Genomic DNA, 56832 nt, shown 5'->3' with positions numbered 1-56832 from the left:
CCTCGACGCGGACGGCTACCTGTTCCTCCGCGACCGCAAGATCGACATGATCATCTCGGGTGGGGTCAACATCTACCCGGCCGAGATAGAGGCCGCCCTCCTCACGCACCCGGCCGTCGCGGACGCCGCCGCCTTCGGCATCCCGCACGCCGACTGGGGCGAGGAGGTCAAGGCGGTCGTCGAGGCGGCCGAGGGCCACGAGCCCGGTCCCGCGCTCGCCGACGAGATCCTGGCCCACTGCGGCGACCGCCTGGCCGGCTTCAAGCGCCCCAGGACGGTCGACTTCGTCACCGCCATGCCCCGCGACCCCAACGGCAAGCTGTACAAGCGCCGCCTCCGCGACCCGTACTGGGAGGGCCGCGACCGGCCCCTCTAGGGCGTGTTGCGAAAGTAGCGCCGGCCGCCCGAAGGCCCGCCCTTCGGGCGGACGACGGGAGTTTGACGACACGCCCTAGACTCCGTGGGTGAGGAGGTCTCCGACGGTGGCCTCCTTCCCCGTGCGGCACGGAGTGGGAGAGGGACGACACGATGGCGGGCAGCGACCCCTTCGCACTGGACGACCCCGTACTGGACGACCCGGTGGGGGAGTCCCTCCGGGGGCGGCACGCCCATCTCGCGCGCCGGGTGGGGCGGGCCTTCACCTATCTGCCGGACGTCTCGACCTTCGCCGCCGTGGCCACCGACCCGGATCCGGTGCGGTGGGACGACCTCACCGAACTCCTCGGCCGGGACGCGTTCGCCGACATGTTCAGCTGCCCGGCGCTCCCGCCGTCGCACTGGGAACCCGTCTTCGTCCTGGAAGGCCGCCAGATGGTCAGGCCGGGTGGCGGCGCCCCCGAGGACCTGGAGGACGGCGTGGTCGAACTGGGCGCGGAGAGCGTGCCCGAGATGCTGGAGCTCGTCGAGCGCACCCGGCCCGGACCCTTCTGGTCCCGGACCCCCGAACTCGGCACCTACCTCGGCATCCGCGAGAAGGGCACGCTGGTCGCCATGGCCGGGGAGCGGCTCCGGCCGCCGGGATGGACCGAGATCAGCGCGGTCTGCACGGCGCCCGAGGCACGCGGGCAGGGCCACGCGGCCCGCCTGGTCGGCGCGCTCGCGGCGCGCGTCGAGGCGCGGGGCGAAGGGGCCTTCCTCCACGTGGCCGAGGCGAACACCGGCGCGATCGCCCTCTACGAGAAGCTCGGCTTCGTGACGCGCAGGCCCGTGACCTTCCGCGGGTTCCGCACGCCGTAGCGAACCGCGCGTACCGCCGCCCTCTGCGCCTCCGTCGCCTCGGTGTCCAGCCCCTCGCGTAACGCGGCGAGTTCGGTGCGCAGTTCGGCGTGGACCTTGGCCAGGTGGTCGGCGATCGCCCGGCGCCGCGACGGGTCCCCGAGGTCCACGCGGTGCAGGGCGACGACCGGGATGGTCCTGTCCGTGGCCGCCTGGTAGGCGGCGAACCCCGGCTCGCGGGACGCCTGTTCCGCGTACAGCCGGTTCCGTTCCGCACCCTCCGTCACCGCCGCTGTGGCCGCGAAGCGCTCGACGGTCCCCTCCGGGGTGCCGAGTTCGACGGTCACGTGCGGGTCGGCGCTGAGGTTGTGGAACCAGGCCGGGTGCTTCGGCCCGCCGGCGTTCGACGCGAAGACGAGCAGTCGCGCCCCGTCACGCACGTACACGGCGGGGTTGGTGCGGGGGCGTCCGCTGAGGGCTCCCGGCGTGGTGAGCAGGAGCAGGTTCGCGCCCTCGAACATCCCGCCCAGCCGGCCGCCGTTGGCGCGGAACTCCTCGATGACCTGCTGGTTGACCTCGGACATGGCTGTGCCTTCCGGTAGCATCGATCCCGACGGATCTATTTGCTTTGAAAGCAAAGCTAAAAAGGAGGGTGCGAGGTGTCAACCGCACGCGAGGGGGACGAGGCCGCCGACGGGCCGGAACTCGACGAGGCCGTGCGCACGTTGCTGCTGCTCATGCCTCGGATGGTCTCGCGGGCGAAGCGCATCAGAATTCCCGACGAGCTGCAGACGCTCACGCTCGCGCCCCGCCATCTCTCCCTGCTCGCCTACCTCCTGTTCGACGGGTCGCTGAGCGTCAACGAGCTCGCCGCCCGTCTGGAGGTGGCCCCCACGACCGTGAGTCTGATGGTGGGGGACCTGGCGAAGAAGGGCGTACTGGAACGGGTCGAGGACCCCGCGGACCGCAGGCGCAAGATCGTCTCCATCGCCCCGGCGCACAGCGCCGCCATCGACGGCTGGCTCGGCCGCAGCGCCGGTGCGTGGCGCGCCGCCCTCGCCCCGCTCGACCCGGCGCAGCGACGGATGTTCCTGGAGACCCTCACCGCTTACGAGCGCGCCCTCAGCGACCCCCTGGATTGACCGAACCGGGCGAAAGCCCCCTTTGTGGCAGGATGCGGATCATGAGTTCGAGCACGGCGTCATTGACACGGCAGTGGACCACCTGGGGGCCGGTGGTGGCGGCGCTTGCGCTTGTCGCGGCCTGGGGACGCGACCTGCCGGGCTTCGCCGTCGGGTTCATCGCGCTCTGCCTGATCGTCGCCGTCCTCGCCGCGGTCCACCACGCCGAGGTCATCGCCCACCGGGTGGGTGAACCGTACGGCTCGCTCGTCCTCGCCGTGGCCGTCACGGTGATCGAGGTGGGACTCATCGTCTCGCTGATGGTGGGAGGCGGCGAGAAGACCGCGACCTACGCGCGGGACACCGTCTTCGCCGCCGTCATGATCACCTGCAACGGCATCGTCGGACTGTCCCTCCTCGTCGGCGCACTCCGCAACCGGGTCGCCGTCTTCAACGCCGAAGGCTCCGGCGGTGCGCTCGCCACCGTCTGCACCCTGGCCACGATGACGCTGGTCCTGCCGACCTTCACCACCAGCCACCCGGGCCCCGAGTTCTCCGGCGTCCAGCTCGCCTTCGCCGCCGTCGCCTCCCTCTGCCTGTACGCCGTGTTCGTCGCCGTCCAGACCGTCCGGCACCGGGACTACTTCCTGCCGGTTCCGCGCCCCGGCCACGACTCGGAGGACGACCACGCGGAGCCGCCGACCCGGCGCGAGGCCTGGACCAGCCTCGGCCTGCTCGTCGTCGCCCTCGTCGCCGTCGTCGGCAACGCCAAGCTGATCTCGCCCACCATCGAGGACGGCGTCCAGTCGGCGGGCCTGCCCAAGGCGGTCGTCGGTGTCGTCATCGCCCTGATGGTGCTGCTGCCCGAGACCCTCGCCGCCGTCCGCGCGGCCCGCCGTGACCGCATGCAGACCAGCCTCAACCTCGCGTACGGCTCCGCGATCGCCAGCATCGGCCTGACGATTCCGGCGATCGCGCTCGCCTCGATCTGGCTGTCCGGACCCCTGATCCTGGGCCTGGGCCCGCTCCACATGGTCCTGCTCGTCCTCACCGGTGTGGTGAGCGCCCTGACCGTGGTGCCCGGACGGGCCACGCTCCTCCAGGGCGGCGTCCATCTCTCGATCTTCGCCGCCTTCGTCTTCCTCTCCTTCAGCCCGTGACGGTCCGGTTCAGCCCCTGACGACCACCACCCGCAGCGCCGGCGAGCGCAGGATGTCCTTCTCGCAGAAGCGGGAGGTCACCCAGCGCTCGCCCGCGTACAACCGGGTCTGGTCGCTGTGGTGCGGCGACGCCGGGTTCGAGGACTGGGAGTACGTCAGCAGGGTGCGGGCCACCGGGCACCGGCTCCCGTCCCAGCCCACCGCCTGGACGTGACTGGTCCCGTGCGCGACCTCCACGTAGCCGCCGCCCGCCGCGTTCCACACGGGCTCCGTCTTGTTCCAGACGCCCAGCGCCTCGGTCCCGCCGCTCACCGGGATGCGCTCCCCGTTCCGTACGACGAACTGGTGGGCCCCGAGCGGCGCGTCCAGCGGGATCCCCGCCGCCCGCAGCTCCGCCGCCGCGTCCCGCAGCGCCTTCGCGAGGCCCGGCGCCGCCGTGTTCACCGTGCGCGGGGTACGGACCGGGTCCGCCGCCGAGAACGGCACCTTCCACTGCTCGGCCTGCGGCACCGAACCGGCGAACTTGCGCCAGAAGCGGTCGAAGAACAGCGCGCCCCGGCTCTCGACGTCCACCGTCCTGTCCCAGGCCCCGAGCACCCGGCAGACCTCGGGATCGCCCGGCAGCACCGTCGGGCAGGCCGCGGCGACATCGGCCGCCGCCAGGTCACCGGCCGGCGCCCGGTTGGCGAACTGCTGGTGCTGGAGGTCGGCCACCGTCAGCCGCCCCCGCTCCGCCATCGCCGCCACGTCCTCGACACCGCCCCGCGTCCGCAGCGAACGCTGCGTCGCGATCGTGCCGAAGACCCGCTCGTACCCGGTCAGCGGCCGGTCGGCGTTGGTGAGCCACGCGCTGTCGTTGGAGTTCTCGACGTACGGGGTGTCCCGCAGCACCGGCATCCGCGCCGGACCGAACGTCCCGGGCTGGACCGCGTCCGGGTCCGAGCCGAGAGCGCAGTCGGAGCGCGAGCCGTCGAGCACCGCGACACCCGAGGCCGGATAGGTCGCCCGGCCCAGCGGCGTCGAGCAGCGCTGGGCGAGCTCGTCGGTGATCCGGGGGAGCACCTGCGACTGGCTGAAGTAGGAGTGACCGGCCGAGTCGGCCGCGATCGTGTTGACCCACGGCAGCCCCTGGGTGCGCCGCAGGGTCTCGGCGACGTCCCGCGTCGAGCGCGCCTTGCCGAAGCCGAGCGCCGTGTCGGAGCCGCGCAGGTTCGCCGCGTTCGGGTCGTTGAGCGCGTACGCCGTCGTCGTCGTCCACGGCATCGGGAGCTGCGCGCCGAGGCCGCCGACGACCGGGCCGTACCGGGTCCACCACTGGGTACGGGTGACGGTGGCGCCGCCCTTGACCGGGACGGTGACCGTGCGCGCGGTCATCCGCTCCGGGTGCCCGTCCACCAGGTAGGAGGTCGGGTCACCGGGGGCGAGCGTCAGCTGGTGGAGGTTGAGCGGCACTCCGGTGGCGACGGTGTGGCTCCAGGCCACCTTGTCGTTGAAGCCGATGTTGACGACCGTCGTGCCGAGGAGCGAGGCACCCGAGACGTTCAGCTCGCCCGGGATGGTCTGCTGCGACTGCCAGAAGCGGCGGCCGCCCTGCCAGGGGTAGTGCGGGTTGCCGAGGAGCAGCCCGCGCCCGCCGGCCGTCGTGGCCCCCGAGAACGCGACGGCGTTGGAGCCCATGGTCGCGTTCTCGGCGGCGAACAGCGCCCGGGCCGCCTCGGCGGTCCGCGCCGGATCCGGGGCGCTCGTGGGTGCGGACGGGGCGGGCACGGCCGGCGGCTTCGCGGCGGTGATGCCGTCCACGGCCCGGCCCTGGCCGCCGAGGACCGACACGGCGAAGCCGCGCCGGGCCACGTCGAGCGCGGTCACCGGGCGGACCCAGTCGGCGCCGGAGCAGGCGGGATCCGTGATGCGGTTCTTCCGCAGCCAGGCGTTGTAGCCGGCGGCCCAGCCGCGCATCAGCTCCTTGAGGTCGCCGCTCGGGCCGGCCGGAGCCGGCGTCCGGAGCAGCTCCTCGACCGTCCCGGCGTCCTTGACGCCGCGGAAGTACAGGTCGCTGGAGACGTTGGTGGCGGCCGAGGACAGCGAGCCGTCCGGCGCGGCGTCCGGGCCGAAGTACCGGGAGCGCTCGCCGTTCACGGTCAGGAAGCCGTCGGCGAGGACGCACACCTGGTCGGCGGCCTGGGCCCAGCCCGTGCCGAAGCCGAGGTTCGCGTAGTCCTTCGCCACGATGTGCGGGATGCCGAACTCGGTGTACCGGATGACGGCCGACAGGCCCCGGTCGGACGGCCGGTGGCCGCCACGGTCCCCGGAGTCGGCCGCCGCGGCGCCGGGCAGCGTGGCGGTGACGACGGCGAGCGCCGCGCCGGCGAGCGCCAGGTGTTTCAGGCGGGTCATGCGGGTGCGGAGGTGCAAGGTGCCTCCCAACGGACGTATGAGCGCTACTGGTTGGACCATGCACGCAGCCCGGTGACCCGCTTGTCAACATCCCGTTCGGTACCCGTCGTGGGGCGGGTTTCCGGGGCAGGCGCGGCGCGCCGCACCTTCCGCCCGCCGGACGCCGAGGACCGCGGCATGGAACGACTCCTCAGCCGCGCCGTCGACGGCGTGCTGCGCATGAGCGCCCAGCGCGTCCCGGACCGCGTCGCCGTCCGGTACGCCGACCGGCCCGTGCACGCCCTGCCGCTCTACCACGCGGCACAGATGCGACGTCTTCCTGCTGCCCTACCTGGCCGTCGGCGCCGAGAACACGATCGTCGACGGACCCGACCCGGCCGTCCTCTTCGACCTCGTCGAAGCGGGCCGCGCCGACAGCTTCTTCGCACCGCCGACCGTCTGGATCGGCCTCGCCAACCACCCGGACTTCGCCACGCGGGACCTCTCCGCGCTGCGCAAGGCCTACTACGGCGCCTCGATCATGCCCGTACCGGTACTCGAACGGCTGCGGCGCGGCTCCCCGGGCTGCGCTTCTACCACTGCTTTGGCCAGTCCGAGATCGGTCCTCTCGCCACCGTCCTCGGGCCCGACGAGCACGAGGGCCGGATGGACGCTCCCCTCAGACTCCGTCCGGGAGGTACCCCCAGCGGCCGGCCCGTCCGCCACGTCGAGGCCCGGGTCGTGGACGAGGACGGGAAGGACGTGCCCGACGGCACCGCCGGGGAGATCGTCCACCGCTCACCGCAGGTGTGCGACGGCCACTGATGCAAGCCGGAGGAGACCGCGGAGGCCTTCAGGGGCGGCTGGTTCCACTCGGGCGACCTCGCCGTGCGCGACGCCGAGGGCTTCCTCACCATCGTCGACCGGGTGGAGGACGTCATCGACTCCGGGGGAGTGCTCGTCGCCTCGCGCCAGGTCGAGGACGCTCTCTACACCCACCCGGGTGTCGCCGAGGTGGCCGTGATCGGCCTCCCCGACGAGCGCTGGATCGAGGCCGTCACGGCCGTCGTCGTCCCGCGCGGTGAGGTCACGGAGGCCGAAACTCCTCGCGCACGCGCGCGAGAGCCTCGCCCACTTCAAGGCACCGAAACGCGTCCACTTCACCCCGGAGCTGCCACGCAACGCCAGCGGCAAGATCCTCAAGCGAGAACTGCGGGACCGCTTCGGCGCCGTGTGATGTCCCGTCGTCGTCAGCTCGCGAGCTCCTCCACCACGCAGAGGATGTTGCCCTCACTGTCCTTGAACCAGGCACCGCGCATGGTGTCCGATTCGACCACGCCGTCCACCGTCTTGATGCCCGGCAGGTCGTACTCCTCGAACGTGACGCCCTTGGAGCGGAGCTCCGTCATCTCGGCGTCGAGATCGGCGACCTTCCAGCTCGCGAGGGTGTGTCCGGCCTGGCCGCCGTAGGGCGTTTCGTAGAGTCCGATCGTCGTGCCCCCGCACTCGTACCGGGTGTCCTCGGCCGATTCCCTGGTGAGGGGAAGGCCGAGGGTCTCTGAGTAGAAGCGCTTGGCCCGGGTCATGTCGTTGACCGGGACGATCGCGGCGATGGGGGAGTCAGACAGCATCACACTCACCTCCTCCCTCCAGGCTACGCGCCGCGCAGGTCCACGATCCGCTTGATCTTGCCCACCGAGCGCTCCAGCGTCTCGGGGTCGACCACCTCGACCCCGACCGACACCCCGATCCCGTCCTTGACCGCCGCCGCGATGGCCCGGGCCGCCTCCGCGCGCTCCTCGGCCGTCGCGTCCGCGCGGGCCTCGGCCCGGACCGTCAGCGCGTCGAGCCGCCCCTCCCGGGTCAGCCGCAGCTGGAAGTGCGGGGCCACGGCCGGCGTGCGCAGGACGATCTCCTCGATCTGGGTGGGGAAGAGGTTCACCCCGCGCAGGATGATCATGTCGTCGCTGCGCCCGGTGACCTTCTCCATCCGCCGGAACACTCGTGCGGTGCCCGGCAGCAGCCGCGTCAGGTCCCGCGTCCGGTAGCGGATCACCGGCATCGCCTCCTTGGTGAGCGAGGTGAAGACGAGCTCGCCCTCCTCCCCGTCCGGCAGCACCTCGCCCGTGAACGGATCCACGACCTCCGGGTAGAAGTGGTCCTCCCAGATGTGCAGACCGTCCTTCGTCTCCACGCACTCCTGCGCCACGCCGGGACCGATCACCTCCGACAGCCCGTATATGTCGACCGCGTCGATGGCGAACCGCTCCTCGATCTCCTTCCGCATCGCCTCCGTCCACGGCTCGGCGCCGAACACGCCCACCTTCAGCGAGGTGGAGCGCGGGTCCACGCCCTGCCGCTCGAACTCGTCGAGGAGCGTGAGCATGTACGAGGGAGTCACCATGATGATCTCGGGCCGGAAGTCCTGGATGAGCTGCACCTGCCGGGCCGTCATGCCGCCGGAGGCGGGGATCACCGTGCACCCGAGCCGCTCCGCGCCGTAGTGGGCGCCGAGCCCTCCGGTGAACAGGCCGTATCCGTAAGCGACATGGACCTTGTGGCCGGGGCGCGCCCCGGCGGCGCGCAGGGAGCGGGCCACCACGTCCGCCCAGGTGTCGAGGTCCCGGTCGGTGTAGCCGACGACCGTGGGCCGCCCGGTGGTGCCGCTGGAGGCGTGCACGCGGCGGATCCGGGACTGGTCGACGGCGAACATGCCGAAGGGGTAGTGGTCGCGCAGGTCGGACTTGACCGTGAAGGGGAAGCGGGCGAGGTCGGCGAGGGTGCGGCAGTCCTCGGGGGAGAGGCCGGCCGCGTCGAAGGACTCCCGGTAGAAGGGCACGTTCTCGTACGCGTGCCGCAGGGTCGCGCGCAGTCGCTCCAGCTGGAGCAGTGCCAGCTCCTCGCGTCCGAGCCGTTCACCGCTGTCCAGAAGGTCCGTCATGCGCCACTCCTCCGCAGTCGTACATCCACAGTCGTAAAACGGACTACCGATCATTCGGTAGTTGCGTCCGGGCCAGTAAACCCGGAGGTGCCCAGGCCTTGGCAAGGGGTGGGAGGAGGGGAATCCGGGTGGGCGCGTCCGGCCTCCCGGACGGCCCGGTTCGCTCGAATGTCGCACCCCCGGGTGCTTTTGGCGGGCGCCTTCGGGGGAAGCGCAGGCTCCGGTGACGGCGTAGGGGACGGAGTGACCCCATGCTTCCGCCGTCCCGTCCCACCGCCCCCGCGAAGGTGGCCGCCGAGCCGCGACCACCCCGGCGCCCTGGCCAGGCAAAACCTGTTGCCGGGGCGCCGGGTCCGCTGTTGGAGTGGCCGGCATGGAAACCCAAGACCTCCGTGACCTCTACGACCGACAACTGCGCCGTGAGGCCCGCCCCGACGGGCCCGGCTGCCGGGTCGAGCACGTCGGCCCCGTCGTCCGGCAGACCGGACCGGCGCACGCCTGGAACGGCGTCCTCTGGTCCGGCCTCGACGCCGCCGGGGCCGACGCCGCGATCGCCGCGCAGATCGCCCACTACCGCGCCGCCGGACTCTCCTTCGAGTGGAAGCTGTACGGGCACGACGGCCCCGCCGACCTCGCCGACCGGCTCCTCGCCGCCGGCTTCGCCGCCGAGGACCCGGAGACCCTGATGGCCGCCGAGGCCGCCGCCCTGCCCCAGGACGTGCCGCTCCCCGAGGGCGTCGAGCTCCACGCGGTCACCGACGAGGCCGGGGTGCGCCAGGTCGTCGAGGTCCACGAACGCGCCTTCGGCACCGACAGCTCCCACATCGGCCGCCAGCTCCTCGACCGCCTCGCCGCCGACCCGGACACGGTCACCGCCGTCGTCGCCGTCGCTTCCGGCGAACCCGTCAGCGCGGCCCGCCTGGAACTCTGCCCCGGCACCGACTTCGCCGGACTCTGGGGCGGCGGCACCGTCGAGGCCTGGCGGGGCCGCGGCCTCTACCGCGCGCTCGTCGCCCACCGCGCCCGCATCGCCGCGAGCCGCGGCCACCGCTACGTCCAGGTCGACGCGGCGGACACGAGCCGCCCGATCCTCCAGCGCCTGGGCTTCCGGACGCTCTCGACGACGACCCCGTACACGTACACCCCGTAGCCGGAGCGGTCAGGGGCCCTCCTCGACGGCGGGCACGGGCACGGGTGTGGACGCGGCAGGCGTCGGGGTGCGTGGGTGGGCGCGCATGCGCAGGTCGCGGAGTTCGAGCGTCACTGCGGCGGCGAGGCGGCCCCGGTGGCCGGGCACGTGCTCCAGGCGCCAGCGGGAGGCGATGGTCGCGAGGGCGAGGGTCGCCTCGACCATGCTGAAGGAGTCGCCGATGCACTTGCGGGCGCCCGCGGCGAAGGGGAGGAAGGCGTGACGGGGCGGCTGGGGGTGCGGGGCGGCCCAGCGATCGGGGGAGAAGGCCTCGGGATCCCGGTAGAGGTCGGGCCGGTGGTGGATGAGATACGGGCTGTACGCGACGCTGGTCCCGGCCGGCAGCGGATGCCCGCCGAGGTGCGTGTCGGCGGTGACCGCGCGGGTGAAGAACCACCCCGGCGGGCGCAGCCGGAGGGTTTCGGTGACGACGCGCTCGGTCAGCGGCAGGCGCGGCAGATCGGCGTGGGTGGCGGGCGCACCGCCCAGGACGGCGTCGACCTCGGCGTGCAGCCGCTGCTCGACCTCGGGGTGACGGGCCACCAGGTCCAGCGCGGAGGACAGCGTCGCGGCGGTGCTCTCGATGCCGGCCAGGACGAAGGAGACGACGGTGTCGCTGATCTCGGCGCCCGTCATGCCGGGCCGGTCGTCCTCGGGGTCGTGGGCCGCCACCAGGGCCGAGAGCAGGTCACCGTAGTCGGCGCCGTCGGCCCGGCGCTCGGCGATGACGCGCTCGACGGTGCCGTGGAGACGGGCGCGGGCCGCGAGGTGGGCGCGGTTGCCGCGGGTGGGCAGCCGGTCGAGCGGCGGGACCAGGAACATGCGCTGGTAGAGGCTCTTGACCACGGTCGTGACGTCGTCGGTGAGTTGGCCGTGCGCGGTCGCGGGCAGGGCGTCGGAGAACAACGTGGCGGTGATGATCCTGGAGCTGGCCGCCATCATCTCGGCCGGTACGTCGAGGACCTGCCCGGGACCCCAGGAATCGGCCGCGTCCCGGACGCACCTGCTCATCGCTCGCGCGTAGTCCGGGAGCCGGGCCTGGTGGAAGGCGGGCTGGGACAGCCGGCGCAGCCGGCGGTGCGCCTGATGCGGGCAGGAGACCACGCCGTCGCCGATCACTTCGCGCAGGCGGTCGTAGAGCGGACCCCCCTTGTCGAAGACGCGGTCGTCCAGCAGTGCCTGCCGGGTCAGTTCCGGATCGCAGATCACGATCACGCTCATGGGACCGAGCCGGACGCGGACCAGATCACCGAGGGCGGGCAGCGAGTTCAGGAACGCCAGGGGGTCCCGCAGCAGCGGCACCACGTGCCCGAGGAGGGGGAGGGCCCGGGGAGCGGTGGGGATCGACGGGAAGTCCTTCATGGCGTGCTACGGCTCCTCTCGGCGGGCACTGTGGCCGGGCGGACCCTCCCGCTGAGGGCCGATCCCGCCGGCGGTCCGGCCGATCCGGACCTCGCCGGAGCCGTACGGCCACGTCGGGTCCGTCCCGACCGAGTCCCGCATCCCGGTGTGTCTAGCGCAGGCCTGCGGCGTGGCATCTGCCCGATCGGGAAACCGGCAGGTCAGCGGGCGTCACCCGGATCACCGCAGGTTGACGGCCGTCCTGCGTGCGGTCGTCCGGGCCGGAGCGGACCGCTGACGGTCGGATCCGCAACGCCGCCTCCGGTCGTCGCCTGAACCTGGAGGGCGGCAGCGGCTGGACCCACGGCACCCGGCTCATCCAGCATCGGGCGCCGGAGCGGCCGCCCCGGCCCTGGCGCACCATGGTGGTGTGGACACGGACCTCCCCCACGCCGACGGCGGCGAGCGGCCGGGTGTCCTCGGTAGCGCGCCGACGCCCCGCACCGCCGTGGCGTGGCTCCCGCCCGCGGAGCTGTGGCCCGCGATCCAGCGGATCCGCGAGGTGCACGACCGGCAGATCGATCGCTGGCCGCCGCACGTGAACCTGCTCTTCGGCTTCGTCCCGGAGGCGGACTTCGGCCGGGCGGCTCCGCTGCTGGCCGCAGCCGTGGCCGAGGTCGCGCCGTTCACCGCCCGGCTCAGCGGGGTGCGCAGCTTCGGGCACCGCCACGACGCCACCTTGTGGCTCGATCCGGCAGCGGCCGGCCCCGAGCCCTGGGCGGCGCTGTACGACGCGCTGCTACGACGCTTCCCCCGCTGCCGGGGCCGCGCCGCCGGCTTCACCCCGCACCTCTCGCTGGGCCGGAGCAGGATTCCGCGGAGGCTCGCCCCCGAGCTGGCCGGACGGCTGGGCACGATGCCGGCCCGGGTCGAGGAGGTCGTCGTGCTGTCCCGGCGGGAGGACGGTCCCATGCGGCCGCGGCTCGTCTTCGGACTCGGGACGACGGGCGACGCACGGTAGCCCCTGTCTGGGCGCCGCAGGCCGGGCGCGTCAGCCACCGGCCCGGAGGGCCGCGGGGCAGGGCTCCGTCTCGCCCCGGCCGAGCGTGGATCGTGCGGGCGCGGACCGCCCCGGGGCGTCGGTCAGGATGCCCAGTGCGTGGGGCGGTCGAAACCGGCCGGGAGGCGGGTCGCCCGGTCGCCGCGGGCCGAGTTCAGCTGCGGCTGGGTGAGGAAGAGCGCGCCGGTCAGGTCCGCACCCGACAGGTCGGCGTCCCGCAGGTCCGCCCCGATGAGGTCGGTGAGCGTCAGGTCGGCCCCCGTCAGGTCGGTGGCGATCAGGAGCGCCCCGCGCAGGTCCGCACCCCGCAGCTTCGCCCCGCGCAGCCGCTTGCCGATCAGGTCGGCCCCCCGGCGGCTCTTCGGGCGCCCGCCGGCCGTCGCCCGTACCAGCTCGCTCGTCCGCAGCAGCAGCGGGTTCACCTCGGCGCGCACGGGCGCCACGTCGAGCTTCTCCAGCGCGTCGGGCGTCCCCCCGGTCAGCTCCTCGACCCGGGCGAGCGCCGCGCGCAGCTCGGCGTGGAGCGGCCGGGCGGCCGGCAGCGCCAGGGCCTCGGTGAGGTAGCGCAACAGCTCGTGGAGCCGGCGTACGACCGGGAACACCTCGTACATCTGGCGCGCGGTCTCCGGCGCCTCGCGCCAGGACACCCCGCCGAACGTCACCTGGGAGACCTGCTGGCCCGCGCCGAAGCAGTCGTACACCGTGCAGCCCTGGAAGCCGCTGGGCCGCAGCCGGGTGTGGATGCCGCAGCGGAAGTCCTCCTGGAGGTTGCGGCAGGGATCACCGGACGACTTGGTCACGGCGAAGTCCGCCGACTTCGCGAAGGGCAGCGCCACGCAGCACAGACCGAAGCAGTTGGCGCAGTCTCCGCGCAGCGCGGATTCCCGGGTCTCGGGCACGGTGGAACGGTTCCTTCGCATGTCGGGGACGGTCCGTCCACCGTATCGCGGCCCCGGAGAGCGCCCCGCACGTCGTTGCGCCCATCGTCCCGCCCGTCGTGCGGCCCTCGGCGAAATCCGTTGCGAAGATCGACAACAGGTCGTGATGATCATCCACATGCCCACTTCCACGACGTTCACCACGTACGACGGGACCGAGCTCGCCTACCGGACGCTGGGGGAGGGCGAGCCGCTGGTCTGCCTGCCCGGCGGTCCCATGCGCGACGCCGCCTACCTCGGCGACCTCGGCGGACTCGCCGCCCACCGCACCCTGGTCGTGCTCGACGCCCGGGGCACCGGAGCGAGCGCCGAGCCCGCCGACCGCGGCACGTACCGCTGCGACCGGCAGGTCGGCGACGTCGAGGCCCTCCGCGCCCACCTCGGCCTGGAGCGGATCGACCTCCTCGGCCACTCCGCCGCCGGAAACCTCGCCACCCTGTACGCCGCCGCCCACCCCGAGCGCGTCCGCTCCCTCGTCCTCGTCACCTCCAGCGGCTGGGCGCTCGGCCTCGGCACCAGCGACGAGGAGTGGGACGAGGCCGTCGAGATCTTCGCGGACCGGCCCTGGTACGCGGAGGCCCGCGCCGGCATCGCCACCATCGGCCCCGACACCCCGCTGCCCCGCGTCCTGGAGATCGTGGCGCCCTTCGCCTACGGCCGCTGGGACGAGGCCGCGCAGGAGCACGCGGCCGCGGCGCAGCGACAGATCCGCTGGGAGGCCGCCTCCGTCTACCACGGCGAGGGCGCCTACGACCCGGAGGCCACCCGCCGGGCGCTCACCGCGCTCAGGGCGCCGGTGCTGATCGTGGCCGGGGAGTACGACGCCAACCCCACCCCGGCCAAGGCCGCCCGGGCCGTGGCCTGCTTCCCCGACGCCGAACTCGTCGTCCAGCCCGGCGCCGGGCACTTCCCCTGGGTGGACGACGCGGAGGCCTTCGTCCGCTCCGTCGCGGCCTTCCTGGACCCGGAGGTCCGCACGGTCACCGTCGACGGCGTACGCCTCGCCTACCGGGTGAGCGGCCCCGAGGGCGCCCCGCCCGTCGTCCTCGTCCACGGACGCGGCGAGAACGGCACCGGCTGGCACACCATCGCCGAGTCCCTCGCCGCCGACCACCGGGTGTACGCCCCCGACCTGCGAGGACACGGACTCAGCGACCGCCCCGGCGGCTACGGCTTCGAGGACCTCCGCGACGAGCTCGGCGGCTTCCTGCGGGCACTGGACCTCGCCGGGGCGACCGTCGTGGCGCACTCGATGGGCGGCGGGGCGGCCTGCCTCCTCGCCCAGCGGGAACCCGGCCTGATCGGCCGCCTCGTCCTGGAGGAGCCGCCCGTCTTCCTCCCGCTCGACCCGCCGCGCCCGGTCGCCGAGCGCCCGGACGGCCCGCTCGGCCTGGACTGGGAGGTCGTGACGACCACCGACGCCCAGCTGAACGCCCCCGACCCGGCCTGGCGCGAGGGCCTCGCCGCGATCAAGGCCCCCACCCTCGTCCTCGGCGGAGGCCCGTCCAGCCACGTCCCCCAGGACCAGCTGACCTGGCTCACCGAACGGATACCCGGCGCGCGCCTGGTCACGGTCGATGCCGGGCATCTGATCCACGATGCCCGGCCGGCCGAGTTCCTCGCCGCACTGAGGGAGTTCGGCGTCTAGGGCGTGTTGCGAAAGTAGCGCCGGCCGCCCGAAGGGCGGGCCCGACGGCGTCTGGTGCGTGCGATCGCAAGGCGGAGGGTCGCCCCGATACTGGATGTATCGGGGTGATCCCGACAACGCGGCGAGCGTGCGTGCCAGGCGCCGTCGGGCAGGCGGGACTTTCGCAACACGCCCTAGTACCGATTGCGGTTCCTCATAGGGGGTGTCGCGGGCCGGGCGGGACCTTCCGGGCGCCCCCTACGCCCGCCGGTCCTCCGCAGCCGTTCCCGCGTCCGCCTCCACCGCCACCGAGCGGGCCCAGCGGTAGTCCGCCTTGCCGCTGGGGGAGCGTTGGATGTGGTCGGTGAGGACCAGCTGGCGGGGGACCTTGTAGCCCGCCAGGCGCGGGCGGCAGTGGTTCTGCACCGCCTCCAGGTCCAGTGGCGCGGCGTCCGAGCGGAGCTGGACGACCGCGGCGACGTGGTTGCCCCACCGGGCGTCCGGGACTCCGGCGACCAGGGCGTCGTACACGTCGGGGTGGGACTTCAGCGCCTGCTCCACCTCCTCCGGGTAGACCTTCTCGCCGCCCGTGTTGATGCACTGCGAGCCGCGCCCGAGGACGGTGACGACGCCGTGCTCGTCGACGGTCGCCATGTCGCCGAGGAGCACCCACCGCACCCCGTCCTTCTCGAAGAAGGTCTCGGCGGTCTTGGCCGGGTCGTTGTAGTAGCCGAGCGGGACGTGACCGCGCTGGGCCAGGCGGCCGATCTCCCCCGTCGCGACGGTCTCGCGGGTCGCCGGGTCGACGACCTGGGTGCGTTCGTTGACGTGGAGCCGGAAGCCCTTGTCGGGGCCCGAGTCGTCCGTCGCGCGGCCGTTGGAACCGGACTCGGTGGAGCCGAAGTTGTTGAGGAGCAGGACGTCGGGCATCAGCTCCTGGAGCTGGGCCCGCACCGTGTCGGACATGATCGCCCCGGAGGACGACAGGCTGAAGAGGTTCGAAAGGTCGGTGCCCTTGAGCGGGCCCTGCAGGGCGTCCACGAGCGGACGCAGCATCGCGTCGCCCACGAGCGAGATGCTGGAGACCTTCTCCTTCTCCAGGGTGCGCAGGACCTCCTCCGGCACGTACTTGCGGTGCAGGACGACCCGCTGGCCGTAGTTGAAGGCGATGAACGCCGTCAGCGTGGACGTCCCGTGCATCAGCGGCGGCGCGGGGAAGAAGGTGATGCCGGGGCCGCCGGCCGCGACCCGCTCGGCCAGTTCCTCCGGCCGCTTCACTGGCTCGCCCGAGGGTTCGCCGCCGAACAGGCCCGCGAAGAACAGGTCCTCCTGGCGCCACAGGACGCCCTTCGGCATGCCCGTCGTACCGCCGGTGTAGATGATGAAGAGGTCGTCCCCGGAGCGCGGGCCGAAGCCGCGCTCCGGCGAGCCGGCCGCCTCCGCCTCGGTGTACGGCACGCAGTCGAGCGCCGGCGCACCCTCGGGCGGGATCCCGACCCGCACGAGGTGCCGCAGCGTCGAAGTCTGCGGCAGTGCCGCCGCCACCCGGTCCGTGAACTCGGCGTCGAAGACGAGCGCGGCGAGGTCGGCGTCCCGGTAGAGGTAGACGAGCTCCTCCTCCACGTACCGGTAGTTGACGTTCACCGGCACGATCCGGGCCTTGAGGCAGGCGAGGACCGTCTGCAGGTACTCGACGCCGTTGTACAGGTGGAGGCCGAGGTGTTCACCGGGGCGGATGCCCGCGTCGATGAGGTGATGGGCGATGCCGTTGGCGGCGGCGTCGAGTTCGGCGTACGTGAGGCGGCGCTCCGCACCCGTGCCCGGGTGGTCGACGTACACCAGAGCCTCGCGGTCCGGGACCACGTCGACCACCGATTCGAACAGGTCGGCAAGGTTGTACTCCACCGTTCCTCCTGATCCCGGTTCGCGCTGACTCGTACGGGTGCGCAGTGACGTGGCGGTCATTAGAGCGCCGACCGGCGACGGGGGGAAGGGGGTGTGCAGAAGAATCTGACTGAGTGTCAGAAAACTATTGAACTGGACCCCCCACTCCTGCAACCTGTTCCAGAACTGGAGACGGGAGACCCCATGGGTGGCACCGAACACCTCGACGTACGGCGCGAAGGCGCCACGCTCGTCCTCACCTTGAACCGGCCCGAGGCCAAGAATGCCCTCTCGCTGCCGATGCTCGTCGGCCTCCACGACGGCTGGCTGGAGGCCGACGCCGACGACGGCATCCGCTCGGTCGTCCTCACCGGAGCGGGCGGCTCCTTCTGCGCCGGCATGGACCTCAAGGCCCTGGCCGGCAAGGGCATGGCGGGCGAGCGGTACCGGGACCGGCTCAAGGCGGACCCCGACCTGCACTGGAAGGCGATGCTGCGCCACCACCGCCCCCGCAAACCCGTCATCGCGGCCGTCGAGGGGTACTGCGTCGCCGGCGGCACCGAGATCCTCCAGGGCACCGACATCCGGGTCGCGGCCGCCTCGGCGACCTTCGGCCTCTTCGAGGTCAGGCGCGGCCTCTTCCCCATCGGCGGCTCCACGGTCCGGCTGCCGCGCCAGATCGCCCGCGCGCACGCCCTCGAAATGCTCCTCACGGGCCGCCCGTACACCGCCGAGGAAGCCGCCCGCATCGGGCTCGTCGGCCGGGTCGTGCCCGACGGCACGGCCCTGGAAGCGGCCCTCGACATCGCCGAACGGATCAACGCGTGCGGGCCGTTGGCGGTCGAGGCGGTGAAGGCGTCCGTCTACGAGACCGCCGAGATGACGGAGACGGACGGGCTGGCCGCCGAGCTGAAGCGGGGGTGGCCGATCTTCGACACCGCGGACGCGAAGGAGGGGGCGAGGGCGTTCGCGGAGAAGCGGACGCCGGAGTACCGACGGGAGTGATGATCCCCCACCCCGCCCCTTCCCGTAACCGGGGGCGCCGCCCCCGGACCCCGCGCCTCACACGCCGGCGGGGCTGAAATTCCGCCCCCTGGGCGGAACGTTCGGCCCGCCCGGCGTGTGAGGGCGCGGCCGGAGGCCGTACGGGGGTCTGGGGGCTTGCCCCCGGTTCGGGAAGGGGCGGGGTGGGGGAGAAGGCCCCGCGCAGCGGCCCCACCGCATCCACCAGCACCGACCAGCCACCGAGGAGCCCGCCCATGACCGTCACCCCACCGCCGGAGACCCTCCGCGCCCCCCTCGTCGTCGAGTTCCCCTTCACCCGATCCCTCGGCCCCGTCCAGTCCGCCTTCCTCACCGGACTGCGCGAGCGGACCGTGCTCGGGGTGCGGACCGAGGCCGGCGAGGTGCTCGTCCCGCCCGTCGAGTACGACCCCGCCACCGCCGCCGAACTCCGCGAGCTCGTCGAGGTCGGCGCCACCGGCACCGTCTCCACCTGGGCCTGGAACCCCGAGCCCCGCGCCGGCCAGCCGCTCGCGACCCCCTTCGCCTGGGTGCTCGTCCGCCTCGACGGCGCCGACACCGCCCTCCTGCACGCCCTCGACGCCCCCGGCCCCGACGCCGTCCGCACCGGACTGCGCGTCCGCATCCGCTGGGCCGCCGAACGCTCCGGCGCCATCACCGACATCGCCTGCTTCGAGCCGTACGAGGACGACGACCCCGCGACCGGACCACAGCCCCACGAAGGGGAGTTCGACGACCCCGTCACCGGCATCGTCGCCGCCGCCCGCCTCGACTACACCTACAGCCCCGGCCGCGCCCAGACCCGCTACCTCTACGCGCTCGCCGAGCGCCGTACCGTCGGCGAACGCTGCCCCTCCTGCGCCAAGGTGTACGTGCCTCCCCGGGGCGCCTGCCCCACCTGCGGGGTCGCCACCACCGACCAGGTCGAGGTCGGCCCCCGCGGCACCGTCACCACGTACTGCATCGTCAACATCAAGGCGAAGAACCTCGACATCGAGGTGCCGTACGTCTACGCCCACATCGCCCTCGACGGCGCCGGGCTCGCCCTCCACGGCCGCATCGCCGGCATCCCCTACGACCAGGTCCGCATGGGCCTGCGCGTCGAACCCGTGTGGAGCGAGGACGGCCGCTACCCCGACCACTACCGGCCCACCGGCGAACCCGACGCCGACTACGACACCTACAAGGAGCTGCTGTGACTCCGCACCGGCCCGCACGAGAGGTGGCGATCGTCGCCTTCGCCCAGAGCGACCACCGCCGCCGCACCGACGACCTCTCCGAGGTCGAGATGGTCATGCCCGTCCTGCACGAGGTGCTCCGGCAGACCGGACTCAAGGCCTCCGACATCGGGTTCACCTGCTCCGGCTCCTCCGACTACCTCGCCGGACGCGCCTTCTCCTTCACCATGGCCCTCGACGGCGTCGGCGCCTGGCCGCCGATCTCCGAGTCCCATGTCGAGACGGACGGCGCCTGGGCCCTGTACGAGGCCTGGGTGAAACTCCTCACCGGGGAGGCCGACACCGCCCTCGTCTACTCCTACGGGAAGTCCTCGCCCGGCTCCGTCCGCGACGTCCTCACCCGGCAGCTCGACCCCTACTACCTCGCTCCGCTCTGGCCCGACTCCGTCGCGCTCGCCGCGCTCCAGGCCCAGGCCCTCGTCGACGCCGGCCACACCGACGAACCCGCCCTCGCGGCCATCGCCGAACGGAGCCGCACCGACGCGGCGGACAACCCGCACGCCCAACTCCCCGGCGCCCGCTCCCAGGGCGAGTACGTCGTCCGGCCGCTCCGCACCGGCGACTGCCCGCCCATCGGCGACGGCGTCGCCGCCGTCGTCCTGGCCGCCGGCGACCTGGCCCGCGAACTCTGCGAACGCCCCGCCTGGATCCGGGGCATGGACCACCGCATCGAGGCCCACTCCCTCGGCGTCCGCGACCTCACCGACTCGCCCTCCACCCGCCTCGCCGCCGAGCGCGCCGGAGCCTTCGACAGGCCCGTCGACACCGCCGAACTCCACGCCCCCTTCACCTCCCAGGAGGTCGTGCTCGCCAAGGCCCTCGGCCTCGACGCGAGCGTCCGGATCAACCCCTCCGGCGGCGCCCTCGCCGCCAACCCCGTCATGGCCGCCGGCCTCATCCGCCTCGGCGAGGCCGCCGCCCGCATCCACCGGGGCGCCTCCGACCGCGCCCTCGCCCACGCCACCTCAGGGCCCTGCCTCCAGCAGAACCTGGTCGCCGTCCTGGAAGGGGACCCCCGTGCCTAAAGAGCCCGTCGCCGTCGTCGGCATCGGCCAGACCAAGCACGTCGCCGCCCGCCACGACGTCTCGATCGCCGGCCTCGTCCGCGAGGCCGCCGTCCGCGCCCTCGCGGACGCGGAGCTGACCTGGGCGGACATCGACGCCGTCGTCATCGGCAAGGCCCCCGACTTCTTCGAGGGCGTGATGATGCCGGAGCTGTACCTCGCGGACGCGCTCGGCGCCGTCGGGAAACCCATGCTCCGGGTCCACACGGCCGGATCGGTCGGCGGCTCCACCGCGCTCGTCGCCGCCAACCTGGTCGCGGCGGGCGTCCACGGGACCGTCCTCACCCTCGCCTTCGAGAAGCAGTCCGAGTCGAACGCCATGTGGGGCCTCTCCCTGCCCGTCCCCTTCCAGCAGCCGCTGCTCGCCGGCGCCGGCGGCTTCTTCGCCCCGCACGTCCGGGCCTACATGCGCCGCACCGGCGCCCCCGACGCCATCGGCTCCCTCGTCGCGTACAAGGACCGGCGCAACGCGCTCAAGAACCCGTACGCCCACCTCCACGAGCACGACCTGACGCTGGAGAAGGTCCAGGCCTCCCCGATGCTCTGGGACCCCATCCGCTACTCGGAGACCTGCCCGTCCTCCGACGGCGCCTGCGCCATGGTCCTCACGAACCGGGCCGGCGCGGCCCGTGCCCCGCGTCCGGCCGCCTGGATGCACGGCGGCGCCATGCGCAGCGAGCCCACCCTCTTCGCCGGCAAGGACTTCGTCTCGCCGCGGGCGGGCCGGGACTGCGCCGCCGACGTCTACCGGCAGGCCGGGATCACCGACCCCCGGCGGGAGATCGACGCCGTCGAGATGTACGTGCCGTTCTCCTGGTACGAACCGATGTGGCTGGAGAACCTCGGCTTCGCCGCGGAGGGCGAGGGCTGGAAGCTCACCGAGGCAGGCGTCACCGAACTCGACGGAGACCTGCCCGTGAACCCCTCGGGCGGGGTGCTCTCCACCAACCCCATCGGGGCCTCCGGGATGATCCGCTTCGCCGAGGCGGCGCTCCAGGTACGCGGCGAGGCGGGCGAGCACCAGGTGGAGGGCGCACGCAGGGCGCTCGGCCACGCCTACGGGGGCGGCGCGCAGTTCTTCTCCATGTGGCTGGTCGGGGACACCCCGCCCACCACCTGAACCACCCGGCCGCCGCCTACGCTGGCCTGCATGAACGCCGAACGTGATCTCACCCGGCTCCTCCCCGGGATGCGACCGGAACTCGCCCCCGGGCGGTACGTCTTCACCACGGTGGCCGGCCCCGCCGCCCCGGCCGGGGTCGTCCCCGTCGTCACCGTGACCGAGAGCGAGGGGCTCACCCTCGTCGTACGCCAGGAGGAGGCGGACGCCGCCTCCCTCCCGTACGACTACGTGGCGGGGTGGATCACCCTGCGGATCCACTCCGCGCTCGACGCCGTCGGCCTGACGGCCGCCGTCGCGGGCGCCCTCGCCGAAGCGGGCCTGAGCTGCAACGTCGTGGCCGGGTTCCACCACGACCACCTCTTCGTGGAACACGCCCGCGCGGAGGAGGCGTTGGCCGTACTGGAACGCCTGACGCGATCCGGCGACGATCGGAACCGGCCCTGACGGGACAGCGGCCGCGGGTCTCCTTCGGCGTGCCCACCGGGGTCTCCGCCGGGCCGTGCGGTGCGGAACGAGCCAGACGCGCCGTCGTGCGCCCCTGGCTTGGGCGTTTACCCGTCCCCCTTCACTCCATCGGGCGTACGCTGGGGTTTTCGCGGGGCCACCCGCCCGGCACCCCGCACTGTGCGCCGGGCGTGCGCCCCCGGTGTGGGGGTGAAACGTGGTACCTGAGGACGGCAGGCGGGCCCGCAAGGGTTTCGGCCTCTTCGAACGCGAGGCGGCGCTCACGGCGGCCGAGGAGGCACTCGACCTCCTGACGGGCCTCGCGGAGGAGTTCCCCGCCCGGCCCGAGCGGGTGCCCGCACCCCGCGGGCCGCGCGGCCCCCACCTCGTCGCCGTCCCCGACACACCCCCCGGCCGGCCCGCCACCGGGCCGACGCCCCTCCCCGACCCGGCCGACGCGCTCGCCGACGCGCGTCACGGCCGGGCCGACGCTCCTGCCGACGCCCCGACCGGCCCCACGGCCGACGCGCCCGGCGGTGAGCCCGAGAGCGCGTCCGCCGACCGGCCCCGTGCCACCCGCCGCGGCGGCATCCTCGCCTACGCCGCCCCCGCCGGGCTCGGCAAGACCACCCTGCTCGCCGAGGTCCGGCGCCTCGCCGGCGCGCGCGGCTGCACCGTGCTCTCCGCCCGGGGCGGCGACCAGGAGCAGCGGGTCGCCTTCCACGTCGCCCGGCAGCTCCTCCAGCCCCAACTGGCCCACGCCTCCGACACCGAGCTCCGCGAGCGGCTCGGATCCTGGTACGACATCGTCGGCCCCGCCCTCGGGCTGCGCGCCACCGCCGCCGGATCCCCGCCCGACCCGCAGGGCCTGCGCGACGGACTCGACTGGGTCCTCACCCACCTCGCCGTCCGGCGCGCCCCGCTCGTCGTCGTCGTCGACGACGCCCACTGGGCCGACCCCGAGTCCCTCGGCTGGCTCGCCGCCTTCGCCCCGCGCGCCGAAGAGCTCCCCATGCTCCTCGTCGTCGCCTACCGCCCCGACGAACTCCCCGACGAGGGAGCCGAGTTCACCGGCCACCGCTCCGGGCAGCGCCCCCTCGGCCTCGCCCCGCTCACCACCGAGGCCATCGCCCAGCTCGTCCGCGACCGGGTCGGCGCCCACGCCGACGACACCTTCTGCCGCGAGTGCTGGACCGTCACCTCCGGCAACCCCTTCGAGGCCGTCGAACTCGCCGCCAAGGTCCGCGACCACGGCCTCGAACCCACCGCGGGCGGCGCCCACGAACTCCGCGACCTCGCCGCCGCCCTCAAGGGCAGCGGCCTCGTCACCCGCCTCGAACGCCTCGGCCCCGCCACCGTGCGCCTCGCCTGGGCCTGCGCCGTCCTCGGGACCGAGATCTCCCCGCAGCTCGCCGGAGCCGTCGCCGGACTCGGCGACGAGGCCGTCGCCGACTGCGCGGCCCGACTGCGCGAGGCCCGGGTGCTCGCCGAGGCCGACGGCCCCGACGAGCCCCTCACGTTCGTCCACCCGCTCATCGCCACCACCGTCTACCGCTCCATCCCCACCGCCACCCGCGTCGCCCTCCACGGCCAGGCCGCCTGGTGCGTCATCGACGCGGGACTCGGCTCCACCGCCGCCGCCCGGCACCTCCTGGAGACCCACCCCGAGGGCGACTCCTGGGCCGTCGGCCACCTGCGCGCCGCAGCCCGCGAGAACCTCCGCGCCGGCGCCCCCGACGCCGCCCGCCGCTTCCTCGCCCGCGCCCTGCGTGAACCCCCCACCGCCGACGACCGGGCCGCCGTCCTCTTCGAGCTCGGCTGCTCCTCGCTCCTCACCGAACCCGCCACCACCGTCAACCACCTGCGCGCCGCCCTGGAGGAGCCGATCGCCGACCCGGCCCTCCGCCACGGCATCGTCTACCGCCTGTCCCAGGTCCTCGCCCACAGCGACCGCCTCGTCGAGGCCTCCGAGCTCCTCGGCCGCGAGGCCCGGCAGACCACCGACGCCCGCAGCCGCCTCCGCATGCAGGCCGAGAAGTTCATGTGGGACGCCTTCCGCGCCGACGAACCCGAGTCGCCCGCCCGCTCCCGCCGCCTCGCCGCCCTCGCCGACCGGCTCACCGGCCGCGACCTCACCGAGCGGTACGTCATCGGCCTGCGCGCCTGGGACGCCACCCTGCGCGCCGAACCCTCCGCCGTCGCCGTGGGACACGCCGAGCGCGCCCTCGAAGGCGGCCTCAGCTGGGCCGACGAGAGCCGGGGCTTCGAGGTCCCGGTCCTCGTGGCCCTCACCTTCCTCTACGCCGACCGCCCCGGCCGCGCCGAGGAGCTGTTCGCCGCCGGCACCGCCGAGTTCGAGCGCCAGGGCTGGCGGGGGGCCCACCTCTCCTTCGCGTACACCCTGCTCGGCTACATCCGCTACCGCCGCGGCCGCCTCGTCGAGGCCGAGGACTTCGTCCGCGCCGGACTGCGCCTCGCCGAGCGCGTCGGACCGCGCACCCCCGCCCAGTGGTACGCGGTCGGCGTCACCATCGAGGTCCTGCTGGCCCGCGGCCGGGTCGAGGAGGCCGACCGCATCGCCCGCGAGCACGACTTCGGCGAGCCCTTCCCGGCCGCCGTCACCTTCCCCGACTCCCAGACCGTCCACGCCGAGCTGCTCCTGGCCAGGGGCCGCACCGACGAGGCCGCCGCCGAGCTGGCCGCCGTCGGCCGCCGCCTCGACCCGCGCGGCATGCGCAATCCCGCCTGGTGCCCCTGGCAGCTCCACCTCGCGGTCGCCGAGGCCGCCACGACCCCCGTGCGGGCCCGGCGCACCGCCCTGGAGGCCGTCGCCCGCGCCCGGCAGTACGGGGCACCCTCCGCGATCGGCTCGGCGCTCCGGGTGCTCGCCGAGGTCTCCGTACCCACCGAGCGCGTGAAGCACCTGGAGGAATCCGTCGACTGGCTGGACCGGTCGCCCGCCGCCTACGAGCTCGCCCGCTCCCTCGTCGCCCTCGGCGCCGCCCTCCGCCGCACGGAACGCGCGGCGGAAGCCGCCGAGCACCTCTACCGGGGTCTGGAGGCCGCCCAGGACTGCGGGGCCGACGGCCTCGTCGAGGATGCCCGGTCCGAGCTGGCGGCGGCCGGACTGCGCCCCCGAGCCCTCCACCCGGCCGGCACGGACACGCTCACCGCCCGTGAGCTCCAGGCCGCCGAGCTCACCGTCCGCGACCGCGACGTGGCCCTCCACCTCGGCGTCGACACGGCCACCGCCAGCCGGCTCCTCTCGGCCGTCTACCGGAAACTGGGCACCGACCGGACGGGCCTCGACCAGGCACTGCGCCACACGGGCCGCCCCGACGGGCAGCCCTGACCGGAGCGGGGCGCCCGGCGCGCGGCATCGCGCGCCGGGGCACGTACCATGGCCGTATGTCCTTCCTCCGCCGCCGCAGCGCCGCCACTCCCGCGGGCCCGGACTTCGACGTCCTGGCCATGGATCCGGGCGACTGGCCCGGCAATCTCGGCGCCGGTCTGCTGCCCGCCCCCGACGGCTCCTGCCAGGGCGTGTTCCTCCGGTACGACCTGTTCGGCGGCCGCGGCCCCGCGATGATCATCGGCAACCTCCCCGAGGGCTCCCCGGCGCGCGAGCTCGCGGACGGGCAGATCCCCTTCGAGGTGGCCCAGCTCCTCGCGGCCCTGGAGAACGACGAGCCGGTCGAGGTGCTCGACACCGAGGACGTCCCCGTGATGCAGGGCGACAACCTCCTCATCGTCCGCCGCCTCAAGCTCTCCGAGAGCCGCATCTCCTGCGTCCAGTTCGACCGCAGCGACAACGTCCTCGTGACGATCGCCAGTTGGGACCGGCCGATCACCGACGACCTGTACGCGCTGCTCAAGCCCCTGCCCGCCGAGCTGTTCCAGCAGGGCTGACGGGGAGCGGGGGCCGATGAGCGCGCGCGTCGACGCCTGGATCTGGGCGGTCCGTCTCACGAAGACCCGGTCCCAGTCCGCCGCGGCCTGCCGGGCCGGGCACGTGAAGGTCAACGGCGAGCGGGCCAAGCCCGCCCAGCCGGTGAAGCCGGGCGACGAGGTGAGGATCTTCCACGGCGGCCGGGAGCGGATCGTCGAGATCAAGGAGCTCCACACCAAGCGGGTCGGCCCGCCCGTCGCCGTCGAGGCGTACGTGGACAACAGCCCGCCCCCGCCGCCCCGCGAGCACGTCGCGGTCGCGGCGGTACGCGACCGGGGCGCGGGCCGCCCCACCAAGCGCGAGCGCCGCGAGATCGACGAACTACGCGGCCGGCGCGCCTGATCCGACGACCCGAAGGCCTCCGGGACCGTACCCGGAGGCCTTCGGCGTGCCTCAGCGCGGTGCGGCGCCGAGCAGCTCGGAGATCCGCGCGGCCGAGGTGCCGATGCCCACGGGGCCGCGCCGCAGCAGTGCGCTGCCGCTGCCCGAGCGGACGTCCTCGGGACCGTAACGGCGAACCTTCCGGTGCCAGTTGAGGACGCCCGCGAGCCAGTCCTCCAACTCCCGCAGATACGAAGCGAACGCCGCCCGTCCGGCCGCGTCGAGCCCGAAGTCCGCGTAGAGCACGGGGACTTCCCGCGCCTTCAGGTGCTCGTACTGGCGCAGCCGCCCCCGCATCAGGTCGTCGACCATCGCCACCGCCGTCGGGTAGTCGCAGTCGAAGAACTTCTGGAGCACGAGGACGGCGTTGTGCACCTCACCCTCGACCTCGACCTCCTTCTGGTACGAGAAGAGGTCGTTGACGAGCGCGCCGTAGTCCATCACCGCGTTCTCCAGGCTCCGCACGGTGCCCGACCCGAACAGCTCCGGGGGCAGCGTCTCGTCCTGCCGGAGCTTGCACAGGAGCATGGTCAGCTCGGAGCCGAAGGTGCTGCGCCGCATCTCGATGTAGTCGACCGGGTCGGGCACCCGGTGCTGCACCACGTTGTGCATCTCCCACAGCCAGCTGTCGAGCATCGCGTCGACCGAGCCCCGCAGCCGTGCCCGCGCCCCGGGGGCCATCGGCGTGGCCGTCCGCTGCCAGATGTCGGCGAGCGCGCGCTCCAGCGGGTTCACCGCGAGCGCGGTCCCGGCCGAGGGCTCGTCGAGCGGCATGCACGCCTTGAGCCGGTCGTTCTGCTCCTTCGCGCCGGCCAGACCGCCCGAGCGTCCGAAGGCGGCCGGGTAGTAGTCGTCCGCGTACGTTCCCCAGGTCAGCCAGTCGGTGCCGAGGCACAGCTCCTCCAGGGACGCGTCCGGATCGAGGCCCGCCGAGCAGAGCGCGAGGTCGAAGCCCTCCGCCAGCGTCCGGTCCCAGATGTCGTCGAGCAGCCCCATCCGCTCGGCCCAGTCCACGGTGTGCCGCGCCGCCGCCGCGTGGTGGAAGTTGACGGCCAGCGGGTAGGGCAGGTCGAACTCGGGCAGCAGGGAAGGCCCCACGTGCTGGTGCGGGGCGTGGGTGAACGCCCGGTGCCGGGCGGCCGCCGGGCGCCCGAACAGGGTCCGGATGTCGAGCGCCGAGGTGCCGAGGACCCCGTCGAGCCGCGAAGGCCCCGTGACCATGCCCTCGTTCATGTACCGGCTGGAGCGCATGTGCCACTCGTGCCCGCCGGACTGCCAGTCCTGGAGCCCCTTCGCGTACGCCGCCACGGCCGCGCACTCGGCCGCGCTCAGCTGCTTCTCGGCGGCGAGCAGCGGCACTTCGGTCAGGGCCGTGTTCTCGAACTGCTGCACCCGCGAGGTCAGCAGGTCGTTGACGGCCTCCGCCGCCTCCTGGGTCGAGCAGCCCAGGAACCGCTCCAGGACCAGGACGCCGTTGCTGTTCTCGCCCTCGTCCTCCACCTCGCGCTGGTACGAGAAGAGGTCGTTGCGCAGGTGCACCGCGTCCGAGAAGGCGTCCCTGAGCACACGCAGCGGCCGGGAGTACGCCACCTGGGCGGGGACCTCGGCCCCCGCCGCGTACTCGACGAGACCGGCCGACCAGGGTGCGCCGCCCACCTTGCGGCGCATCTCGATGTACTCCAGGGGGTTGGCGATCCGCCCGTCGTTGATGTTGTCGAGCTCCCACAGGGACTCGTACAGGAGGTGTTCCGTCGCCTCCGCGAACCGCACCCGCCAGCCCTCGGACATCGACGGGACCGTCCGCCGCCAGAGGTCCGCGAGCCCCGCCTCCACGGGGTTGGTCGGCTCGGGCATGCCCGCCGCCGGGTCCGCCGGCATGAAGAGCGGCAGCCGGTCCAGATAGGCCTTGCCGCCCGCCCGGTCCTGGGTGCGCTTGAAGACCTCCAGGAAGTGGTCGTCGAAGAAGAAGACCCAGGTGTACCAGTCCGTGACGAGGTCGAGGGCCTCCGCGTCGCAGTCGGGGTGGGTGTACGAGCACAGCAGCGCGTAGTCGTGGGACTGGAGGTCGTGCTCCTCCCAGACGCCCGAGCCCTCCAGCATCCCCATCTCCCGCGCCCAGTCACGCGTGTGCGTGCGGGCGGTCTCCACATGGGGATTGAGCCGCGCCGGATACGGAACATAGAAGTCCGGCATAACGAAGGGCTGAGGCATTTCCTGAGGGGCCTTCCGGTGAGCACGTGCGATGACCGGCCCAGCCTTACCCGTCCCCCGGATGGCACACACGATCTCCCGAATAGTCGTATGAACGCGCGCGGGGTGGTGCCGGAGCGATTCTCCGGCACCACCCCGCACCTTTCGGCCAGGCCTCCGTCAGCCCTGGGAAACCCGCACGTCAGACGCCTTCACAAAGGCCACGCGATGGCCGAACTGGATCTGGTAGTACTCCTCCTGGCCCCGCACCACCCGGTGGCCCCCGCTGTCGAACACCGGCGCGAAGTAGTACTCGCCCGGCATGCGGTCACCCACCACGTACCGCTGCCCCGCGAGCAGCTTGTACGGAAGCGGGGACACCGCCTGCACGGGGACCCCCGCCGGGTACGCCGAGGCCTCCGGATAGGCCCGCCCGTACACCGGCACCTCCGCGAGCCCCTCCCGGGGAGTCAGGACGAGCCCGCGCGCGCTCACCGCGGTCGGTTCCTTCCCCGGGTTGTGGAACCACGCCTTCTGCCCGAGGTACCAGATCGCCGTCCACTCGCCCCGGCGCTCCGCCACCGCGAAGCTCTGCCCCGTCGAGGCCCGCGCCCCCGTGTCGTTGACCCCGGTCGTGGAGTCCTGCCCACCCGGCCGCAGCCCGATGTCCTTCACCAGGGGCGCGTCGGCGCTCGGCGCGGAGTGCAGACGCACCGCCCCGCTCCCGTGCGGCGCACAGACCTCGCCGGCCTTCACGCAGCCCGTGTAGACCGGCTGGTGGGAGCTGTAGTCGGGCCTGATCGTCACCACTCCGGCGTTCGGACCGGCGCTCGGCGTGAGCGGCCGGCCGAGGAGACGGAAGTAGTGCGCCCAGTCCCAGTACGGGCCCGGGTCCGTGTGCATGCCCCGGATCGTCGAGGTCACCGTCCCCGGCACGGTGTCGTGCCCCAGGATGTGCTGCCGGTCCAGCGGGATGCCGTACCGCTGCGCGAGGTACCGCACGAGCCGCGCCGACGTCCGGTACATCGCCTCCGTGTACCAGGAGTCCGGGGAGGTCAGGAAGCCCTCGTGCTCAAGACCCACCGACTTGGCGTTCACGAACCAGTTGCCCGCGTGCCAGCCGACGTCCTTGAGCGGCAGGTGCTGCGCGACGTGCCCGTCCGAGGAGCGCAGCGAGTACTGCCACGACACGTACGTCGGGTCCTGCACCAGCTTCAGCGTGACGTCCCAGGTGGCCTCGGTGTCGTGGACGACGATGTAGTCGATCGACTGCGACGCGGGTCGGTCGGCCTTGTCGTGGTTGCCGTAGTCGCCGTCGCCGAACTCCTCGTACGGCGCGGGGATCCACTCGCAGGCCACCGAGCGCGGGCACTCCACCGGGCCGGCGGCGGGCCGGCGCAGTCCGAGCGCGTCGAGCTGCTCCGTGGCGGGCGCCACCCCCGGCACGGCCGGCAGCGAGACCTCCTGGCCGCTGTCCGTCGTGCGGGACTCCCCGGCCCTGATCACGTCGAACACGTCGTTCGCGTACGTCGCGGCCGTCGCCGAGTCGTCGGCACCCGAGTAGCGCGCCACTGCCCCGTACCAGTCGGCGGGATCGGCGCTCGCCGGCAGCCCGGCCTCCCGCTGCGCCGCCGCGAGCAGCACGGCACCGCCCTCGATGTTCGCGGCGGTGGAACCGCGCAGCTCCTCGGCCGGGATCCCGGAGAGCGCGGAGGCCCGCTCCAGCGTCCGCAGCCGGCCGGGCAGCGCCGTCGGCGAGAGCGCGGCGGGTTCGGTGGACGCGGCGTGCGCCACCGTGCGGACCGGGCGCGAGCCGTCGCCGCGCGCGTCCTCCCCGCCGTCCGAGTGGTGCGGCGCACCGGACCCGGCGAGCGCCGTCACCGCGTCCGTCAGGTGCATCGGCCCGTACCCGCCGGTCACGCTCGGCGCACCCCCGTGGGTGTCCCAGCGCGACTGGAGGTACGCCACGCCGAGCAGGACGCTCTCGGGCACACCGTGGCGCGCCGCGGCCCGCGCGAACTGACCTTGGAGCGAGCCCGCCTCGGGCCCGTCGGCGACGGCGGACGGAGCCGCGGACAGCAGGGGGACCAGAAGGGCGGCGGAGGCGACGGCCCCCGCCACCCTGGGTACGCGGCGCGGGGACCGTGGCGGGGCGGGTACACGTCTGTCGGACGCGGAACGGAGCAAGGCAGCCTCCAGGGGCGGGGGGTGACTCGGGGGCGTGCGGGACCGAACCCGTACAGGGGTATCGGGTCCCGGACGATCCGTCAATCACGCCTGCGCGCGCGGAAGTTCCCACGTCAGGACGGGAATGGAGGCCGTTCGGCGGAGTTTCGCGACGACGGGTCCCGGGCCTGGGACGCGTCAGTGGAGTGGACCAATGGGGCCACCGGAAGCGAGGTCCGGGGTGCAGGCGGAACAGAGCGCCGTGTCCCGGTGTGTCGGCACCGGGCGCACGGCGCGCCACCCCCGTGTCGTCGGTCGGACCCGCCCCTTCAGCGCGTCCCGACCGCCGCGCGCACGGCCCGCCGTGCCATGGCGCAGTCGTCGTGCAGCCGCCTCAGGAGCAGCCGCTGTTCCTCGCCGGCGGAGAGCGCGCCCGAGGCGACCGGGACGGTACCCGCCGGGGGAGCCTCCTTGATCGTGCGCTGCACCGCCGTCTCGTACGTACGGATCTCCCGCGTCAGCACGATCATCAGGTTCACCAGGAAGGCGTCCCGGGAAGCCGGGCCGGCCTGCTGGGCGAGCTGGCTGATCTGGCGCCGGGCCAGCGGTGCGTCTCCGAGCACCGCCCACAGCGTCGCCAGGTCGTAGCCGGGCAGGTACCAGCCGGCGTGCTCCCAGTCGACGAGGACGGGACCGGCGGGGGAGAGCAGGACGTTGGAGAGCAGGGCGTCACCGTGACAGAACTGCCCCATCCCCTGTCGGCCGCCCGCGTGCGCCAGGCCGTGCAGCAGCTTCTGCAGGTCGTCCCGGTCCCGGTCGGTGAAGAGACCGAGCTCGTGGTAGCGCGCGATCCGCGTCCCGTAGTCCAGCGGGGCGTCGAAGGTACCGGCCGGCGGCCGCCAGGAGTTGAGTCGGGCCACCGCGCCGAGCACCGCCCGGATGTCGGCCCGCGGCGGGGCCTCGACGGGGTGGCGCGAGAGCGCCGCCGCCCGTCCGGGCATCCGCTCGATCACCAGCGTGCAGTTCTCCGGGTCCGCGGCGATCAGCCGGGGCGCCCGCACCGGCGGGCGGTGCCGGACGAAGGAGCGGTAGGAAGCTATCTCGTGCTGGAACCGCTCGACCCACGCGGGGGAGTGGTCCAGTAAACACTTCGCGACCGCCGTGGTCCGCCCGGTCGTCCCGACGATCAGGAGGGAGCGGCCGCTGCGCCTCAGCACCTGGACCGGATTGAACTCCGGGCAGATGCGGTGGACCGAGGCGATCGCCATCTTCAGCTGCGCCCCCTGGGGGCCGGACAGGTCGAGTCTCCCGCTCACCGGCTGGGTGCCGGTGCCGCCCGTCCAGCGCCGGGGCCGTACGGCCTGGGGCGCGGGGGCGAGGTACGGCCCGGCACCGGCCGGGACGACGCGGTGCTGCGGCCGGGGCGGGGCGGACACGGAGGACGATGCTGTGTACATGGAGGTGACAGATCCCTTCGTGGTCCGACGAGTTGCGTGCGTCGCCCCGCCCGCCCCCGGGTCCGCACCCTGGGGAATGAGGGCCGGTCGGCGGGGCGGGGTGGCGCGTTCCTACCTGACACCCGGGCGCGGGTGGCGGAACATCGGGCGCACCCTGGCGAACCCTGGCGAATAGTCGCCAGCCCTATGACAGGGGGTTACTGTCAACTCAGCCGAGAACCTGGGGGCTTAGACGTGACCGGACAAACCAACACCCGCCTGGCAGACCTGTTCGGCCTGGCCGGCTGGTCCAAGGGCGAACTCGCGAGACTCGTCAACCGGCAGGCGGCGGCCATGGGCCACCCCCAGCTGGCGACCGACACCTCGCGGGTACGGCGGTGGATCGACCGGGGCGAGACCCCGCGCGATCCCGTCCCCCGGGTGCTGGCAGCACTGTTCACCGAGCGACTCGGCCGTGTCGTGACCATCGAGGACCTCGGGTTCGTACGACACGGGCGCGCCGGAAAGCGGCAGGACGTCAGGAAAGACGACAACCCTGACGGGCTGCCCTGGGCTCCCGATCGTACGGCTGCGGTCCTCACCGAATTCACGGGAATGGACCTCATGCTCAACCGTCGCGGCCTGGTGGGCGCGGGTGCCGCGCTCGCCGCCGGCTCCGCACTCAGCAGCAGCATGTACGACTGGCTGCAGACCGACCCCGCACGCAAGGCCACCGCCCAGCGCGCCACCGATCCCCTCCACGCCGACCCCGCCGGGTTCGACCGCTACGAGGCCGCCCCCATCGGGTCGGAGGAGATCGAGGCGCTGGAGCGGTCGGTGGAGGTGTTCCGCGCGTGGGACGCCTCCCGTGGCGGCGGCCTTCAGCGCAAGGCCGTCGTGGGCCAGCTCAACGAGGTGGGCGGGATGCTCGCCTACCGTCACGCCGACCACCTCCAGCGGCGCCTCTGGGGCGTCGCGGCCAACCTGGCCGTCCTCGCGGGCTGGATGTCCCACGACGTGGGTCTCGAACCCACCGCGCAGAAGTACTTCGTCATCGCCGCGCACGCGGCCCGCGAGGGCGGCGACCGTCCCCGGGCGGGCGAGGCCCTGTCCAGGGCCGCCCGTCAGATGGTGCACCTGGGCCGGCCGGACGACGCCCTCGACCTGATGAAGCTGGCCAAGGCCGGCGCGGGCGAGCAGATGCTGCCGCGGACGCAGGCCATGCTGCACACGATCGAGGCCTGGGCGCAGGCGTCGATGGGACGCGCACAGGCCATGAAGCGGACGCTGGGCGAGGCGGAGGAGCTCTTCGTCTCCGACCGCGCGGACGTGGAACCGCCGAGCTGGATGCAGAACTTCGACGAGGCCGACATGCACGGCATGCAGGCCCTCGCCTACCGGACCCTCGCCGACCACGACCCCGCCGCGGCGGTCCCGGCCCAGCGTCACGCCAGGCTCGCGCTGGAGCTGCGCAAGGACGGCCACAACCGCTCCAAGCTCTTCGACTTCATCTCGATGGCCTCGGCCTGCTTCATCGCGGACGACCCGGAACAGGCCGACCGGTACGCCCGGCTCGCCCTCGTCTCCATGGGGGAGACCTCCTCCCACCGGACGTGGCACCGGCTGCGGGAGATGTACCGGCTCACCGGGCAGTACGGGGGCTACTCGAAGATCGAGGACCTGCGCGAGGAGATCGAGCTGGCCCTGCCCAAGTCGCCGGTCAACCGGCCGAGAACGGGCCAGGCCTGAGCTCCTCGCGGGGGCTCGGAGTCGCTCGCGGGGCGAGGGTCCGGCCACCGGATCCCCCTGGACCACCGGGATCACGGCCACCGGATCACGGATCACCGACCACGATCACCGGAACACCGGTGGGACGTGCGACGTGCGGGCCTTCTCATGGGGATGGGCGCAGCAGGACAGGACGCGCCGACGACCCGAAACCCGTCCTGGGTTCCGGGGCGCCTTCGGCGGTCCGTACGGGGCCCGGGCCTCCCGGCCTCGGTCAGCCTCCGACCTGGACCACCATCACGCAGGCGTCGTCCTCGCGCGGCTCCTCGCCGAACTCCTCGACGACCGCGCGCACGCATTCCTGCGCGTCCCGCGCTTCGGTGAGCCGGGGGCCGAGGGCGAGCAGCCGCCGGGTGCCGGTGTCGTCCTGCGCGCCGCTGCCACGGGTCAGTCCGTCCGTGTGCAGGACCAGCAGGTCACCGGGGAACAGCTGGGTCTCGGCCTCGCCGTACCTGCCGCCGGTCGTGGCCCCGAGCAGGACGCCCTCGGGTCGCCGCAGGGCCTGGCCCGTCCCGTCGCGGAAGAGCAGCGGGGCGGGGTGGCCCGCCTGCGCCCAGGTCAGGATCTGGGCGACCGGGTCGTAGCGGCAGCACATCGCGCTGCCGAGCGCGGGCTGCACGGAGGTCTCCAGGAGCTGGTTGAGGTGCCCCATCAGGTCCCCGGGGCGGATTCCTGCCACGGCCATGCCGCGCAGCGCGCCGAGGAGCATGGCCATGGAGGAGGTCGCGGCGACCCCGTGGCCCGTCAGGTCGCCGACGGTCAGCAGCGCGTCGCCGCCGGGCAGGGCCAGGGCGTCGTACCAGTCGCCGCCGATGAGGCCGGTGCTGGCGGCCGGCAGGTAGTGGGCCGCCACGTCGAGCGGGGCGGGGCCGTCGTGGGCGAAGCGGAGCGAGCCGCGCCACGGGGGGAGCACCGCTTCCTGGAGCTCGACGGCGACGCGTCGCTCGGTGCGCTCGATCTGGCGGCTGCGCTCCAGGCTGTCCCGGCTCTCGCGGACGGCCCGCTGGCTGCGGCGCAGCTCGCTGACGTCTCGTAAAACGGCCCACATGGACGCGGTGCAGCCGTCGGAGTCGAGGACGGGCTCACCCGTCATGTGCACGGTCCGCACGCGGCCGTCGGTGCGGACGATCCGGAACTCGCCGTCGATCGGCTTCCCGTCGATGAGGCAGTCCGTCACCAGGCCCTGGAGGACGGACTGGTCCTCGGCGAAGACCATGGAGGGAAGTTCGTCCAGCGACATGGGGCCGCTCTCGGCGGGACGGCCGAAGATCTGGAACAGCTCCTCGGACCAACTCACCTCGTCCGTCAGGAGGTTCCATTCCGCGCTGCCGACGCGGGAGAGCAGCGAGCCGGTACGGGCCGGGGCGGCCTCGCCGTAGGCCGTGCCCGGGTCGGGCTCGGAGGCCAGGTCGGGGACGGGGTCCGGATCGGCCTCGGCGCCGGTCCCGGTCGCGACCCCCTCCGGCACGCCGACCCGGAGCTGACCCAAGTGTGCGCCCAGGTCGTCGAGTTGGTGCACGGCCAGGTCGCAGAGGGCGCGCTGCCAGCGCTGCTGGGGGTCGTCGTCGTTCGCCACGGCGTCCCGCCGGACGGCGTCCACCTCGCCGCGCAGGCGGCGGGTCTGTGAGATCAGCGCGTCCACCGCGCCCGGCTCCGGCGGCTGGGCGGGACGGTCCGCGAACAGATGGGACGGCATGTCGTACTCCGATACAGGCGCGGCGCGGCCAAGTGGGAAAGGGAGGCCCGCACATGACTGTTGCACAGCCCGGGACACCTCGTAAGGGATTTGGCAACACTCGATCCGGTGGTGCTTCTGACATATGTCAAAGGCCCGACGATTATCGGACAGGCCACGACGCGTTACGGTGCGGGGGTGGTGATCGACGACGGACACGGCACGGTGGGCGCCCCCTCGGCAGGTACGCGGGTGCGGGAAACGGGCACGCGTACGAGCGGAAGGGGCGGCGCCATGGCCCGCGCGTATCCGGGTGCGGACATACGTGCGGGTGAGGGTGCGGGTGCGGTCGGGGCCACGCCGGGCGCTCCCTCGACAGGCGCCCCGGCGCCGGTCGCAACCTCCGTGGGTACGGCCGTGCTGCTCGCCGCCGCGCCCGCCGGGCGGGGCCGCGTCATGGACGCCGCGTCCGTCCTGCCGGTCCTCGCCGCCGTACCGCCCGGCGTCCTCACCGGCACCGCGACCGCGACCGTCGTCGAGCTCGCCGACCCCCTGGATCCCCAGACCGTGCTCACCCGCCTGCGCGCGGTGGCGGCGAGCCCCGGCCCCCTCGCCGTCTTCCTCGCGGGCCAACTCCACCTCGACCGACGTCAGTTCCTGCCCCATCTCGCACTCGCCCGCACCACCACGGCCACCCTGCGCTACACGGCGCTGCCCTGGCACTGGCTCGCGGGCGAACTCGGCCGGCGCCCCGCCGGCAGCACGACCGTCGTGGCCGACCTCGCGGCGGACCCCGAGGTCTGGCAGCGCCTCACCGTCGCACCGGACCTGCTGCACCTGGGACCCGGCACCCACCTTTACGGGCGGGTGACCCCGGCCCCGCGGCGCGGTGAGCCCGCGACCCCCGACTACCTCCGTGCCTGGGCGGAACTCTGGCGGGCCGGCGCCCGGCCGCCGCTGCCCGCGATGCACGCCGAGGCCTGCGTACGGGCGTCGGCGGCCCGTGTCACCGCGCCGGAGCAGTTCCTCCTGGCCCCCGCGCCGGCCGTCGCCCCCGCGCCCGCCACCCCGGCGCCCGCGGCCCCCGCTCCCGGCGCCGTCCAGGACCCGCATCCCGCGATCCTCGCCGCCGCCATGGCAGGCCGGCACGGGGAGGCGGCCGCGGTGGCGGCGGCCTGGGAGAGCGAGGCCCTGCGCCGGCACGGGCCCCGGTCCGCCGAGGCCGTGCACTGGACGGAGGTGCGGGCCGACCTCGCCCGCCTCGCCGGCGAACCGGCCCGCAGCTGCGAACTCTGGCTGGCCGCCGCCGGGTCCCGGCTCGCCCTGCGGCAGCCGGCCGACGACCCCGACGTCGAGGCGGCCGTCGACCGGGCCCACCACCAGTGGGAACGGATCGACGACCGCGCCAGGGCCGGCGCCCTGGGCCCCGCACTCCTCGCGCTGCGCGAGCGGGTCCCCGGCCGCCGGCCCGGCGCCCTCGACGCACTGCGCCGCCGCATGGGCTGAACCGGGCCGCAGCCCCGCCCGGAGCCGACGACACCACGACCCGAAAGGCCGCCGCGTGACCCCGCCCGACACGGCACGGCGTTCGCTCGCCACCGCCCAGCGCTCGCTCGCCGACCCCTCCGTACGCCACCCGCTCTGGCCTCCGCTGACCGCGGGCTGCCCCGTCACCTCCACCGACGAGGTCGCGTACCCCCTCGACATCGACTACGCCTACGACGAGGTCCCCGACGACCTGTTCACACGCCCGGCCGCCCACGGCCTCGACCGGTGGGCCCCGCTGCTCCCGCCGCTGGCCGCGCCGGGGCTCGGCGAGGGCAACACCCCGATGATCGAGCTCCGCGACGGCGTCTGGGTCAAGGACGAGTCCCGCAACCCCACGTGGAGCCACAAGGACCGCCTCAACAGGGTTGCCGTCAGCGCCGCCGTCGCCTCGGGCGCGCGCGGCGTCGTCGTCTCCTCCTCCGGCAACCACGGCGCGGCGGCCGCCGCCTACGCGGCCCGCGCCGGACTGCCCTGCGCCGTCTTCACCTCCCCGTTCGCCCCGCCCGCCGTGGCCTCCCACCTCCGGGCCTACGGGGCGACCGTCCTCACCGTCCCGTACGAGTCGGTCCGGCCCCTCATGCGCCGGATCGTCGACGAGCTCGGCTTCCAGGCCGTCAGCAGCGTCACCGACAGCGCCCACACCGGGCACCCCTTCGGGCCCGAGGGGTACAAGACCCTCGCGTACGAGATCGCACTCGACCTCGGGAGGGCTCCGGCGGCGGTCCACCTCCCCACCGGGTACGGAGAGTTGCTGTTCGGTGTGGCCAAGGGCTTCCAGGAGCTCGCCCGGCTCGGCGTGACCCGCTCCGTCCCCCGGATGTACGCGGCCGAGCCCGCCGCGGCCGGTGCGCTCACCGAGGCCCTCCGGACGGGCCGGCCCACGGCCCGAGTCCCGGTCGGCCCCACCCTCGCGTACGCCATCGACTGCGAGATCAACAGCTATCGCGGAGTCGTCGCCGTCCGGACGACCGGGGGAGCGGCCCGTGTGGTGACGGACCAACAGATGGCCGAGGCGCGGGCGGAGTTGGCGGCACAGGGGGTGTGGTGCGAGACCTCGTCGGCGGCCGGTCTCGCCGGTCTGCGGGCCCACGGGCCGCGCGAGACCGGCGGCCCGGTGGTGTGCGTGGTCACCTCCAGCGGCTACAAGGACGTGGCCACGGCGGGGGAGACCCACGAGCCGACGGCCCCGGACTGGCCGGCGATCAGGTCCGCCCTGACGGCCGCCGGAACGGACTGACCCGTCGGCGGGCTCGTGACGGGCGCCGACCTGGGCTGCGCGCGGGGCCGCCGCCGGGGCGGCCTACGCCGGTCGGTCGTCCGGCGGCCGGGCGGTCTACGCGGCGTCCGTCGTCCGCCGGCCGGGCGGCCTACGCGGCGTCCGTCGTCCGGCGGCCGGGCGGCACGAAGCGGATGTTGAACGCGAAGGTGCCCGTCGCCAGGGCGATCCCGACGAAGAGCAGGGCGAAGTGCTCCTGGCCCCGCGCGGTGACGATGCCACCCAGGTCGAGCAGCGCCTCGGCGGGCCAGCCCAGATCGCCCAGGAGGCCGCCCACGATCCGCTTCGCCTCCGCGTCCTCCCCGGAGAGGAAGACCGTGCTCGGCCCCTCCAGGGACTCTGGCGCGACCATCACCGTGCGGTCGATCGTGCAGAGGGACTTCACCACGCGCGTGTCCGGGAACGCCCGCTGGATCTCCTCACCCAGGCTGACGACCTGGTGCGAGAGCGACGCGTCCGGCAGGAAACCCACCGCGACGTCGAGGAGGACCTTCCCTTCGAGCGCGGGCGCCCCGATCGAGCTCAGCAGCGCCACCGAGGCGGTGCCCGGGGTCGCGTTCACCAGCACCTCCGCGTGCGCGGCGGTCCCCGCGGGGTCGTCGACCCGTAACCCTGCCCGGAGGAGTTCCTTCAGCCCCGTCAGGAGCTCTTCGTCCCCGGGCCGCCGTGACCCGAGGACGACGTCGTGTCCCGCCCGCAGCCACGCCGCGGCGAGTGTCTTTCCCACATTGCCTGTGCCGAGAATTCCGATGCGCATGGCGGTCATCCTGACGCCGACGGACCGCTCGCCGCCTCGGCCGCGCGACCGTGACCGCGTCGTCCGCTCGTCCTAGGTCCTGTCGTCAAACTCCCGCCTGCCCCGCGACGCCATGCACGCACTCTCGCCGCACCGGGCGCGGGCCCGCGTACCCGCGTACTGGATGTACGCGGGCCCGCGTACATCCGGTACGCGGGCCCGCGCCCGGCACGCCGAGAGCACGCACCTGACCCCGCAGGGCCCGCCCTTCGGGCGGACGACGGGAGTTTGACGACAGGACCCAGGCCGAAGCCGCGGGCGCGCCGGACGGCCCCCGGCGCGGTCGTCTCAGCGTCACGATCAGGACCGTGCGGCACCACCACCGGCTCGGGCCGGTCGCCGAGCCGGAGCGCGACGGTTCCGGCTACCGGCGCTACGGCTCGGCGGACCTGCTCCGGCCGGTCAAGGTCCGGACCCTGGCCGAGGCCGGCGCCACGGGCGGCCCGGCCGGGAGGGTCAGGCGAGCTCGGGGGAGGCGAGGTCGAGGCGCAGCTCGTTGCGCCAGTCGTTGGTGACGACAGCCGTCGTCCCCTCGTAGCGCACCCCCACGAACGGGTTCGAGCGGTAGAGGAAGGCCACCCAGCGCAGCGAGCCATCGGCGTCGAGGCGGGCGAGGTGCCCTGTGTTGCCCATACCGGCGCCGCCTCCGCACAGCGACCCCGATCCGTCCGGCAGCGGGCACGCGAAGTAGCGGTCCACCTCGGCCGTGCCGTCCTCCTCGACGGCCAGGGACACGTCGAGCGGGCTGCCCAGTCGGAAGGGGATCGGCCGGCGCGCGTCCGGGTGGTAAGCCCCGGGGCCCTCCACGATCAGCTCCAGGGCGGTGTCGTCCGGACGGTACAGCCCGTCGCGGTACGGCACCTCCCCGGCCGCCCACAGCCGCAGCACAGTTCCCGACCCCTCCATGCCCGCCCCTTCCGCCTCCGTGGCCCCGGTCCGTGGACCGGAACGTACCTGACCTTCGCTCCCGTTTCCGCGCCCGGCCTGAGAGGATCGGAACCATGCCCGCTCCTCCGACCCCGACCCCGCCCCCGGTCGTCGACCCCGCCGCGCCCCTCGCCACCGACCGGCTGCTGCTCCGGCCCGTGCGCCGAGGAGACCTCGCGGCCGTGACCCGGCTGTGGACCGATCCCGAGGTACGGCACCACCTCGGCGGCCCGGTCACGGAGCCCGTCATCCGCATCCGGCAGAGCCGGATCGTCGGGGCGCCCGGTTGCCACGCCGTGGTCCGGGCCGAGGACGGGGTCGTGCTGGGCCTCGTCACCGTGGAGCCCGGCGCGCGGAACGGGGAGACGGAGGTGTCGTACCAGTTCCTGCCCGAGCACTGGGGGAACGGCTACGCCCGGGAGGCGGTCGGTGCGGTCGTCGGACGCGTGCTGGAGGACGCGCCGAGCGTGGTCGCGCTCACCCAGGAGGCGAACCACCGCTCGCGCCGCCTCCTGGAGGCCCTCGGCCTGGAGCACGTGGAGTCCTTCGTGGAGTGGGACGCCCACCAGGTCCTGTACCGGCTGCGCCGGGGCTGACTCAGCGGGCGCTCCCGCCCGCCGCGAGCGCCGCCACCGCCCGCGCCAGACGGGCCGCCCTCGTCTTCGCCGTCCGCGCCTGCCACAGGCTGAGGATCACCATGTACCGGTCCGTCTTCCCGAGGGCCTCGAAGGCCGCCGCGGCCCGCGGCTCCGCCGCGAGCGCCTCCGCCAGGTCGTCCGGGACGGTCGCGTCCTTCTGGGAGGGGTACGCGCCCTCCCACCGCCCGTCCGCCTGCGCCGCCCGCACCTCCGCGAGGCCCGGCTCGCGCATCCGGCCCGCGGCGGTGAGCACCTCGACCTGGCGCACGTTGACCTGCGACCAGAGGCTGCGAGGCCGGCGCGGGGTGATCTTCTGCAGGTACGTGCGCTCGTCGCGCGTCATGCGCTTGCCCGTGATCCAGCCGTAGACGAGCGTGCCGTCGAGGATCTCGTCCGCCGTCGGCGAGGAGAGGTCCGTGCCCTTCTTGGCGAGCAGCATCCAGATGCCCGGGGTGTCCCCGTGGTGCTCCTCCAGCCAGGCCTCCAGCTCCGTCCCGTCGTGGAACGCGATGACCGCGAGCCCCTCGACCGTGCCCACCGTGTCCATCCGAGAACCCTTCCCCCGTACCGCCGTCACCGCCGGTGAGTACCCCGACGACGTTTCGTGAACAGCATAGGGAGAGGGGCGGGCCGCGCGGGGCGACGTACCATCTCCGGACCGTCCACCAGGACGCCTACGCCGAGGAGCAACGACCCATGTCCATCCTGGTGATCGGCGAGTGCGTCGCCGACATCGTCCGCGCCCCCGCCGGGTCCGGCGCCGCCGACCGCGTCCACCCGGGCGGCAGCCCCGCCAACGTCGCCTACGGCCTCGCCCGCCTCGGCCGGGACGTCACCCTGCTCACCCAGCTCGCCGACGACTCCTCGGGGCGGCTCATCGCGGACCACCTCAAGGGCGCGGGCGTACGGGTGGAGGTGGGCGGCGCGCCCGAGCGCACCCCGTCGGCGGTCGTCGGCCTGGACGCCCTGGGCCGGGCCACGTACACCTTCGACATCGCCTGGACGCTGACGGCGGACCCGGTCCGCCCCGCGCCGGCCCACGTCCACATCGGCTCGATCGCGGCCGTCACCGCGCCCGGGGCCGCGGCCGTCCTCGCCGTGACCGGGGTGCTCCGGGACCGCGCCACCGTCAGCTACGACCCGAACGTGCGGCCCGCGCTGATGGGCGGGCACGGTGAGGCCGTCGCGCGCGTCGAACGCTGTGTCGCGCTCAGCGACCTGGTGAAGGCCAGCGACGAGGACCTCGCCTGGCTGTACCCGGGGGAGAGCCCGCGGACGGTCGCGGCCCGCTGGCTCGCCCTCGGCCCCGCCGTCGTCCTGGTCACCCGGGGCGCCGAGGGCTCGCTCGGCGTCACCCGGCGGGAGACGGTCGCCGTGGACGCACCCCCGGTGGCCGTCGTGGACACGGTCGGCGCGGGCGACTCCTTCATGTCCGCCGTCCTCGACTCCCTGGCCGGACGGGAGCGGGCGGCCCTCGGCGCGCTCGGCGCCGAGGACCTCACGGGGCTGCTGCGCACGGCGGCCGCCGCGGCGGCCGTCACCGTCTCCAGGGCCGGTGCCAACCCTCCCGACCGGGCCGAACTGGAAGCGGCACGGGAGGAGTTCGGCCTCAGGTCCGGGCGTGCGTCGTGATGTCCGAGGCGAACTGCTCGACCATCTCCGGGGTGACCGTCGGCCGGCACTGCCCGATGGCCGCCAGATAGTCCGCCGTGCTCGCGCCGGGAGCCGGGTCGTCCCCGCCCCGGCCGCCGACCGCCACCAGGTCCCGCTCGAAGGAGGCCTGGGCGGCGATCCGGGCCGCGTGCTCGATGTCGGCCGGGGTGAACAGGTCGCTCGCCAGGACGAGTTCGTCGATGTCGACGTCCGTCCTGCCGTCCGTGTAGCGGGCCCAGATCGCCGCGCGCGCCGCCTTGTCCGGCGTACCGATCGGGATGAGGTAGTCGAAGCGGCCGGGCCGCAGGAACGCCGGGTCGAGCGAGCGGATCGAGTTGGTGGCGCAGATCAGCAGCCGCTCGTCCCGCTCACGGAATCCCGGTATCAGCTTGAGGAGTTCGTTGGTCACGCCGTGCATGCCGCCGGGCTGCGCGGGCTCCGAGCGGACCGGCGCGATCTCCTCGACCTCGTCGATGAACACCAGGACCCGTTCCAGCTCGGCGATCCGCGCGAACGCGGACCGCAGGGCCGCGGCGAGGTTCCCCTCGTCGGCGAGGCGGGACGGCAGGATCTCCACGAACGGCCAGCCGAGGCGGGAGGCGATGCCCCGTGCGAACGTCGTCTTGCCCGTGCCGGGCGGTCCGAAGAGGCAGACCGCGCGCGGCGGCCGCACTCCGTGCCGGGTCGCCCGCTCCGGCTCGGCGAGCGGCAGGACGACCCGTCGCTCGATGAGGTCCTTCTCGCGCTCCATCCCGGCGACCTTCGCCCACAGGTCGCCGGGGAGCAGCCGGCCGCCGAGGTCGTCGAGGAGCCCGGCGGCGGGCCCGTGCAGGGGCTCCACCTTCTCGAAGTACGCCACGGCGGGCCGGCGGGTGTACCCGGCGTTCAGCAGCCCCTCGCCGAGGAGCTCCTCCTCCGGGAGCACGTACGCGATCCGTCCGACCCGGGCCGCCACGAGCCGTCGCTCCAGCTCCACGAGCAGGGCGCTGGCAAGGCCCCGGCCGCGCCAGGCGGAGGAGATCGCGACCCGCATCACCCAGGCCCGCTCCCCGGAGACACAGGCGAGCGCGGCGCCGATGGGGACGCCCTGGTGGACGGCGACCACGGCCGGCTGCCGCGAGGTGAGGGCTCCGATGCACTCGGCGAGCGAGAACACGGACTCCTGCCCGAGCTCGGCGGTGGTGTCGATCAGATGGACGACGGCGGCGAGATCGCTCTCGCGATAGTCGTGGATGTGCCAGTTCACCGGTGGTACCGCCCCTCGTTGTGCCGATGCGGCGAGGCTAGGCGCGGCCGTGGCAACCGGTCGTGCGCCACCGTGCACAAGGCGGCGCGGACAAACGCTCCGTACCGGCTCTATGGCCTGTCTTTCTGATCGTGCCGGGCTCGCGGGGCCTGGCACGCACGCTGAACGGCGGCGCCTCCGTGGGGGAGGTGCCGCCGTTGCGGGGAGGGATCAGAACGTCACGTCCTTCTCTTGCTCATGAGCAGTCCGCCGGCCGTGAGGGCGAACAGGCAGACGCACGCGCCGGTGATCACGTTGCTGAGGATGGTGCCGGTGTCGGGGCTCTGTCCGACCACCCAGGGCGCGATGATCAGCCAGGCGCCCATCAGCAGGACGACGAAGTTGAGGTCCTGCGACCGCTCGGGAACCATCGACATGCACAGGCCGAGCACCGCGAGGGCGATACCGACGACCAGATTCGAGAGGGCGAGTGCGGGCTGGGCGGCGGAGAAGTGAACCGTGTACGCGGAGATCGCGGCCCAGATGCCGGCGAGGATCACGAGCTCCTCGACCGCCGCGACACCTCGGGTCTGGAGTACGCGGGCGTAACGGTCCCGCATTTCCGACGCGTCGGGGTGTCCCGCGATGTCACCGGGACGGTGAGAGACGTCGGCCATACGACTCGCCTCCTTCTGGCGTCATGCACGTCTGACCGCTTCTGTGGCAATCATGCCGCGGCTCCATTGTGCTCTTATATGTCCTTTATGTGTAGATCTGCCCCTTAAGGGATGCGTACAGAATTCGCACCGCCGAACTGCCCGGAACCACCAAAGGGGGGTGGGCCCGGGCAGCCCGGCGTAGCCTGGAAGTGGACTCGGGGCACGGCTTCTCAACGCCGGGAGAGCGCGATGGCCGGCATCGTTCAGAAGAGCTTCGATTCAGCGGACGAGACCCGTCCCTTCACGGAGGGCAAGGGCAGGCTGGACCTGGTCAACGGTGAGGGCGGAGCGGTCGGCCGGGCCGTCTTCGAGCCGGGGTGGCAGTGGTCCAAGCATGTGAAGCCGATCGTCGGCACCGACAGCTGCATGGCGTCGCACGTCGGATACATCGTCAGCGGCCGGATGAAGGTCGTCATGGACGACGGCGAGACGGTGGAGTTCGGAGCCGGAGACTTCATGGAGGTCAAGCCCGGACACGACGCCTGGGTGCTCGGCGACGAGCCCTGCGTCGCGCTCGACTGGGTCGGCTTCGTCGACTACGCCCAGGCCTCCGGCTCCTGACGGGATCCCCCGTCCCGCCCGCTCCGGCCCGCTTCAGACGCCGGCGGGCTCCGCCGTCGACGCGCCGGAGGCGACGCCGAAGGACGGGTCCGGCACGGACTCGGGGGCGAGGAGGACCGACGCGGCGCCGTCCACGCCGACCGGCACGTCGCCGTCGATCGTCACGCGGCGCAGCTTGCGCTCGTGCTCGTCGGAGTCGTCCACGCCGTAGTGCTGCGTGGCGCGGTTGTCCCAGATCGCCACGTCGCCGACCTGCCACTGCCAGCGCACCGTGTTCTCCGGACGCTCGATGTGCGCCTGGAAGAGCGCGAGCAGGGCGCGCGAGTCGGCGCCGGTGAGGCCGCTGATGCGCTGCACGAAGTTGCCGAGGAGGAGCGTGCGCTCGCCCGTCTCCGGGTGGACCCGCACGACCGGGTGCTCCGTGAGGTACTTCGTCGAGGCGAAGACCTCACGGAAGCGCTGGAGCTGCTCGGGCAGGACGCCCGGACGCAGCGCCGCGTAGTCGTAGTCGTTGGAGTGCACCGCGCGCAGGCTGTCGGCGAGGGCGCGCAGCGGCTCGGGGAGTTTGGCGTACGCGGTCGCGGTGTTGGCCCAGAGGGTGTTCCCGCCGTAGGGCGGGATGGTCACCGCGCGCAGGATGGAGAAGGCGGGGTACGCCGGCACGAAGGTGACGTCGGTGTGCCACTGGTTGGCGCGGGCGCCGTGGTCCGAGTCGATCGGGAAGGAGTAACGGCCGTCGGCGGAGGGGACGGTGGGGTGGGCGACGGGCGTGCCGAGCAGCTTGCCGAAGGCCTCGTGGGCCTGCTCGTCGAGGTGGTCCTGGCCGCGGAAGAAGACGACCTTGTGGGCCAGGAGCGCGGCGCGGATCTCGGCGACGGTCTCCGCGGAGAGGTCGCCGCCGAGGCGGACGCCGGAGAGGACGGCGCCGAGACGGCCGCCGACCTTCTCGACGGTGACGGTGGTGGTGGCGGTGGCGGTCGACATGGTGGTGGGTCCTTTCGAGGTGGTGCGAACGGGCCGGAATTAATTTTGGAGCGGAAGTAATGACGTGACGGTGAGGAACCGTCGACCGCGGGAAAGCGGGCTCGGCGGTGTGCCGGGGAGCGGTGTGCGGTGTCCCGGGTGCGAAGGTGCGGGGCGCACGGAGGTTCCCGGCGTACGGGAGGGTGCACGGGGTCGGCGAGGTGTGCGCCGGGTACGGGTGAGGGCGGCGAGCCCGTCACGCGAAGGGTCGCGAGGATCAGGCGCCGGAGCCGGCGGGACACGAGAAGGTCGCGAACATGTCCCGGAGCCTCGCAGCGGCCGGCGCGGGACGTCAAGCGGCCTTCCGGGCCCCGAACCGCGCCCCGTGATGGTTGAATCGGCGCCTGCCCGCCGCCGGCCCCGTCGCTCCTCGTACCGCGCAGCACTCACGCTGACCAGCGGAGACGTGCCGAATTCCGGCCGGTGCGGCCCGGGCGGGCGGAGCCGCGAGGGGCCCGCCGCCGGTGGCCCCGCGAATTCACGCCGCCGCAACAGTCACGCAGAGAGGCACCCATGACGACCACCTCCCACGGTTCCCGGATGGCGGGCGACGGCCGCCGCGAGGCCAACGCCGCCACCGTGCTGCGGACCGTCCTCGACCACGGTCCGGTCGCCCGTGGCGCCGTCGCCCGGCTGTCCGGCCTCAGCCCCGCCGCCGTCTCGCGCCAGGCCACCGACCTCACCCGGCTCGGCCTCCTGCGCGAACTCCCGGAACTGGCCGGGGGCGGGGGCGTGGGACGCCCGCAGATCCCCGTCGACCTGCACATCGGCGCCACCGGCGGACCCGTCGTCGGCGGCGTCCACCTCGGCGTCCCCAGCTCGACCCTCGGCCTGGTCGACCTGCGCGGCCGGGTCCTGGCCCGCCGCACCCACCCGCACGACGGCATCGCGCCGGACGCCCTGCCCGCGTCCGTCGCCCGCGCGCTCCGCGGCTTCCTCGACGAGCACACCCGGGGGCGCCCGTTGCTCGGGGTCGGCGCCGCCGTCGGCGGCTGGGTGGACCCCGCCGAGGGGGTCGTCGTCCGCCACGACGCCTTCGGCTGGCGCCGCCGCCCGCTCGCCGCGGAGCTCGCGCGCGGCCTCGGCGGGCACACCGTGCGTCTCGACAACCACGCCCGTTCCATCGCCCAGTCGGAGATCCTCTTCGGCCGGCCCGCGGCCCGCCGCAGCCTCGTCCACCTCTTCGTCGGCAACGTCGTCGACGCGGCCGTCGGACTTGCCGGACTCGTGCACCAGGGACCGGGCTCGGCGGCCGGCGACGTGGCGCACCTGCCCGTACCGGACTCCACGGTCCCCTGCCCGTGCGGGCGTTCGGGCTGCCTGGAGGCGACCGCCTCGAACACCGCGCTCGGCCTCACCGCCGTGCGGCGCGGGATCGTCCCCGAGCCCGACACGTTCCTCGTCGTGGACGCGGCTGCGGCGGGGGACCGGCGCGCCGACCGGCTGCTGCGCGAGCGGGCGCGCGCGGTGGGCCGGGCCGTCGCGCTGCTCCTCGACGTCCTGAACCCCGATCTGGTCGTCGTCACCGAGCAGGCCAGCGTCCTCGAACCGGACTACCTGGACGAGATCCGCGGGGCCGCGATCGACCTCTCGCACGTCTGCGACGACCCCGAACGCATCGTCAGTCCACATGCCGGACCGGCCACACTTCCGGTCGCGGCGGGCACAGTTCTGCTGAATTCCCTGTTCAAGACGCCTCTTCGGACAGTCGACGAGCTCCTCGCCGAGGGGGTCGGCCACTGACATCGTCTCGAAATGCGGACATGGCCGGTTGACCGGCTCGCTGAGCCGCTGTCATATTGCTCCCGTGAATCCGGACATGCGCCTCATCTCCCGCAGGCACGTCGACCTCTGTCGACAGGCCAGTGCGGTCTGTGCCGTCCGCGTCTGAACCTCGCGTTCGAAGCCCTCGCGTTCAGAGCCTCCGCGCCTGGAGCCCTCGTTCCTGAGCGGATCGCCCCGTCGGCGTCGTCCGCCGAGTCCGTCCCGGCGCCGCTGAACCTCTCCCGGCCGCACTGACCTCCGCCGCCCCCGGCCACCGGCCGACGGCTCCGCCGTACCGCGTCGCCGCCACCGCGCGCCGCCGCACCTCCGTATCGCCGTACCCCTTCCCGTACCGCGTTCCGTATACCCCGCACGCCCGGTGCGCCCATTTCTCCCGCAGCGGAAGAAATGGCTGCCCGGCGCGCCTCCGACTCCTTTCACAGGCAGGCAACGATGACCGAGACCCGTCCCACCGCGCCCACCGACCCCACCCGGCGCACCGCCCTGCGCGCCGCGGGCGGCGGCGCCCTGCTCCTCGGACTCGGTCTCACGGGCTGCCGCTCCGCGGTCTCCGAGACCGGCGCCCCCGCGGGCGAGGCGGGCAAGGCGAGCGCGGAGCCCCGGCGCGGCGGCACCCTCAGCATCGCCGTCAACGCGGACTTCACGCCCAGCCTGCTCTTCGCCCAGAGCGCCCAGTCGCTCCAGCAGCGGCTGATCTACAACACCCTCACCCGCTACGACGACCGGCTGGAGCCGCAGCCCGAACTCGCCACCTCCTGGGAGTACGCGAAGGACGGCCGGTCCGTCACCCTCGCCCTGCGCACCGGGGTCACCTTCCACGACGGCCGGCCCTTCACCGCCGACGACGTGATATTCGCCGTGAAGAACCTTCAGAACCCGCTCCGCGCAGCGCAGTTGAGGGCCACGGCCGCCGCCGTCACCGGCTTCGAGAAGCGGGGCGACCACGAGCTGGTCCTGAAGCTCGCCCACCCGGTGAACAACCTCTTCGACCTCTTCGAGTTCATGATCATCAGCGATCGGAACAGCGTCGAGGACGCCGTCACCGGCAAGAAGCTCAACGGCACGGGACCCTTCCGGCTGACCCGGTGGAGCCCCGGCTCCGGGCTGACCCTCAGCCGCAACGAGACGTACTGGCAGCCCGGCCGCCCCTACCTCGACGGCGTCGAGATCCGTGTCGTGCCCCAGGCCGACGCCCTCCTCTCCTCCCTGAGGACCGGACAGACCCAGCTCTCCTTCAGCGTCCCCGGCAAGAACCTCGCCGTGGTCGCCGCCGCCCCCGACCTCGCCATCAGCCAGTACTCCACGGGCGGCGGAGCCGTGTACCTCGGAGTCAACACCACCGTCGCCCCGCTGGACGACAAGGCCGTCCGGCAGGCCCTCGCCTGGGCCGTCGACCGCGAGCGGATCCTCAAGCAGGTCCTCGGCGGCTACGGACTCGCCTCCGCCACCCCCTGGCCCACGTCCTCGCCCGCCTTCACCGAGGCCGGCCGCACCCACTACACCCACAACCCCGGCAAGGCCCGCGAGCTCCTCAAGTCGGCCGGGCACACCCGCCTCGACCTGCCCCTCCTGCACATCAACCTGCCCGGCGACACCGCGGTCGCCGAGGCGATCCAGTACGACCTGCGGCAGATCGGCGTCCACGTCACGCTCCAGCCGACGGACTCCGCCGCCGCCCAGAAGAAGCTCATCTCCCAGAGCATGCCGGGCCTCTGGACGATGAGCCACGGCTTCGCCCAGGTCCAGCCCTCCACCCTCGCCGTCAGCGCCTACCCCTTCAACGAGGCGAAGAACACGTCCAGGTTCCGCTCCGCCGCCTACTCGAAGGTCGTCCGCGAGGCCTGGACCGGCCCGGCCGCCGGCGCCCGCGCCAACGCCCTCCGGGAGAAGATCACCGACACCCTCCTCGACGAGGCCTTCATCATCGACCTCGCCATCCGCGGCTCCGTCCAGGTCTCCGCCAAGAAGCTCCACGGCGTCACGCTCAACAAGTTCTCCTACCTCAACCTCGACAACGCCTACCTGGTCGGCTGAGATGAGCGGGTATCTCCTGCGGAGGCTCCCCTCCGCCCTCCTCGTCCTCCTCCTCGCCTCCCTCCTCGTCTTCGCCGTCCTCCGGCTGGTCCCCGGCGACCCCGCCGCCGTCCTCGCCGGCCCCGACGCGAGCGCCGAGGCCGAGGCCGCCATCCGGGCGAGCCTCGGCCTCGACGACCCCCTGCCCGCCCAGTACGCGCGGTGGATCGGCGGCCTCCTCACCGGCGACCTCGGACCCTCCTACGCGATCGGCGGCCGGACCGCCGACCTGATCGCCGACGGCATCGGCGCCACCGTCGAACTCACCCTCGGCGCCCTCCTGTTCGTCGTCGTCCTCGGCACCGCCTTCGGCATCGTCGGCGCGACCTCCCGCAACCGCTGGCTCCGAGGCACCGTCCGGGTCCTCACCACCGGAGCACTCGCCGTACCGCCCTTCGTCACCGGCGTCCTCCTCGTCCTCCTCTTCGCCGTCCTCCTCGGCGTCCTGCCCCCGGGCGGCCGCGTCCCGCTCCTCACCGCACCCGACCTCGGCGTCCAGTACCTGCTCCTGCCCGCCCTCTGCCTCGCGCTGCCCAGCGCCGCCGTCCTCGGCCGCTACCTGGAGGACAGCATCGGCCGCGCCCTCGCCGAGGACTACGTCCGCACCGCCACCGCGGCCGGCATCGCCCCCCGGCGCCTGCTCTGGCGCCACGCCCTGCCGAACGCCCTCCCGCCCGTCGTCACCCTCCTCGGCATGCAGACGGGACACCTCCTCGGCGGCGCCGTGCTCGTCGAGGCGATCTTCGCCTGGCCGGGCCTCGGCCAGCTCGCCGAACAGGCCCTGGTCCGCCGCGACTACCCCGTCGTGCAGGACCTCCTGCTCCTCCTCGTCACCGTCTTCGTCCTCGTCCAGCTCGTGACCGACCTCGTCCACGCCTGGCTCGACCCCCGGATCAGGTGGGAGTGACCCGATGACCACCCTCGCAGCGGCCCCCGAGGCCCCTCTCGACAGCCGGACCGGAAAGCCCCGCCGGCCCCGCCACCCCTACCGGGCCGCCCTCTCCACCGTCCGCGGCCGCACCGGCCTCGCCCTCGTCGGCCTGGTCGTCCTCGCCGGGCTCCTCGCCCCGGTGCTGTCCGGACACGGCCCCACCGACCAGAGCGCCCTCGCGCTCGCCGGCCCCGGCACCCCCGGGCATCCGCTCGGCACCGACGACCTCGGCCGCGACCTCCTCGCCCGCCTCCTGTACGGCATCCGCGCGGACCTCGGCATCATCGCCGTCGCCGTCCCGCTCGGCGCCGTACTCGGCTGCCTCCTCGCCCTGGCGGCGGCCGCCCACCCTGTCGCGGACACCGTCGTCCAGCGCGCTTTCGACCTCGTCCTCGCCTTCCCCGGACTGATCCTCGCGCTCGCCGTCACCGCGATCCTCGGCCCCGGGCGGGTGCCCGTGATCCTCGTCATCGCCCTCGCGGAGATCCCCGTCTTCGGTCGGCTCCTGCGCACGGGCATCCTCGTCCAGCGCGGCCGGGAGTACGTGACGGCCGCCCGCGTCGGCGGCACCTCCGGCGGCCGGATCCTCACCCGGCACATCCTGCCCAACGCCGCCGACCCGCTCGTCGTCCAGCTCGCCGTCTCCCTCACGGTCGCCGTCTTCATCGAGGGCGCCATGAGCTTCCTGGGCGTCGGGGTACGACCCCCCGAACCCACGCTCGGAGCCGTGCTCAGCCAGTCCATGCCCTACCTCGCCCAGGCCCCGCACTTCGCCGCGGGGCCGCTCGTGACCGTGACCGCGCTCGTCCTCGGCCTCTCCCTGACCGCCGAGGCACTGAACCGGGAGATACGCCGATGACCAGCCCGCCGCTCCTGGAAGTCCAGGGCCTGGACGTGGAGTTCACCACCCCCGACGGCGGGGTTCTGCACGCCGTACGGGACGTGTCCTTCACGCTCCGCCGGGGCGAGACGCTCGCCGTCGTCGGCGAGTCGGGCTCCGGCAAGTCCACCACCGCACTCGCCCTCCTCCGGATGCTCCCCGGCACCGGCCGGATCGCCGACGGAACCGTCCGCCTCGACGGACAGGACCTCGTCACCGCCGACGAGTCCGCCCTGCGGGCCGTGCGCGGAGCCCGGGTCGGCATGGTCTTCCAGGACCCGATGACGGCCCTCAACCCCGTCCTCACCGTCGGCCGCCAGCTCGACGAGGTGCTGCGGGCACACGGCGGGCCCGACAGGAGGGCCCGCCGCGCCCGAGCCGTCGAACTCCTCGGCCTCGTCGGCATCCCGGACCCCGAGCGCCGCCTCGACGACCACCCGCACCAGTTCTCCGGCGGCCAGCGCCAGCGCGTCCTCATCGCCATGGCCCTCGCCGGCGAACCCGACATCCTCCTCGCCGACGAACCCACCACCGCCCTCGACGCCACGGTCCAGGACCAGATCCTCACCCTCCTCGGCGACCTCACCCGCACCACCGGCACCGCGCTCGTGCTCATCACCCACAACATGGGCGTCGTCGCCCGATCCTGCGACCGCGTCCTCGTCATGTACGGCGGCACGGTCGTCGAGGACGGCCCCACCGCCGAGGTCCTCTCCCGCCCCCGCCACCCCTACACCGCCGGGCTGCTCACTGCCGTTCCCCGGCTCTCCGCCCCCTCCGGCACCCGGCTCACCGGCATCCCCGGCACCCCGCCCGACCTGTCCCTGCCCCTCGTCGGCTGCGCCTTCGCGGCCCGCTGCACCCTCGCCGAGGACCGCTGCCACACGACCCCGCCACGGCTGACCGCCGTCGCGGGAACGGACGGCGACACCGGACCGGGCGGCGGAATCGGACCGGGCGGCGGAGTCGGACCGGGCAGCCGAACCGGACCGGGCGGCGACACCGTCCCCGGAACGGCCACGGACACCGTCCGCGCCGCCTGCCTCCTGGCGGCCGAGCGCACCGAACCACTGCCCCCGCCCCCGCCGCCCGCCCGGATCGACCGGCCCGCCCCCGGAGCCGTCGTCCTGAGCGCCGAAGGGCTCCGCAAGACCTACAAGAGCCGCGGCCGCCGCTCCTTCACCGCCCTCGACGGCGTCTCCCTCACCCTCGCCGCCGGCGAGACCCTCGGCATCGTCGGCGAGTCCGGCTCCGGAAAGTCCACCCTCGCGCGGGTCCTCGCCCACGCCCACCCCGCCGACGGCGGCCGGATCCTCCTCGACGGCCGGGACGTCACCCGCCCGGACCGGGCCGCACTGCGCTCCGTACGCCGCCGCGTCCAGATGGTCTTCCAGGACCCGTACGCCTCGCTCAACCCCCGCATGACCGTGGGCGAGATCGTCGCCGAACCCCTGCGCGCCTTCGGGACCGTCCCGCCGGAGAAGCGCGCCGCGCGCGTCGCGGAGCTCCTGCGGCTCGTCGGCCTCGACCCGGCCGCCGCCGACCGGCACCCACGCTCCTTCTCCGGCGGCCAGCGGCAGCGCGTCGGCATCGCCCGCGCCCTCGCCCCCGAACCCGCCGTCCTCATCTGCGACGAGCCCGTCTCGGCGCTCGACGTCTCCGTCCAGGCCCAGATCGTCGGCCTCCTCACCGACCTCCAGCGCGACCTGGGCCTCGCCCTCGTCTTCATCGCCCACGACCTGGCCGTCGTCCGCCAGGTCAGCCACCGCATCGCGGTGATGCACGAGGGCAGGATCGTGGAGACCGGCTCGGCCGACGAGCTGTGCGAGCGGCCCCGCGATCCGTACACCCGCGCACTGCTCGCCGCCGCACCCGAACCCGTACCCGTACGGCTGCGGATCCCCGCCGGGGCGGTGTCCGCGTGAGCCCCTGCTGCACCCCGGGACGCGGCTGCACGGGAGGGGCCGGCACCACCACGGCCGTCGAGCTCCTCCCGCCGCCGACCGTGCGGACCGCCCCGCCGCCCCGCACCACGGCGGAGCTCCCCGGCGGCACCTTCCGCATGGGCGACGCCTTCGGCGAGGGCTACCCGGCCGACCACGAAGGGCCCGTGCGGGAGGTCACCGTCGCCCCCTTCGCCATCGACACGACCGCCGTCACCAACGCCCGGTACGCCGAGTTCGTCCGCGCCACCGGGTACCGCACCGACGCCGAACGGCACGGCTCCTCCTTCGTCTTCCACCTCCTGCTCCACCCCGCCGCCGCGCGGCACGTCCTCGGCCGGGTCCCGCAGGCCCCCTGGTGGCTGGGCGTCACCGGGGCCGCCTGGCACGCCCCCGAGGGACCGGGCTCCGACGTCGACGACCGCGCCGACCACCCCGTCGTCCACGTCTCGTACGACGACGCCCTCGCCTACTGCGCCTGGGCGGGCGTCCGCCTGCCCACCGAGGCCGAATGGGAGTACGCGGCCCGCGGCGGCCTCGACGGCGCCCGCTACCCGTGGGGCGACGACTTCACCCCCGGCGGCGAGGAGCGATGCAACACCTGGACCGGCGATTTCCCGTACCGCTCCGACCGGCCCGGCGGACGCGTCGGGACCGTGCCGGTCACGGCGTACGCCCCCAACGGCCACGGCCTGTACAACACCTCCGGCAACGTCTGGGAGTGGTGCCAGGACGCCTTCGGCCCGGGCGAGCGCGTCATCCGCGGCGGCTCCTACCTCTGCCACGCCTCCTCCTGCAACCGCTACCGGGTCGCCGCCCGCTCCCACAACACCCCCGACTCCTCGACCGGCCACGGCGGATTCCGCACAGCCCGATCGCTTGGGGCGCGTCCGGCGGACCAGGGCCGGGGCCACGACGCCTGGCCCGGCACCTCGCCGCGTTGCCGAACCGCCCCCACAGCTCCGCTATGAGGACGCTCTCGGCGCCTTGCGATGCACCGCACCAGACGCCGCGACCTGTCCGACCCTGATCCGCCGGACACGCCCTCCCCCGGAAGGACCCGCCACCCCATGAGCACCGCACCCCGCCGCGACCCCTACGAAGGCTTCACCGGCCGCGTCGGCCGCACCTTCGCCGACTCCGAACCCGCCTGGCCCCGCCGCGCGACCCCGCCCGCCAAGGCCCCCAACATCGTCGTCGTCCTCGTCGACGACATGGGCTTCAGCGACATCGGACCGTTCGGTTCGGAGATCCCCACCCCCGTCCTCGACGGACTCGCCGACGACGGCGTGCGGCTCACCAACTACCACACCATGCCGCTCTGCTCCCCGGCCCGCGCCGCCCTGCTCACCGGCCTCAACCCGCACCGCGTCGGCTACGCCATGGTCGCCAACGCGGACCCCGGATTCCCCGGCTACGGCATGGAGGTCGCCGACGACATCCCCACCCTCGCCGAACTCCTCCACGACGCCGGCTACGCCACCTACGCCGTCGGCAAGTGGCACCTCGTCCGCGACTCCGCCTCCAACGCCGCAGACGACCGCGCCAACTGGCCGCTCCAGAAGGGCTTCGACCAGTACTACGGCGTCCTGGAAGGCCTCACCAGCCTCTTCCACCCGCATCAACTGGTCCGGGACAACAGCCCCCTGGACATCGACGAGTTCCCCGACGACTACTACTACACCGACGACATCACCGACCAGGCCGTCTCCATGGTGAAGTCGCTGCGCGCCCACGACCCCGACAAGCCCTTCTTCCTCTACCTCGCCCACAACGCCGTCCACGGCCCCCTCCAGGCCAAGGCCGAGGACATCGCCCGCCACCGGGGCCGCTACGACGAGGGCTGGGACGTCCTGCGCGAGCGCCGCTTCGCCGCCCAGATCGCCGCAGGACTCTTCCCTCCCGGCACCGAACTCCCCGCCCGCAACAGCGAGGCAGGACTCGACGTCCCCGCCTGGGACTCCCTGACGAAAAATCAGCAGCAGCTCTACGCACGCTACATGGAGGTCTACGCGGCCCTCGTCGACAACATCGACCAGAACCTCGGCCGGCTCACCGACACCCTCGCCGCCCTCGGCGAGCTCGACAACACCGTCATCGTCTTCACCTCCGACAACGGCGGCACCGGCGAGGGCGGCCCCGAGGGCACCCGCTCCTACTTCAGCCGCTTCGTCCACCACCCCCGCCTCCCCGGCGACTGGGACCCCGACGTCGACCGCGACCCCGAACTCATCGGCGGCCCGCGCAGCCTCGTCCACTACCCGCGCGGCTGGGGCATGGCCTCCAACACGCCCTTCCGCCTCTACAAGGGCCACACCTACGCGGGCGGCGTCCGCGTCCCCTTCGTCCTCTCCTGGCCCGAGGGCGCCCGCGACGGCAGGCTCACCGCCGGACTGCGCCCCCAGTACCAGTACGTCACCGACATCGCCCCCACCCTCCTCGAACTCGCCGGCCTCGCCCGGCCCGAGAGCCGCCGCGGCGTCCCCCTCCAGGAACCCGACGGCATCAGCTTCACCCCCGTCCTCACCGACCCCGCCCACGCGTCGACCCACCCCGAGCAGTACTGCGAGATGACCGGCAACCGCAGCCACTACCGCGAGGGCCACAAGCTCGTCACCCTCCACCGGCCCGGCACCCCCTACGACGACACCGAGTGGGCCCTCTACGACATCCGGACCGACCCCACCGAGATCCACGACCTCGCGGCGGAACGACCCGAAATCGTCAAGGAGTTGTCGGCCGCCTGGGAGGACGCGGCCTGGCGCAACGGGGTCTTCCCGCTGCCCGACCACAGCGGCGCCCTCGCCCGCCGCAACCCCGCCGAGCAGCGCCTCGCCCGTCCCCTCACCCTCCTCCCCGGCACCCCGGAACTGGAGCGCTACCGCTCCTCGCGACTCGTCTCGCTGCGCTCCTTCGCGGTGGAGGTCCTCGTCGACGAGACCGGCGAAGGCGTCCTCGTCTCCCACGGCGACCAGGGCGGCGGCTACAGCCTCTACACCGAGAACGGCCGGCTGACCTTCGCGTACAACGAGTACGGCCGCCTCCACGAGACGGACGCGGGCCCCCTGACCGCCGGCCCGCACGAGATCCTCCTCACGGCCACCGCCGAGGAGGGGCTCCGCTGGCGGTTCGCCGTCACCGTGGACGGCGAGGACCGCGCCACTCCCGACAGTGTGCACCAGCTCATCGGCATGGCGCCGTTCCAGGGCATCAGCGTGGGCGTCGACCGCAAGTCGCCCGTCTCGTGGCCCCTCTTCGAACGCCACCGCTCCTTCCGCTTCACCGGCCGCCTCCGCTCCGTCACCTACCGGCCCGGAGCGCCCGGCCCGGACGCGCCCGAGACCGTCGCCGCGGCGCTCAAGGAGGCGGCGGCCGCCTTCGAGTGACACACGGCGGTCGGGGGGGGGGGGGGGGCCCCCCCCCACCCCCCCCCCCCCCCCCCCCCCCCCCCCCCCACCACCCCCCCCCCCCCCCACACCAACCAACCCCACCCCCCCCCCCCCCCCCCCCCCCCCCCCCCCCCCCCCG

At 73.7% G+C, this 56832-nt stretch carries 46 protein-coding genes and 2 pseudogenes (1 of these 48 cut by a window edge); 31 read left to right on the top strand and 17 right to left on the bottom strand.

Annotated elements, in window-relative coordinates; all coding sequences use genetic code 11:
* Nucleotides 1-376: the 3' portion of an acyl-CoA synthetase gene (locus ACF08F_RS36000; protein ID WP_392302756.1), read on the top strand. 1181 nt of this gene lie to the left of the window's left edge; only the last 376 of its 1557 coding nucleotides appear in the window; its start codon lies off the left edge, out of view; it ends in the stop codon at nt 374-376.
* 152 nt (nt 377-528) lie between these two features.
* Nucleotides 529-1236 carry a GNAT family N-acetyltransferase gene (locus ACF08F_RS35995; protein WP_392302755.1) on the top strand — a complete coding sequence of 236 codons (708 nt, stop codon included), beginning with the start codon at nt 529-531 and terminating at the stop codon, nt 1234-1236.
* On the opposite strand, the gene ACF08F_RS35990 is transcribed toward ACF08F_RS35995, so the two are convergent.
* On the bottom strand, nt 1173-1799 hold the full coding sequence (locus ACF08F_RS35990; RefSeq protein ID WP_392302754.1) for a nitroreductase family deazaflavin-dependent oxidoreductase: 627 nt from the start codon (nt 1797-1799) through the stop codon (nt 1173-1175). The two genes, ACF08F_RS35995 and ACF08F_RS35990, sit on opposite strands and share 64 nt — an antisense overlap.
* Nucleotides 1800-1952: 153 nt before the next feature.
* Between ACF08F_RS35990 and ACF08F_RS35985 the strand changes: the two genes are divergently transcribed.
* Both ACF08F_RS35985 and ACF08F_RS35980 read left to right on the top strand, forming a co-directional pair.
* Nucleotides 1953-2357: a MarR family winged helix-turn-helix transcriptional regulator gene (locus ACF08F_RS35985; protein ID WP_392302775.1), complete on the top strand. Its 405-nt coding sequence runs from the start codon at nt 1953-1955 to the stop codon at nt 2355-2357.
* Between the two features lie 41 nt (nt 2358-2398).
* Nucleotides 2399-3496 (top strand): calcium:proton antiporter, encoded by a 1098-nt coding sequence (locus ACF08F_RS35980; RefSeq protein ID WP_392302753.1) that lies wholly within the window; start codon nt 2399-2401, stop codon nt 3494-3496.
* Between the two features lie 9 nt (nt 3497-3505).
* Here the strand turns inward: ACF08F_RS35980 and ACF08F_RS35975 are convergent, their stop codons facing one another.
* Complete coding sequence (locus ACF08F_RS35975) at nt 3506-5890, bottom strand: penicillin acylase family protein (RefSeq protein WP_392302774.1); 2385 nt, start codon at nt 5888-5890, stop codon at nt 3506-3508.
* Nucleotides 5891-6154: 264 nt separating this feature from the next.
* Here ACF08F_RS35975 and ACF08F_RS35970 point away from each other — a divergent pair.
* Nucleotides 6155-7106: pseudogene (locus ACF08F_RS35970) on the top strand (AMP-binding protein); the annotation flags it as partial.
* 13 nt (nt 7107-7119) lie between these two features.
* Here ACF08F_RS35970 and ACF08F_RS35965 read toward each other — a convergent pair.
* Together ACF08F_RS35965 and paaK are read right to left on the bottom strand one after the other, a co-directional pair.
* Nucleotides 7120-7500: a VOC family protein gene (locus tag ACF08F_RS35965; protein ID WP_392302752.1), complete on the bottom strand. Its 381-nt coding sequence runs from the start codon at nt 7498-7500 to the stop codon at nt 7120-7122.
* Between the two features lie 23 nt (nt 7501-7523).
* Nucleotides 7524-8810 (bottom strand): phenylacetate--CoA ligase PaaK, encoded by a 1287-nt coding sequence (gene paaK / locus ACF08F_RS35960; protein WP_392302751.1) that lies wholly within the window; start codon nt 8808-8810, stop codon nt 7524-7526.
* A gap of 373 nt (nt 8811-9183) precedes the next feature.
* Between paaK and ACF08F_RS35955 the strand changes: the two genes are divergently transcribed.
* Nucleotides 9184-9960, top strand: a complete 777-nt coding sequence (locus ACF08F_RS35955) for a GNAT family N-acetyltransferase (protein WP_392302750.1) — start codon at nt 9184-9186, stop codon at nt 9958-9960.
* A 9-nt stretch (nt 9961-9969) separates the two neighbouring features.
* On the opposite strand, the gene ACF08F_RS35950 is transcribed toward ACF08F_RS35955, so the two are convergent.
* Nucleotides 9970-11361 carry a cytochrome P450 gene (locus ACF08F_RS35950; protein WP_392302749.1) on the bottom strand — a complete coding sequence of 464 codons (1392 nt, stop codon included), beginning with the start codon at nt 11359-11361 and terminating at the stop codon, nt 9970-9972.
* A gap of 409 nt (nt 11362-11770) precedes the next feature.
* On the opposite strand from ACF08F_RS35950, the gene ACF08F_RS35945 reads away from it, so the two are divergent.
* Complete coding sequence (locus ACF08F_RS35945) at nt 11771-12361, top strand: 2'-5' RNA ligase family protein (RefSeq protein ID WP_392302748.1); 591 nt, start codon at nt 11771-11773, stop codon at nt 12359-12361.
* A gap of 122 nt (nt 12362-12483) precedes the next feature.
* Here the strand turns inward: ACF08F_RS35945 and ACF08F_RS35940 are convergent, their stop codons facing one another.
* The gene (locus tag ACF08F_RS35940; RefSeq protein WP_392302747.1) at nt 12484-13320 is read right to left on the bottom strand and encodes a pentapeptide repeat-containing protein; all 837 of its coding nucleotides are present in this window, start codon (nt 13318-13320) and stop codon (nt 12484-12486) included.
* Nucleotides 13321-13456: 136 nt separating this feature from the next.
* On the opposite strand from ACF08F_RS35940, the gene ACF08F_RS35935 reads away from it, so the two are divergent.
* Complete coding sequence (locus ACF08F_RS35935) at nt 13457-14986, top strand: alpha/beta fold hydrolase (protein ID WP_392302746.1); 1530 nt, start codon at nt 13457-13459, stop codon at nt 14984-14986.
* 237 nt (nt 14987-15223) lie between these two features.
* Here the strand turns inward: ACF08F_RS35935 and ACF08F_RS35930 are convergent, their stop codons facing one another.
* On the bottom strand, nt 15224-16870 hold the full coding sequence (locus ACF08F_RS35930; RefSeq protein WP_392302745.1) for an acyl-CoA synthetase: 1647 nt from the start codon (nt 16868-16870) through the stop codon (nt 15224-15226).
* A 183-nt stretch (nt 16871-17053) separates the two neighbouring features.
* On the opposite strand from ACF08F_RS35930, the gene ACF08F_RS35925 reads away from it, so the two are divergent.
* The 8 genes from ACF08F_RS35925 (at nt 17054) to ACF08F_RS35890 (ending at nt 26032) form a co-directional block, all read left to right on the top strand.
* A complete protein-coding gene (locus tag ACF08F_RS35925; protein ID WP_392302744.1) occupies nt 17054-17854 on the top strand; it encodes a crotonase/enoyl-CoA hydratase family protein in 801 nt (266 codons plus the stop codon).
* Nucleotides 17855-18108: 254 nt separating this feature from the next.
* The gene (locus ACF08F_RS35920; RefSeq protein ID WP_392302743.1) at nt 18109-19071 is read left to right on the top strand and encodes a Zn-ribbon domain-containing OB-fold protein; all 963 of its coding nucleotides are present in this window, start codon (nt 18109-18111) and stop codon (nt 19069-19071) included.
* Complete coding sequence (locus tag ACF08F_RS35915; RefSeq protein WP_392302742.1) at nt 19068-20135, top strand: thiolase domain-containing protein; 1068 nt, start codon at nt 19068-19070, stop codon at nt 20133-20135. Before ACF08F_RS35920 ends, ACF08F_RS35915 begins: the two co-directional genes overlap by 4 nt.
* Nucleotides 20128-21294, top strand: a complete 1167-nt coding sequence (locus tag ACF08F_RS35910; protein WP_392302741.1) for a thiolase domain-containing protein — start codon at nt 20128-20130, stop codon at nt 21292-21294. The genes ACF08F_RS35915 and ACF08F_RS35910 overlap by 8 nt, the downstream gene beginning before the upstream one ends.
* Before the next feature lie 30 nt (nt 21295-21324).
* Nucleotides 21325-21741 (top strand): ACT domain-containing protein, encoded by a 417-nt coding sequence (locus ACF08F_RS35905; protein WP_392302740.1) that lies wholly within the window; start codon nt 21325-21327, stop codon nt 21739-21741.
* A 589-nt stretch (nt 21742-22330) separates the two neighbouring features.
* A complete protein-coding gene (locus tag ACF08F_RS35900) occupies nt 22331-25093 on the top strand; it encodes an ATP-binding protein (protein WP_392302773.1) in 2763 nt (920 codons plus the stop codon).
* Nucleotides 25094-25149: 56 nt separating this feature from the next.
* Entirely contained in the window at nt 25150-25650 is a 501-nt protein-coding gene (locus ACF08F_RS35895; RefSeq protein WP_024757478.1) for a hypothetical protein, read from the top strand.
* 16 nt (nt 25651-25666) lie between these two features.
* Nucleotides 25667-26032 carry an RNA-binding S4 domain-containing protein gene (locus tag ACF08F_RS35890; RefSeq protein ID WP_392302739.1) on the top strand — a complete coding sequence of 122 codons (366 nt, stop codon included), beginning with the start codon at nt 25667-25669 and terminating at the stop codon, nt 26030-26032.
* Nucleotides 26033-26083: 51 nt separating this feature from the next.
* On the opposite strand, the gene ACF08F_RS35885 is transcribed toward ACF08F_RS35890, so the two are convergent.
* From ACF08F_RS35885 to ACF08F_RS35875, 3 genes are all read right to left on the bottom strand, one after another.
* Complete coding sequence (locus tag ACF08F_RS35885; protein ID WP_392302738.1) at nt 26084-28282, bottom strand: germacradienol/geosmin synthase; 2199 nt, start codon at nt 28280-28282, stop codon at nt 26084-26086.
* Between the two features lie 159 nt (nt 28283-28441).
* Nucleotides 28442-30382: an N-acetylmuramoyl-L-alanine amidase gene (locus ACF08F_RS35880; RefSeq protein ID WP_392302737.1), complete on the bottom strand. Its 1941-nt coding sequence runs from the start codon at nt 30380-30382 to the stop codon at nt 28442-28444.
* A gap of 374 nt (nt 30383-30756) precedes the next feature.
* Nucleotides 30757-31884, bottom strand: a complete 1128-nt coding sequence (locus ACF08F_RS35875) for an aminoglycoside phosphotransferase family protein (RefSeq protein ID WP_392302736.1) — start codon at nt 31882-31884, stop codon at nt 30757-30759.
* Between the two features lie 234 nt (nt 31885-32118).
* Here ACF08F_RS35875 and ACF08F_RS35870 point away from each other — a divergent pair, with 234 nt between their 5' ends.
* Nucleotides 32119-33612 carry a hypothetical protein gene (locus ACF08F_RS35870; protein WP_392302735.1) on the top strand — a complete coding sequence of 498 codons (1494 nt, stop codon included), beginning with the start codon at nt 32119-32121 and terminating at the stop codon, nt 33610-33612.
* Between the two features lie 253 nt (nt 33613-33865).
* On the opposite strand, the gene ACF08F_RS35865 is transcribed toward ACF08F_RS35870, so the two are convergent.
* The gene (locus ACF08F_RS35865; RefSeq protein ID WP_392302734.1) at nt 33866-35347 is read right to left on the bottom strand and encodes a PP2C family protein-serine/threonine phosphatase; all 1482 of its coding nucleotides are present in this window, start codon (nt 35345-35347) and stop codon (nt 33866-33868) included.
* Between the two features lie 384 nt (nt 35348-35731).
* Between ACF08F_RS35865 and ACF08F_RS35860 the strand changes: the two genes are divergently transcribed.
* Nucleotides 35732-36832, top strand: a complete 1101-nt coding sequence (locus ACF08F_RS35860; RefSeq protein ID WP_392302733.1) for a hypothetical protein — start codon at nt 35732-35734, stop codon at nt 36830-36832.
* 55 nt (nt 36833-36887) lie between these two features.
* Nucleotides 36888-38111, top strand: coding sequence for a pyridoxal-phosphate dependent enzyme (locus tag ACF08F_RS35855; protein WP_392302732.1), 1224 nt, complete (start codon nt 36888-36890; stop codon nt 38109-38111).
* Nucleotides 38112-38241: 130 nt separating this feature from the next.
* Here the strand turns inward: ACF08F_RS35855 and ACF08F_RS35850 are convergent, their stop codons facing one another.
* Nucleotides 38242-38907, bottom strand: coding sequence for an NADPH-dependent F420 reductase (locus ACF08F_RS35850; RefSeq protein ID WP_392302731.1), 666 nt, complete (start codon nt 38905-38907; stop codon nt 38242-38244).
* 335 nt (nt 38908-39242) lie between these two features.
* Between ACF08F_RS35850 and ACF08F_RS35845 the strand changes: the two are divergent.
* Nucleotides 39243-39461, top strand: a pseudogene (locus ACF08F_RS35845) (MerR family transcriptional regulator); the annotation flags it as partial.
* On the opposite strand, the gene ACF08F_RS35840 reads toward ACF08F_RS35845, so the two are convergent.
* Complete coding sequence (locus ACF08F_RS35840) at nt 39403-39852, bottom strand: hypothetical protein (RefSeq protein WP_392302730.1); 450 nt, start codon at nt 39850-39852, stop codon at nt 39403-39405. The pseudogene ACF08F_RS35845 and the gene ACF08F_RS35840 overlap by 59 nt on opposite strands.
* Nucleotides 39853-39947: 95 nt before the next feature.
* Here ACF08F_RS35840 and ACF08F_RS35835 point away from each other — a divergent pair, with 95 nt between their 5' ends.
* Nucleotides 39948-40469, top strand: a complete 522-nt coding sequence (locus ACF08F_RS35835; protein ID WP_392302729.1) for a GNAT family N-acetyltransferase — start codon at nt 39948-39950, stop codon at nt 40467-40469.
* Nucleotide 40470: 1 nt separating this feature from the next.
* On the opposite strand, the gene ACF08F_RS35830 is transcribed toward ACF08F_RS35835, so the two are convergent.
* Nucleotides 40471-41058, bottom strand: coding sequence for a YdeI family protein (locus tag ACF08F_RS35830; protein ID WP_392302728.1), 588 nt, complete (start codon nt 41056-41058; stop codon nt 40471-40473).
* Between the two features lie 149 nt (nt 41059-41207).
* Here ACF08F_RS35830 and ACF08F_RS35825 point away from each other — a divergent pair, with 149 nt between their 5' ends.
* The gene (locus tag ACF08F_RS35825; RefSeq protein WP_392302727.1) at nt 41208-42143 is read left to right on the top strand and encodes a carbohydrate kinase; all 936 of its coding nucleotides are present in this window, start codon (nt 41208-41210) and stop codon (nt 42141-42143) included.
* Here the strand turns inward: ACF08F_RS35825 and ACF08F_RS35820 are convergent.
* Nucleotides 42121-43410, bottom strand: a complete 1290-nt coding sequence (locus ACF08F_RS35820; protein ID WP_392302726.1) for an ATP-binding protein — start codon at nt 43408-43410, stop codon at nt 42121-42123. The two genes, ACF08F_RS35825 and ACF08F_RS35820, sit on opposite strands and share 23 nt — an antisense overlap.
* Before the next feature lie 218 nt (nt 43411-43628).
* A complete protein-coding gene (locus ACF08F_RS35815; protein WP_392302725.1) occupies nt 43629-44066 on the bottom strand; it encodes an SPW repeat protein in 438 nt (145 codons plus the stop codon).
* Between the two features lie 231 nt (nt 44067-44297).
* On the opposite strand from ACF08F_RS35815, the gene ACF08F_RS35810 reads away from it, so the two are divergent.
* Nucleotides 44298-44669 (top strand): cupin domain-containing protein, encoded by a 372-nt coding sequence (locus ACF08F_RS35810; RefSeq protein ID WP_392302724.1) that lies wholly within the window; start codon nt 44298-44300, stop codon nt 44667-44669.
* A 33-nt stretch (nt 44670-44702) separates the two neighbouring features.
* On the opposite strand, the gene ACF08F_RS35805 is transcribed toward ACF08F_RS35810, so the two are convergent.
* The gene (locus ACF08F_RS35805) at nt 44703-45653 is read right to left on the bottom strand and encodes a TauD/TfdA dioxygenase family protein (protein ID WP_392302723.1); all 951 of its coding nucleotides are present in this window, start codon (nt 45651-45653) and stop codon (nt 44703-44705) included.
* 552 nt (nt 45654-46205) lie between these two features.
* Here ACF08F_RS35805 and ACF08F_RS35800 point away from each other — a divergent pair.
* The 8 genes from ACF08F_RS35800 to ACF08F_RS35765 all read left to right on the top strand — a co-directional run bounded on the left by ACF08F_RS35800 (nt 46206) and on the right by ACF08F_RS35765 (nt 56690).
* On the top strand, nt 46206-47435 hold the full coding sequence (locus ACF08F_RS35800; protein ID WP_392302722.1) for an ROK family protein: 1230 nt from the start codon (nt 46206-46208) through the stop codon (nt 47433-47435).
* Between the two features lie 76 nt (nt 47436-47511).
* On the top strand, nt 47512-47583 hold the full coding sequence (locus ACF08F_RS35795; RefSeq protein WP_329625827.1) for a putative leader peptide: 72 nt from the start codon (nt 47512-47514) through the stop codon (nt 47581-47583).
* 326 nt (nt 47584-47909) lie between these two features.
* Nucleotides 47910-49511, top strand: coding sequence for an ABC transporter substrate-binding protein (locus ACF08F_RS35790; protein ID WP_392302721.1), 1602 nt, complete (start codon nt 47910-47912; stop codon nt 49509-49511).
* A gap of 1 nt (nt 49512) precedes the next feature.
* The gene (locus ACF08F_RS35785; protein WP_392302720.1) at nt 49513-50457 is read left to right on the top strand and encodes an ABC transporter permease; all 945 of its coding nucleotides are present in this window, start codon (nt 49513-49515) and stop codon (nt 50455-50457) included.
* A 4-nt stretch (nt 50458-50461) separates the two neighbouring features.
* A complete protein-coding gene (locus ACF08F_RS35780) occupies nt 50462-51340 on the top strand; it encodes an ABC transporter permease (protein WP_392302719.1) in 879 nt (292 codons plus the stop codon).
* Nucleotides 51337-53286, top strand: a complete 1950-nt coding sequence (locus tag ACF08F_RS35775) for an ABC transporter ATP-binding protein (protein WP_392302718.1) — start codon at nt 51337-51339, stop codon at nt 53284-53286. The genes ACF08F_RS35780 and ACF08F_RS35775 overlap by 4 nt, the downstream gene beginning before the upstream one ends.
* Entirely contained in the window at nt 53283-54275 is a 993-nt protein-coding gene (locus ACF08F_RS35770; protein ID WP_392302717.1) for a formylglycine-generating enzyme family protein, read from the top strand. The genes ACF08F_RS35775 and ACF08F_RS35770 overlap by 4 nt, the downstream gene beginning before the upstream one ends.
* Nucleotides 54276-54374: 99 nt before the next feature.
* Complete coding sequence (locus tag ACF08F_RS35765; protein WP_392302716.1) at nt 54375-56690, top strand: arylsulfatase; 2316 nt, start codon at nt 54375-54377, stop codon at nt 56688-56690.
* The last annotated feature ends 142 nt before the right edge of the window (nt 56691-56832 follow it).

Origin of the sequence: Streptomyces sp. NPDC015130 (assembly GCF_043080005.1) — a bacterium.
GTDB lineage: Bacteria > Actinomycetota > Actinomycetes > Streptomycetales > Streptomycetaceae > Streptomyces.
Note: the sequence above shows the minus strand (reverse complement) of the source record. Positions and strands in the feature narration are given on the sequence as shown.

What these genes read in the sequence shown, in the direction of transcription:
- ACF08F_RS35995 (WP_392302755.1), top strand. Translation starts at nt 529, where the DNA reads ATGGCGGGCAGCGACCCCTTCGCACTGGACGACCCCGTACTGGACGAC.
- ACF08F_RS35990 (WP_392302754.1), bottom strand. Translation starts at nt 1,799, where the DNA reads ATGTCCGAGGTCAACCAGCAGGTCATCGAGGAGTTCCGCGCCAACGGC.
- ACF08F_RS35985 (WP_392302775.1), top strand. Translation starts at nt 1,953, where the DNA reads ATGCCTCGGATGGTCTCGCGGGCGAAGCGCATCAGAATTCCCGACGAG.
- ACF08F_RS35980 (WP_392302753.1), top strand. Translation starts at nt 2,399, where the DNA reads ATGAGTTCGAGCACGGCGTCATTGACACGGCAGTGGACCACCTGGGGG.
- ACF08F_RS35975 (WP_392302774.1), bottom strand. Translation starts at nt 5,890, where the DNA reads ATGACCCGCCTGAAACACCTGGCGCTCGCCGGCGCGGCGCTCGCCGTC.
- ACF08F_RS35965 (WP_392302752.1), bottom strand. Translation starts at nt 7,500, where the DNA reads ATGCTGTCTGACTCCCCCATCGCCGCGATCGTCCCGGTCAACGACATG.
- paaK (WP_392302751.1), bottom strand. Translation starts at nt 8,810, where the DNA reads ATGACGGACCTTCTGGACAGCGGTGAACGGCTCGGACGCGAGGAGCTG.
- ACF08F_RS35955 (WP_392302750.1), top strand. Translation starts at nt 9,184, where the DNA reads ATGGAAACCCAAGACCTCCGTGACCTCTACGACCGACAACTGCGCCGT.
- ACF08F_RS35950 (WP_392302749.1), bottom strand. Translation starts at nt 11,361, where the DNA reads ATGAAGGACTTCCCGTCGATCCCCACCGCTCCCCGGGCCCTCCCCCTC.
- ACF08F_RS35940 (WP_392302747.1), bottom strand. Translation starts at nt 13,320, where the DNA reads ATGCGAAGGAACCGTTCCACCGTGCCCGAGACCCGGGAATCCGCGCTG.
- ACF08F_RS35935 (WP_392302746.1), top strand. Translation starts at nt 13,457, where the DNA reads ATGCCCACTTCCACGACGTTCACCACGTACGACGGGACCGAGCTCGCC.
- ACF08F_RS35925 (WP_392302744.1), top strand. Translation starts at nt 17,054, where the DNA reads ATGGGTGGCACCGAACACCTCGACGTACGGCGCGAAGGCGCCACGCTC.
- ACF08F_RS35920 (WP_392302743.1), top strand. Translation starts at nt 18,109, where the DNA reads ATGACCGTCACCCCACCGCCGGAGACCCTCCGCGCCCCCCTCGTCGTC.
- ACF08F_RS35905 (WP_392302740.1), top strand. Translation starts at nt 21,325, where the DNA reads ATGAACGCCGAACGTGATCTCACCCGGCTCCTCCCCGGGATGCGACCG.
- ACF08F_RS35895 (WP_024757478.1), top strand. Translation starts at nt 25,150, where the DNA reads ATGTCCTTCCTCCGCCGCCGCAGCGCCGCCACTCCCGCGGGCCCGGAC.
- ACF08F_RS35890 (WP_392302739.1), top strand. Translation starts at nt 25,667, where the DNA reads ATGAGCGCGCGCGTCGACGCCTGGATCTGGGCGGTCCGTCTCACGAAG.
- ACF08F_RS35885 (WP_392302738.1), bottom strand. Translation starts at nt 28,282, where the DNA reads ATGCCTCAGCCCTTCGTTATGCCGGACTTCTATGTTCCGTATCCGGCG.
- ACF08F_RS35875 (WP_392302736.1), bottom strand. Translation starts at nt 31,884, where the DNA reads ATGTACACAGCATCGTCCTCCGTGTCCGCCCCGCCCCGGCCGCAGCAC.
- ACF08F_RS35865 (WP_392302734.1), bottom strand. Translation starts at nt 35,347, where the DNA reads ATGCCGTCCCATCTGTTCGCGGACCGTCCCGCCCAGCCGCCGGAGCCG.
- ACF08F_RS35850 (WP_392302731.1), bottom strand. Translation starts at nt 38,907, where the DNA reads ATGCGCATCGGAATTCTCGGCACAGGCAATGTGGGAAAGACACTCGCC.
- ACF08F_RS35840 (WP_392302730.1), bottom strand. Translation starts at nt 39,852, where the DNA reads ATGGAGGGGTCGGGAACTGTGCTGCGGCTGTGGGCGGCCGGGGAGGTG.
- ACF08F_RS35835 (WP_392302729.1), top strand. Translation starts at nt 39,948, where the DNA reads ATGCCCGCTCCTCCGACCCCGACCCCGCCCCCGGTCGTCGACCCCGCC.
- ACF08F_RS35830 (WP_392302728.1), bottom strand. Translation starts at nt 41,058, where the DNA reads ATGGACACGGTGGGCACGGTCGAGGGGCTCGCGGTCATCGCGTTCCAC.
- ACF08F_RS35825 (WP_392302727.1), top strand. Translation starts at nt 41,208, where the DNA reads ATGTCCATCCTGGTGATCGGCGAGTGCGTCGCCGACATCGTCCGCGCC.
- ACF08F_RS35815 (WP_392302725.1), bottom strand. Translation starts at nt 44,066, where the DNA reads ATGGCCGACGTCTCTCACCGTCCCGGTGACATCGCGGGACACCCCGAC.
- ACF08F_RS35810 (WP_392302724.1), top strand. Translation starts at nt 44,298, where the DNA reads ATGGCCGGCATCGTTCAGAAGAGCTTCGATTCAGCGGACGAGACCCGT.
- ACF08F_RS35805 (WP_392302723.1), bottom strand. Translation starts at nt 45,653, where the DNA reads ATGTCGACCGCCACCGCCACCACCACCGTCACCGTCGAGAAGGTCGGC.
- ACF08F_RS35800 (WP_392302722.1), top strand. Translation starts at nt 46,206, where the DNA reads ATGACGACCACCTCCCACGGTTCCCGGATGGCGGGCGACGGCCGCCGC.
- ACF08F_RS35790 (WP_392302721.1), top strand. Translation starts at nt 47,910, where the DNA reads ATGACCGAGACCCGTCCCACCGCGCCCACCGACCCCACCCGGCGCACC.
- ACF08F_RS35785 (WP_392302720.1), top strand. Translation starts at nt 49,513, where the DNA reads ATGAGCGGGTATCTCCTGCGGAGGCTCCCCTCCGCCCTCCTCGTCCTC.
- ACF08F_RS35780 (WP_392302719.1), top strand. Translation starts at nt 50,462, where the DNA reads ATGACCACCCTCGCAGCGGCCCCCGAGGCCCCTCTCGACAGCCGGACC.
- ACF08F_RS35775 (WP_392302718.1), top strand. Translation starts at nt 51,337, where the DNA reads ATGACCAGCCCGCCGCTCCTGGAAGTCCAGGGCCTGGACGTGGAGTTC.
- ACF08F_RS35765 (WP_392302716.1), top strand. Translation starts at nt 54,375, where the DNA reads ATGAGCACCGCACCCCGCCGCGACCCCTACGAAGGCTTCACCGGCCGC.